The organism is Paratissierella segnis (assembly GCF_014385195.1).
Taxonomy (GTDB): Bacteria; Bacillota; Clostridia; order Tissierellales; family Tissierellaceae; genus Paratissierella; species Paratissierella segnis.
This window is the reverse complement of the sequence record NZ_JACRTG010000007.1, coordinates 1-57,671: the sequence shown is the minus strand read 5'-3', so window position 1 is coordinate 57,671 and position 57,671 is coordinate 1. Positions and strand designations below refer to the sequence as shown.

At 33.8% G+C, this 57,671-nt stretch carries 47 protein-coding genes and 1 other annotated feature; of the genes, 13 read left to right on the top strand and 34 right to left on the bottom strand.

Annotation, left to right across the window (positions count from 1 at the left end; genetic code table 11):
* Positions 1-28 precede the first annotated feature (28 nt).
* Positions 29-2,410: a PRD domain-containing protein gene (locus H8707_RS02405; RefSeq protein WP_262428557.1), complete on the bottom strand. Its 2,382-nt coding sequence runs from the start codon at positions 2,408-2,410 to the stop codon at positions 29-31.
* Between the two features lie 441 nt (positions 2,411-2,851).
* Here H8707_RS02405 and H8707_RS02400 point away from each other — a divergent pair, with 441 nt between their 5' ends.
* From H8707_RS02400 to H8707_RS02375, 6 genes are read left to right on the top strand one after another with little or no spacing between them, the layout of a single operon-like run.
* On the top strand, positions 2,852-3,241 hold the full coding sequence (locus H8707_RS02400; protein WP_262428556.1) for a PTS sugar transporter subunit IIA: 390 nt from the start codon (positions 2,852-2,854) through the stop codon (positions 3,239-3,241).
* A gap of 21 nt (positions 3,242-3,262) precedes the next feature.
* A complete protein-coding gene (locus tag H8707_RS02395) occupies positions 3,263-3,763 on the top strand; it encodes a PTS sugar transporter subunit IIB (RefSeq protein ID WP_262428555.1) in 501 nt (166 codons plus the stop codon).
* Positions 3,764-3,797: 34 nt separating this feature from the next.
* Positions 3,798-4,475 carry a deoxyribose-phosphate aldolase gene (gene deoC, locus H8707_RS02390; RefSeq protein ID WP_262428554.1) on the top strand — a complete coding sequence of 226 codons (678 nt, stop codon included), beginning with the start codon at positions 3,798-3,800 and terminating at the stop codon, positions 4,473-4,475.
* Between the two features lie 34 nt (positions 4,476-4,509).
* Positions 4,510-5,313 carry a sorbitol-6-phosphate dehydrogenase subunit gene (locus tag H8707_RS02385; protein WP_262428553.1) on the top strand — a complete coding sequence of 268 codons (804 nt, stop codon included), beginning with the start codon at positions 4,510-4,512 and terminating at the stop codon, positions 5,311-5,313.
* Between the two features lie 54 nt (positions 5,314-5,367).
* Entirely contained in the window at positions 5,368-6,972 is a 1,605-nt protein-coding gene (locus H8707_RS02380; protein ID WP_262428552.1) for a PTS system mannose/fructose/sorbose family transporter subunit IID, read from the top strand.
* Positions 6,973-6,989: 17 nt separating this feature from the next.
* Positions 6,990-8,180: a mannitol dehydrogenase family protein gene (locus tag H8707_RS02375; protein WP_262428551.1), complete on the top strand. Its 1,191-nt coding sequence runs from the start codon at positions 6,990-6,992 to the stop codon at positions 8,178-8,180.
* Between the two features lie 77 nt (positions 8,181-8,257).
* Here H8707_RS02375 and H8707_RS02370 read toward each other — a convergent pair whose 3' ends face one another.
* From H8707_RS02370 to H8707_RS02330, 9 genes are all read right to left on the bottom strand, one after another.
* Positions 8,258-9,466: an ABC transporter permease gene (locus H8707_RS02370; protein WP_262428550.1), complete on the bottom strand. Its 1,209-nt coding sequence runs from the start codon at positions 9,464-9,466 to the stop codon at positions 8,258-8,260.
* On the bottom strand, positions 9,459-10,331 hold the full coding sequence (locus tag H8707_RS02365; RefSeq protein ID WP_262428549.1) for an ABC transporter ATP-binding protein: 873 nt from the start codon (positions 10,329-10,331) through the stop codon (positions 9,459-9,461). The genes H8707_RS02370 and H8707_RS02365 overlap by 8 nt, the downstream gene beginning before the upstream one ends.
* Positions 10,307-11,038 carry a hypothetical protein gene (locus tag H8707_RS02360; protein ID WP_262428548.1) on the bottom strand — a complete coding sequence of 244 codons (732 nt, stop codon included), beginning with the start codon at positions 11,036-11,038 and terminating at the stop codon, positions 10,307-10,309. The genes H8707_RS02365 and H8707_RS02360 overlap by 25 nt, the downstream gene beginning before the upstream one ends.
* On the bottom strand, positions 11,035-11,496 hold the full coding sequence (locus tag H8707_RS02355) for an RNA polymerase sigma factor (RefSeq protein ID WP_262428547.1): 462 nt from the start codon (positions 11,494-11,496) through the stop codon (positions 11,035-11,037). Before H8707_RS02355 ends, H8707_RS02360 begins: the two co-directional genes overlap by 4 nt.
* 195 nt (positions 11,497-11,691) lie before the next feature.
* Complete coding sequence (locus H8707_RS02350; RefSeq protein WP_262428546.1) at positions 11,692-12,063, bottom strand: metal-dependent transcriptional regulator; 372 nt, start codon at positions 12,061-12,063, stop codon at positions 11,692-11,694.
* 76 nt (positions 12,064-12,139) lie between these two features.
* Positions 12,140-12,280, bottom strand: coding sequence for a FeoB-associated Cys-rich membrane protein (locus H8707_RS02345; protein ID WP_262428545.1), 141 nt, complete (start codon positions 12,278-12,280; stop codon positions 12,140-12,142).
* Between the two features lie 19 nt (positions 12,281-12,299).
* A complete protein-coding gene (gene feoB, locus H8707_RS02340; protein WP_262428544.1) occupies positions 12,300-14,531 on the bottom strand; it encodes a ferrous iron transport protein B in 2,232 nt (743 codons plus the stop codon).
* A gap of 49 nt (positions 14,532-14,580) precedes the next feature.
* Complete coding sequence (locus H8707_RS02335) at positions 14,581-14,805, bottom strand: FeoA family protein (protein ID WP_262428543.1); 225 nt, start codon at positions 14,803-14,805, stop codon at positions 14,581-14,583.
* 22 nt (positions 14,806-14,827) lie between these two features.
* Positions 14,828-15,004 (bottom strand): FeoA family protein, encoded by a 177-nt coding sequence (locus H8707_RS02330; protein WP_394354625.1) that lies wholly within the window; start codon positions 15,002-15,004, stop codon positions 14,828-14,830.
* A gap of 246 nt (positions 15,005-15,250) precedes the next feature.
* Positions 15,251-15,487, top strand: a binding site (T-box leader).
* 46 nt (positions 15,488-15,533) lie between these two features.
* Between H8707_RS02330 and H8707_RS02325 the strand changes: the two genes are divergently transcribed.
* Complete coding sequence (locus H8707_RS02325; protein WP_262428541.1) at positions 15,534-16,589, top strand: ornithine cyclodeaminase; 1,056 nt, start codon at positions 15,534-15,536, stop codon at positions 16,587-16,589.
* A 73-nt stretch (positions 16,590-16,662) separates the two neighbouring features.
* Here the strand turns inward: H8707_RS02325 and H8707_RS02320 are convergent, their stop codons facing one another.
* Positions 16,663-17,322, bottom strand: coding sequence for an N-acetylmuramoyl-L-alanine amidase family protein (locus H8707_RS02320; protein ID WP_262428540.1), 660 nt, complete (start codon positions 17,320-17,322; stop codon positions 16,663-16,665).
* A 263-nt stretch (positions 17,323-17,585) separates the two neighbouring features.
* On the opposite strand from H8707_RS02320, the gene H8707_RS02315 reads away from it, so the two are divergent.
* From H8707_RS02315 to H8707_RS02305, 3 genes are all read left to right on the top strand, one after another.
* Positions 17,586-19,031: a DUF342 domain-containing protein gene (locus H8707_RS02315; protein ID WP_262428539.1), complete on the top strand. Its 1,446-nt coding sequence runs from the start codon at positions 17,586-17,588 to the stop codon at positions 19,029-19,031.
* A gap of 193 nt (positions 19,032-19,224) precedes the next feature.
* A complete protein-coding gene (locus tag H8707_RS02310) occupies positions 19,225-20,976 on the top strand; it encodes an ABC transporter ATP-binding protein (RefSeq protein WP_262428538.1) in 1,752 nt (583 codons plus the stop codon).
* Positions 20,977-20,981: 5 nt separating this feature from the next.
* Positions 20,982-22,745, top strand: coding sequence for an ABC transporter ATP-binding protein (locus tag H8707_RS02305; RefSeq protein WP_262428537.1), 1,764 nt, complete (start codon positions 20,982-20,984; stop codon positions 22,743-22,745).
* A gap of 96 nt (positions 22,746-22,841) precedes the next feature.
* Here H8707_RS02305 and H8707_RS02300 read toward each other — a convergent pair whose 3' ends face one another.
* The 7 genes from H8707_RS02300 to H8707_RS02270 form a co-directional block, all read right to left on the bottom strand.
* Complete coding sequence (locus tag H8707_RS02300) at positions 22,842-23,654, bottom strand: MurR/RpiR family transcriptional regulator (protein ID WP_262428536.1); 813 nt, start codon at positions 23,652-23,654, stop codon at positions 22,842-22,844.
* 464 nt (positions 23,655-24,118) lie between these two features.
* Positions 24,119-25,093, bottom strand: a complete 975-nt coding sequence (locus H8707_RS02295; RefSeq protein ID WP_262428535.1) for a D-2-hydroxyacid dehydrogenase — start codon at positions 25,091-25,093, stop codon at positions 24,119-24,121.
* A 33-nt stretch (positions 25,094-25,126) separates the two neighbouring features.
* Positions 25,127-26,731, bottom strand: a complete 1,605-nt coding sequence (locus H8707_RS02290; RefSeq protein WP_262428534.1) for a PTS system mannose/fructose/sorbose family transporter subunit IID — start codon at positions 26,729-26,731, stop codon at positions 25,127-25,129.
* Positions 26,732-26,778: 47 nt separating this feature from the next.
* Positions 26,779-27,216: a PTS sugar transporter subunit IIA gene (locus tag H8707_RS02285; RefSeq protein ID WP_262428533.1), complete on the bottom strand. Its 438-nt coding sequence runs from the start codon at positions 27,214-27,216 to the stop codon at positions 26,779-26,781.
* Between the two features lie 14 nt (positions 27,217-27,230).
* Positions 27,231-28,295 (bottom strand): zinc-dependent alcohol dehydrogenase, encoded by a 1,065-nt coding sequence (locus H8707_RS02280; protein WP_262428532.1) that lies wholly within the window; start codon positions 28,293-28,295, stop codon positions 27,231-27,233.
* Between the two features lie 30 nt (positions 28,296-28,325).
* Positions 28,326-29,177, bottom strand: coding sequence for a class II fructose-bisphosphate aldolase (locus H8707_RS02275; protein ID WP_262428531.1), 852 nt, complete (start codon positions 29,175-29,177; stop codon positions 28,326-28,328).
* A 209-nt stretch (positions 29,178-29,386) separates the two neighbouring features.
* Positions 29,387-29,887, bottom strand: coding sequence for a PTS system mannose/fructose/N-acetylgalactosamine-transporter subunit IIB (locus tag H8707_RS02270; protein WP_262428530.1), 501 nt, complete (start codon positions 29,885-29,887; stop codon positions 29,387-29,389).
* A gap of 487 nt (positions 29,888-30,374) precedes the next feature.
* Between H8707_RS02270 and H8707_RS02265 the strand changes: the two genes are divergently transcribed.
* Positions 30,375-32,171, top strand: a complete 1,797-nt coding sequence (locus H8707_RS02265) for an acyltransferase family protein (protein WP_262428529.1) — start codon at positions 30,375-30,377, stop codon at positions 32,169-32,171.
* 48 nt (positions 32,172-32,219) lie between these two features.
* Here the strand turns inward: H8707_RS02265 and H8707_RS02260 are convergent, their stop codons facing one another.
* Complete coding sequence (locus H8707_RS02260; protein WP_262428528.1) at positions 32,220-33,146, bottom strand: copper amine oxidase N-terminal domain-containing protein; 927 nt, start codon at positions 33,144-33,146, stop codon at positions 32,220-32,222.
* A gap of 265 nt (positions 33,147-33,411) precedes the next feature.
* Between H8707_RS02260 and H8707_RS02255 the strand changes: the two genes are divergently transcribed.
* Positions 33,412-34,281: a DegV family protein gene (locus H8707_RS02255; RefSeq protein WP_262428527.1), complete on the top strand. Its 870-nt coding sequence runs from the start codon at positions 33,412-33,414 to the stop codon at positions 34,279-34,281.
* A 285-nt stretch (positions 34,282-34,566) separates the two neighbouring features.
* On the opposite strand, the gene H8707_RS02250 is transcribed toward H8707_RS02255, so the two are convergent.
* Entirely contained in the window at positions 34,567-36,618 is a 2,052-nt protein-coding gene (locus H8707_RS02250) for a sodium-translocating pyrophosphatase (protein WP_262428566.1), read from the bottom strand.
* On the opposite strand from H8707_RS02250, the gene H8707_RS02245 reads away from it, so the two are divergent.
* Positions 36,578-36,715 (top strand): hypothetical protein, encoded by a 138-nt coding sequence (locus H8707_RS02245; RefSeq protein ID WP_262428567.1) that lies wholly within the window; start codon positions 36,578-36,580, stop codon positions 36,713-36,715. The two genes, H8707_RS02250 and H8707_RS02245, sit on opposite strands and share 41 nt — an antisense overlap.
* 411 nt (positions 36,716-37,126) lie before the next feature.
* Here H8707_RS02245 and H8707_RS02240 read toward each other — a convergent pair whose 3' ends face one another.
* From H8707_RS02240 to H8707_RS02175, 14 genes are all read right to left on the bottom strand, one after another.
* Complete coding sequence (locus tag H8707_RS02240) at positions 37,127-38,242, bottom strand: amidohydrolase (protein WP_262428526.1); 1,116 nt, start codon at positions 38,240-38,242, stop codon at positions 37,127-37,129.
* A 225-nt stretch (positions 38,243-38,467) separates the two neighbouring features.
* A complete protein-coding gene (locus H8707_RS02235) occupies positions 38,468-39,808 on the bottom strand; it encodes a hypothetical protein (protein ID WP_262428525.1) in 1,341 nt (446 codons plus the stop codon).
* Between the two features lie 2 nt (positions 39,809-39,810).
* Positions 39,811-40,344: an RNA polymerase sigma factor gene (locus H8707_RS02230; protein WP_262428524.1), complete on the bottom strand. Its 534-nt coding sequence runs from the start codon at positions 40,342-40,344 to the stop codon at positions 39,811-39,813.
* 194 nt (positions 40,345-40,538) lie between these two features.
* Complete coding sequence (locus H8707_RS02225) at positions 40,539-41,030, bottom strand: HD domain-containing protein (protein ID WP_262428523.1); 492 nt, start codon at positions 41,028-41,030, stop codon at positions 40,539-40,541.
* Positions 41,031-41,061: 31 nt separating this feature from the next.
* Positions 41,062-41,901 carry a nucleotidyltransferase domain-containing protein gene (locus tag H8707_RS02220; RefSeq protein WP_262428522.1) on the bottom strand — a complete coding sequence of 280 codons (840 nt, stop codon included), beginning with the start codon at positions 41,899-41,901 and terminating at the stop codon, positions 41,062-41,064.
* Between the two features lie 222 nt (positions 41,902-42,123).
* Entirely contained in the window at positions 42,124-47,679 is a 5,556-nt protein-coding gene (locus H8707_RS02215) for an S-layer homology domain-containing protein (RefSeq protein ID WP_262428521.1), read from the bottom strand.
* A gap of 12 nt (positions 47,680-47,691) precedes the next feature.
* Complete coding sequence (locus H8707_RS02210) at positions 47,692-47,949, bottom strand: DUF2442 domain-containing protein (RefSeq protein WP_262428520.1); 258 nt, start codon at positions 47,947-47,949, stop codon at positions 47,692-47,694.
* 88 nt (positions 47,950-48,037) lie between these two features.
* The gene (locus H8707_RS02205; protein ID WP_262428519.1) at positions 48,038-50,452 is read right to left on the bottom strand and encodes a LuxR C-terminal-related transcriptional regulator; all 2,415 of its coding nucleotides are present in this window, start codon (positions 50,450-50,452) and stop codon (positions 48,038-48,040) included.
* On the bottom strand, positions 50,425-50,553 hold the full coding sequence (locus tag H8707_RS02200; protein ID WP_262428518.1) for a hypothetical protein: 129 nt from the start codon (positions 50,551-50,553) through the stop codon (positions 50,425-50,427). The genes H8707_RS02205 and H8707_RS02200 overlap by 28 nt, the downstream gene beginning before the upstream one ends.
* Positions 50,554-50,670: 117 nt before the next feature.
* Entirely contained in the window at positions 50,671-51,192 is a 522-nt protein-coding gene (locus H8707_RS02195; RefSeq protein ID WP_262428517.1) for a nitroreductase, read from the bottom strand.
* Positions 51,193-51,383: 191 nt separating this feature from the next.
* The gene (locus H8707_RS02190) at positions 51,384-54,698 is read right to left on the bottom strand and encodes a M56 family metallopeptidase (protein ID WP_262428516.1); all 3,315 of its coding nucleotides are present in this window, start codon (positions 54,696-54,698) and stop codon (positions 51,384-51,386) included.
* Position 54,699: 1 nt separating this feature from the next.
* On the bottom strand, positions 54,700-55,068 hold the full coding sequence (locus tag H8707_RS02185) for a BlaI/MecI/CopY family transcriptional regulator (RefSeq protein ID WP_262428515.1): 369 nt from the start codon (positions 55,066-55,068) through the stop codon (positions 54,700-54,702).
* Between the two features lie 139 nt (positions 55,069-55,207).
* The gene (locus tag H8707_RS02180; protein ID WP_262428514.1) at positions 55,208-56,833 is read right to left on the bottom strand and encodes an amidohydrolase; all 1,626 of its coding nucleotides are present in this window, start codon (positions 56,831-56,833) and stop codon (positions 55,208-55,210) included.
* 70 nt (positions 56,834-56,903) lie between these two features.
* The coding region (locus H8707_RS02175) for an amidohydrolase family protein (protein WP_262428513.1) at positions 56,904-57,671 on the bottom strand (768 nt) is incomplete at its 5' end.

Below are 57,671 nucleotides of genomic sequence, written 5' to 3'. Positions count from 1 at the left end.
CATATTTTTCTAGAGATATTTCTCCTCTCTAATTCATTTTAGAAAATTCTAAGAATATTTCAACAATATATGCTATCTCAGCATCCGGGATTTTAACTTTAAAATTATCCTCTATAATAATCATGCTATTTCTGACTAAATCAAATAATTGTTGGTTAACTAAAATGAATTTTTCTACATTTTTATAGGGGAGGCATTGACCTTTGATTATACGTTCCAAAACGAAAGCTGAATGTGTAATAAATCTAACTGCTAAATTGTCTTTATAATTGATATTAAGTTCCGATATTATGTTGCTCAATACATTGGACAATAAGCAATAAACCTTGTCTATATCAAAGAATGGTAAAGAATCTCTAATGATATCTTTGATTTTAATGGAAAAATAATTTTCTACAATAAAGTTATTGTCATTTATTAAATATTGCTGGAATGTATCCAAAGTGTTTGAGTTATTATCAAAGATCATCATTGCCTTACTTAAAATACTACGAGAAAGCCTGGTGACGAAGAGAATATTATTCTTAATCTTTTCGCATATAAACTTATATAAATCCGAATCCAAGGGTTCTTCGCTTATAATAAGTAACCCGCTTCCTTGATAAACTGATAAGATTTTATCACATATATCTACAAATTGATTTTCTCTGTCCATTCCGATTAATTTTGGATTAATTATCAAATATTTCGGCTTATTATTATAAGGGACACTATTTGTAAACCCTTCATATATATTAGCAGTTTCTTCCCAGCTGCTAAGGACTATGATATTGATTTTTGAAGTCAATGTATTGCTATTTACTAAATGTATATATGATTTTACATATTCCCTTTCTTCCATAGGCAATATAATAGAAAATTTTTCCTCAATAAGACCAATTATTTTATTGCTGACATTTAATAAGAAACTGTCATTTACTGCTTCAAAACTTACATTGCTAAGTATATTCTTGTAATTATTGGTAATAAGACTCCTTATAACTTTATACAGATGCTCATATAATCCATAAAAATCAATAGGATTAGGTGAAGGATTAAATTCCTCATGGATAATCGGATAAACTAGTTTCGATAAAATATATATGGTTTCAGACGGTGGATTCTTTGAATATTTTAATCTTGCTCTTGATAAATCCAGTTCACATCTTTCCCCTAATGTTTGAATTTCAAAATTATTTTTTAAATCTCCTTTAATAGAATCTAATATGAATCCTTTATTTGATATGGGCAATGAAAATAATTTCAAATAAGTTGAATTGCTTTTCTTAGGATAAAAAACTATGTTAGAAAGAGATACGTTAAAATGTATATTATCTACAATGGACATAATATCATCAGAATCTGAAATGCTGTTATAAATACGCATAGGTATATTGAAAGGACTGATGCTTATTATATTTTGATTATCCTCATTATTTGCATAAGCATTTTTACATGTATGGTATATTTCCACATCCAAAGAATATAGATTGTCCATATATTGTGCAGCAATAAAAGAATAAATACAATTTTTATCTATTCTTATAGGTTTGTTAATTATATCACTCTGTTTTTGGAAAAATTTTAGTGTGAATAAAATTCTCTCTTTGATACTTCGCTCATTTAACTTTGGCATTTTGACGTATTCAACAAAGCATGACATATTTTTATAAATGTACTCGGAGGTTTCCTTGGAATTACATAATAAAATATAAAATAATTTGCTTTTAGGCTGAATTATTCTTATATTATTCAAGAAATCTAACATAACATCAATCTTACATTCTTCATCTATATTATAAAAAATAATGCCTCCATTTTGATTTTGTGAATATGTTTTCAGTTCATCCCCCAATTTATATAAATTTGAATTTTCTTTTAAATCAATATTGTAAATAACATTTGTGTCAAGTCTCCCTATCTCTTTTTCCAGTTGAATAATCAGTTGAGACATATAATGTTTACCGGTACCGTGTTCTCCGTATATAAGATATCCATGGACATTGTTTGGGTAGTTTCCAAGCTCAATTATGTGATCAATTTGAGAATTTAAACTCTCATTGCTGCCATTGCCAATGACTCCCTTAAATATATTTAAAGACTTTGGAACTGAAGACTTACCCTTGAATTTCATTACGCCAATTAAATGGTCTATATTTTCAAAAGTATCCGGAATATTTTGGTTTTGATAAAATTCGCTTAAAGTTTTCTTATCTAAATATAAAGTAGGTCTTCCCTGAATCTTTATAAGTATCCCCTCTCTGTGTAATTTGTTAAGTATTCTGGATAGATTGCTCCTATCACAATTCATAACAATACTCAGCGAACTAGCATCTGTCTCCATGTTATGGAAATAATCTTTAGTAGCTGCTTGTAGGGTTCTCTGGCGGATTATCCCCGCAGCTTCGTTGCTTAAGGATTTTGACTTCATAAATTTCACCCCTTAGTTTTAGAAATGTCTAATTGTCCTATAAAATCCATATCGGATATAAATGCCTTTTAAGTTAACTCATTCTACCATAAAAAAATAAAATTATAAATAAGTATAGACTTGATTGTCGGTATCATTAGAATTGTCTTCTAGGCAAGATTATGATATAAAATTTCAGTGTTTCTTTTTTTGAAAACATTTACACGGTTCTAAGATCCGAAAACATTTTCACATAATATGAAACCGATTTCTCAATATAATGCACACACATCTTATATATAGTCACACATCTTAAAAATAATAGTTTTATATGACAAAAATTTGAGGAAAACGAACACGCTTGTCAAAAATTGATAAAATAACCCATAAATTGACTGGGCTATCGCTACCCTTTATAATGAGATTTATTGAATAATATATAAGTTTCAAGAAGAAATGGTGGTGAACAAAATCAAAGAGATAAAAGTGTTGGTATTAACCCATGGAAAATTTGGTGAAGAATTGGTAAACTCTGCAGAGATGATAGGGGGTAAATTACCCAATGTAAATGCATTCTCACTGATGCCAGATATGTCGCTTGAAGAATATGCGGCTAGTATAGAAAACAAACTGAAGGATAAAGAAAAATATCTATGTTTAATTGATTTATTTGGAGGAACTCCCTTCAATACTGCGGCTATGCTTAGGAAAAAGTATGATATCACCATAGTAACCGGCATAAACCTAAATATGTTGTTAGAAGTAGGCATTAATTTAAATAACATGGATGTAGAAGCATTAGCTAATCTTGCATGCAATTCTTTGAAGGAAAGTGGAAAAATAATATCTTAAAAAATGAAATGGAGGATTATTATGAGCAAAATTGAATTGATACGAGTTGATTTCAGAATGATTCATGGACAAGTTATGGTCAAATGGTTAAAAGCTACAGGCGCACAAATTATAGCAGCTGTCAACGATGATATAGCAAACGATCCATTCTTGGCAGATATTTATGGTATGGCAGCTCCATCCAATGTGGACATAAAAGTATTTACCAAGGATAAGGTTATTGATTATTTCAACAACAACAATTCAGACAATAGCAAGGTCCTTGTACTGTTTAAAAATGTAAAAGATGCTCACTACTGCTATGAAAAGGGATTTCCCATGGAACACTTACAAATCGGAGGACTTGGTTCGGGTCCTGATAGAATAAACGTTCATGGTCCAATTACGTTAAATGCGGAAGATGCAAAATTGTTAAAGGACATGAACGATAAAGGTGTGAAGATTGAGTTTCAACAAGTCCCGGATGACTCAAAGGCTTCTTTAGACAAAATATTAAAAAAATATGATTTTGGGTTAAATTAATTAAAATTTGATTTTTAAAAAAGGAGGAGTTTAATTGAAAGAAGAAATCTTAAAAATAGCACAAATGATTGAATATGTCCCCAAAATAGGTGGTGGTTATGAGGATTTAGACAAATTGTGTGAAGATGCTATGAGGTACCGATTCAAGACAGTTGCTGTAGGTGAATCATCTGTTGCCTATTGTAAAAACATCTTAAAAGGTTCCGGAGTTAATGTTTCCGCAGGGATATCGTTCCCATTTGGTCAGACAACTATTGAAGCAAAGGTTTTTGAAGCAAAAGATGCGATTAAATTAGGCGCTGACGAGGTTGAATACGTTGTAAATATCGCTGAAGTTAAAAGACAAAATGAAGACTATATCAGCAAAGAAATGGATGCAATCGTTACTGAATGCCGTAAGAGAAATGTATCTTCCAAAGTCATCTTTGAAAATTGTTATCTAAGCAAGGATGAAATCATTTTTTTATGTAAGATTGCATCTAAGGTCAAACCTGATTTTATAAAAACTACTACGGGATTTGGCAGCGGTGGTGCAACTGTAGAAGATGTAAAATTGATGCGAAAGTATGCTTCTTCAGACATAAAAATAAAAGCAGCTGCAGGGATTCATGATTTAAAAACACTTTATGCAATGGTTGAAGCAGGTGCAAATAGAATAGGAACTTCTCATGCAATTAAGATAATAAAAGAATTACAAGCAATTTACATCTAAAAAATCAATTTAAATATATAAGAGGAGTGATTTCATGAATGAGAAATGGCTAGATCTATCTAAAAAAGTTGTAATTGTAACAGGCGGAAGCAATGGAATTGGTGAAAAAATAGTAGAAAATTTAGTTGGAAATGGTGCTAAAGCCATTGTTGCAGATATTGTAAAGAATAATCAACATGATGGCAACAAATCTATTGACTATATAAAATGTGATATATCCAATAAATCTGAAATTGAAGAAATGGTAAAAATAGTTGTAGACAAATACGGCCGTATAGATGCATTAGTTAACAATGCCGGTGTAGGCAGACTGGGGATGCTTGTTGATTATCATGGAGGAAATCCGGAGTATGAAGCAAATGAAGATGATTTCGATTTTATGGTTCGTATAAATCAAAAAGGCACCTTTTTATGCTCACAAGCTGTTGCACATGTTATGATTCAGCAAAAAAGCGGTGTTATAATAAATATTGCTTCTGAGGCAGGCATTGAGGGATCTATAGGACAGAGTCTGTATGCAGGAACAAAGGCAGCTGTACATGCATTTGGCTTGTCTTGGGCAAAAGAATTGGGACCTTATAATATAAGGGTAATAGGAGTTGAGCCAGGCGTCAACGAAAGAACAAATTTAAGTGATGAAAAAATGCTCAAAACTCAAGCATATATCAGAGGACAAGCTTCCGATAATATATATGGGGATTACAGAAAAAAAATTCCTCTAGGTCGTGAAGGAAAATTAAATGAAATTGCAGACTTAATAAGCTATCTAATATCCGATCACGCAAGTTATATTACCGGAACTACAATCAATATAACTGGGGGAAAATCCAAAGGATAAAATTATCATATCATTCATTATAGTTTAAATTTTATAATATAAGGAGGAGAAAAAATGGCACAAGGAATTACTTTGACACAGGTTTTACTTATTGGGCTAGGCTTTTATATTTTTCATGCTCTTAGCTTAGGAACTACTTTTAGTGGAGCGTTCTACTTTTCACCTTTACCTATGTCGTTGGTTGTAGGTATTATCTTAGGCGATGTACCTCAAGCAATGTTAATCGGTGCAGAGTTGCAGCTAATGTACCTTGGAATCATCGCTCCAGGAGGTGCAAGACCGGCAGACCCAAGCATCGCCGCTTTAGTTGCTACTTCACTATCAATCTCATCAGGCATGAGTCCTGAGTTAGCTGTTGCTGCGGCAGTCCCTGCCGGACTATTAGGAGAACAACTTAATAATTTAACTTATATTATTAACGGTTCTTGTATTCAATTAGCTGATAAATATGCAGAAGAAGGTAACTCAAAAGGCATATTTTTTGCAGGAGCAATACTTCCGGCATTACCAAGAATAATCTTAACCATTCCATTGATGGTTATAGTATATCTTGGACCAACGGCAGGAAGCGCTATAATAAATATGATTCCTAATTGGTTAACAAATGGATTGGCAGTGGTTGGAAAAATCTTACCTGCACTTGGAATATCTATAGCGGTAACATCAATAGGCAAGAAAAACTTGCTTCCATACTTTTTATTAGGATTCTTTATTGTTCAGTATTTATCAATCCCTATATTGCCTTTAGCTATTTTCGGATTTATAATGGCATATCTTCATATTGTCTTTACAAATAAGGATGATAAATTACCTAGTCTTTCCTTTGACACCGGTGAAGAATCACAAGTCTATAGCGTTTTATCAAAGAAAGATATTAATAAAGCATTTTTCATATGGTGGACTTTTGGCGAATCTAATCACAATTTTGAAAGGTATCAAGCCGCAACATTTACAATGGCTTTATCCCCTATTATCAATAAGCTTTATGACAAAAAGGAAGATAGAATTGCGGCTTTTAAACGACATCTGGTCTTCTTTAATACAGAAGCACTATTTGGCAGTGTAATCCCAGGTATAGCTATTGCAATGGAGGAACAAAAATCATTGGGCGCAGACATTTCTGATAATGCAATCACCGGCGTTAAAACTGGATTGATGGGCCCTGTGGCAGGAATTGGAGATACTTTAACTTATGGTATAATACTTCCGATTATTTTAAGTTTATTTATTCCTTGGGCTAAAAAAGGCAGTTGGATTGCCGGCTTTGCACCACCTATAGTTTTTGCTGCTATAACAATTCCTGTTGGTCTTGCATTATGTCGTTTGGGTTATAAAATGGGGTCTAAATCCGTAGCTCATCTACTTAAGTTAGGAATAGTCAATAAGATTATACAAGGTGCAAGCATTCTTGGATTGTTTATAATGGGAGGATTGGCTGCTTCATATATAACTGTTTCCACTCCTATTGCATTTAATGTTGCTTCCATCCCAATGCCTTTGCAGGAAACTTTAGATTCCATTCTCAAAGGAATACTGCCATTGTTAACAGTAACAGGTATATACACTTATATAAATAAATTCAAGGGCACTTATTTTAAAGCTACTTTACTAGTATTTGCACTTGGATTGATACTTGGTGCTGTAGGAATCATTGCATAAATAGGAGGAAGTTTTCAATGAAAAAAACTGTAGCAATAATTGGTTCGGGAAAAATAGGAAGAGGATATTTGGCAGATTTATTTAGTGCTGCAGGATATCATATAACATTCATAGACATATCTACTGATCTGGTTGACAAACTTAACTCAAGAGGACAATATACTTTATTTATAACAGGTAAAGCTGAAACAAAAAAGAGAATAATTAAAGATTATGAAGCCTATTCAATTGAAAGAGATTTTACAACAATAATTGAGAAATTGTCTATAGTTGATATGGTTTGTGTTGCCCTATATCCAAATGCTTTACCATCAGTAGCAAACCAAATAGTAGAAACTATTAAACGATGTATAGAAATCAGTAGAAAAAATCCTTTGAATTTCATCTTTTTTGTAAATAAAGCACTTACAGCACGTAGAGTAAAAGAAATGGTAGAAAAACAACTTCATACAGAAACTGAAATAAATTATTATAAAGATAATATCGGTATCGTTGAAGCGTTAACCTTAAGAGGCGGAGTAAACCCCACCCCTAAGATGCTTAAAGAAGACCCCCTCTGTGTTTCTTCTAGTGAGGGCACTGTCATTCCTGTAGGAGATGAATTTGTAGGTCCAAAGCCGGACATGGAGTTTATACAATTTACAGACCGTGTTGAGGGAAGATTGGCAGAAAAAGTTTGGTGCGGTAATATGCTTCATTGTACGATTGCCTCAATAGGATGGAGCAAAGGCTATAAATATACAGTAGAATGCGCTAATGATCCTTATATCCAAAATATAGCTGACCAAGCTTATAATGAAGCCAGCTTTGGAATTGGAAAAGAATTTAATTTTAATACCGAAGAAATAAAAGAAGGTAAAAATAAATATTGGAATTTCTTTATGAAAAGCAATGTTTTAGATGATGTGGAACATGTTTCGGCTGATCCACTTAGAAAATTAAGCAGAGATGATAGATATATAGGTCCGGCACTACTTTGCTTAAAGTACAATAAATTGCCATATTTCCTCGCCAGAGGAGCTGCTTACTTGTTTTTGTTTGAAAACGAAAAGGATCCGTCTGCGCTTAAACTTCAAAGTTCAGTAAAGTCAAATGGCATAGAACAAACTATTTGGGATGTATGCGATTTAAGCCCAAATATTAAAGAAGAACAGATGCTTCACCAACTTATTTTAGCCCATTATAAAGAAATAGCTTTTAGAAAATAAAAACCTCAAACAAATTTATTTTAGGAATAAAAAACGGATAGTTAGTTAATCGGCTATCCGTTTTTATCTATTTTAAATTACGCGCAATCATGATTTTTAAAGCTTCGGTACGCAAATGGCAGCAATACTATACTTGATATAATGGCAAAAACAAGCATAATATCATAAGGCATTAGGATAAATCCAAATAAGTCTATAGAAAATACATCTATTATATTGCCAATAGAAAACATATTTACAGGTATAAGATTGGATAAATGGTATATCCACAGTACATCTTCAGATACATTCACAAGCATAGGAGAAATAGTAATTACTGTCATAATCACAATTACCATAAATGAAGATTTAAGCTTTGCAGATAATAGCATCGTCAATACAGCAGATAATATATTCCCAAACATAATTAAAACGAAATTCATTAGTGCAACCTGTCCCATAGTTAAGGGATGTATTGATAGCGGTAAATAAAGTTGAATTGGTGAATTGCCGCCTTCCCATCCGAAAAATATCATCACTGTAACGAAGGATACAGCGGATAGAATAATGCTCAGCAAAATAGAAAAAGACACTCCTGTAAATAATTTTGCAGATATAAGTTTATTTTTACCATATTTAGATGACAAGATAAGGCTATCCATTTTATCAGTATATTCCCCTGCAAACAATGGAGCAATATAAACGGAACAGATAAAACAGATTAAAATAGCGGTTGTATACATTTGTGAGAAAAATCTCGTATATCCACCTGTATATGAATAGATAAATGGTGTTTTTACTTTTCTGCTTAGATTTACAGAATTTGCTTTTTCTGTGGCACTCATTGTTGTATCCTCTATGTTTTTTTCAACCATATCTTGACGTACATGATAGAAATTGTTAACATTATCTTCTACAATAGTTGATATTTCTTTCCAGTCATTTAAATTGTATGCTTTTCTGATTAAATAATAAACTTCACTATATGTACGAGCATATTGCTGGTATTCTTTTGTATCTGTATATTTGCCATCAGTATGTGGAATATGAGAATAAGCTTCTATTGTTTCCAAGAGCAAGCTCTTATCTACTTCTCTGCCTGACAAGCTTCTTATATATTCCCTGTCCTTTTTCATTCCTTCATAATTTGTTTCATATATTTCTCCTTTTATATATTGATTTCCCATTAAGGGACCAACACAGCTAAATAGAGTGATAAAGATAGCAATAAAAAGTGTTATGATATTGCTGCGTTTTCTTAAAATCTTTCTGTATTCAAATCTAATTAATTCACAATAACTATTCATTCCCAGTTGCCCCCTCATTAAAATAATACAAATACAAATCTTCTAATATAGCCGGTACAACAACTGCAGTTTCACAAGGAGGTTTATCAGCTACTAGGCGTAAAAAAGTTCTGTCCGATTCTTCTCTTATATTAATTATTGGATAATTAGCTATAAGATTAGCAGCAGTTTTTTTATCTACTGAACATTCAAACACCTTTCCCTCGATTGCCCCAATGATTTCTTCAAGGCTGCCTTGAAGAATAATCTGCCCATCCTTCATCATAAGGATTGTTGAAGCAATATATTCAACATCTGAAACTATATGTGTGGACAGAAGTACAATTCTATCTTTGCCTAATCTGGAAATCAAATTACGAAAGTGTATGCGCTCCTTTGGATCAAGACCTGAAGTTGGCTCATCTAAAATCAAAATTTTCGGATTGTTTAGCATTGCTTGCGCAATACCTAAGCGCTGTTTCATACCACCTGAATATGTTCTTATTTTCTTTTTCGATACATCCGAAAGTCCGACAAGTTCTAATAATTCACTTGCTTTTTCTTTTGCCCTTATCTTGGTAAGTCCCTTCAAACTTCCCATGTAAAGCAAAAAATCGCAAGCTGTAAATTCCGGATAATATCCAAAATCCTGCGGTAAATAACCTAATGAATCTCTATATTCTTCTTCGCTTACATCAATTCCATCGAATTTCACGTCTCCGCTTGTAGGCTTTAAAACTCCGCAAATCATTCGCATCAATGTTGTTTTTCCAGAACCATTTTCCCCTAATAATCCATAAACACCTTCCTTTAGTGTCAATGAAATTCGATCAACTGCAATCTTATTTTTATATTGTTTTGTTAAACGGTCAATGATGAGTTCCACTTAAATTCCTCCATTTTTTTAATTAGCTTTACCAGTTCTATAACACTCAATATGGCTAAAACTATAAATGACGTAATCCATAACGTCCAATATTTTTCTGTATAAATGTCATTTATCTGTATTGTAATCAATACATTTGATATACTAACAAAAGCTGTAACTATGCCACATATATAAGTAACATCTCTGCTTTTTAAGCAGTTTAGTACAATAAGTGAAATATAGCAATTTAATAAATACGGCGTTGTCAGAAATAGTCCCAATCTGAAAAATCCAAAGTCGGTTTTCCCCACAAGTAAAAATAAAATACTTAGCAAAAAAATGAGATTAGCCGTTCCTAATATTCCTGCACGAATAAAGAAAATTTCTAAAAAGTTATGCTTACAACTCATTTCCAGTTCTTCCATATTGTGGGTTACGCTTCTAGTGATTTCACTTATACTTATCAATGAAATAAAAGGCAAAACAGATGACATAATACGAACAAAGGAAGTAGATACTCCGTAAAAATGCAACTCAAAAAGTGTAACTATGAATAATAGTAATGATAAAATCCAAACACGTTTCCTAATATATCCTAACTGTGCTTTTATAAAATCAAATTGACTTGCTCTAGGATAGTCGAATTGGCATAGAAAGCTCTCTTTTCTCGCAGGTGTTGGAGCTTCAAAGGTCAATTTTACTTCCCTTTTCAATTTATGCCTCATGAAAAATCCTCCTCCTTCAAAATAGTTTTTAACTCACCATATGCCTTGTTTAATTTTCGGCTAACTGAAAACCTTGAAATTCCCATAATACTTGCTATTTCATTTACCTTAAGTTCATTTGCATACCTAAGCAATAGTAGTTCTTGTAAATCTTTTGGCAATGTGGATACCGCTTGTCTTACGGTAAGATTTGTTTCAACCTTAGAAATGGTATCATTCACTAATATTTCTGTATCCAACTTTTTTTCTTTATTATTATTTCTGTAATAATCAACGCATAGATTTTTTGCTATGGTATAGAGATAAGCAAGAGGCTTCCCTCTGTTTATATATGATGTCTGACTGAAATATTTTAAGAAAGTTTCTTGTGTCAAATCTTCTGCTATCTCTTTGTTGTTTACTTTAAAATAACAATATCGGTATATCTTATCGTATTGGTCCTGTAAGCTTACAGACATAAGAAACCTCCTCTCATAATGTATAACGTATGGCAATGAAAAAATGTGCAATTTTTCTTAAAGAAAAAACATATTACAAATATATAATATGCCATCCCTGTATCAATAACGATTTCTAAACCGGACAAAATCATGCAGTTTGCAAATACTTTCTTAAAAATTTACGCCAACCGTAATCCTACGATTGGCGTAAATTTAATTATTTTTATTATCTGCTAAATACTTTTCTATACCCTTAAAGGTATCATCGCTAATAACATGTTCAATTTTACATGCATCCTCTTCAGCTATTTCAGGTGATACCTTAATTACGTTTATAAAAAATGATGTTAAAACTTTATGTTTGTTGTAAATGTCTTTAGATTTTCTTGTGCCTTTCTCGGTCAATTCAATATACCCATTGGCATCAACTGTTATAAAATCATCATCCTTTAGTATTCCAACTGCCCGACTCACACTTGCCTTGCTAAAATTTAACTCTCTTGCTACGTCTATTGATCTAACATGCTCGTTACGTTTCTTTAAAATCAAAATAGTTTCCAAATACATTTCTCTTGATTCATTCATGTTCTGTACCTCCAAACTACTAAGATACCTAAATCATATCAAATTTTAAAGGAAACTACCAGTTTAAATCTACAATCTATTTATCGGAATGGGTAGTATTGCAATCATCACAGCCGCATCCGCAGCTTGATTGCCCTGATTTTTTTCTTTTTCTGCTATAAGCTATACTAAATATCACACAAATCGCTATAATCACAATAATGATAACATCTGTCATATGCATACCTCCTAACACACTAAGCTATCAAAGTTCCAACTGAATATACAATAAATGCAACCACATAAGCAGTAAGCATCTGAACGGCAACTGCTTTTCCAGTATTTTTCCATGTTTTTAATTCTCTCTTCATTGCCCCAACAGCCGCAAAACAAGGCATACACAATAAGTTAAACACCATGTATGAGTAAGCTGCAGCTTTCGATTTTATATCGTCTTTCATAGATGGCAGAGCATTTTCATCTTCGCCTTCCCAAAGAATACCCTCTGAATAGATATCAAAGGCTGCTTCTTCATCATAAACCCCATCTTCAAACCCCAATTCCTCTAATTCATCTGCATCATACTGTGAGAAAAATTCTGCCAGATATTCCGGACTAACATCATCATCATATAACTGTGCCATAGTCACTACTACCATTTCTTTAGCAATCCAACCTGTAGCAACACCCACAGTAGGTCTCCACTCGCCAAACCCTAATGGCCTAAATACTGGTGCTACTGCATTCCCTACAGATGCAAGGAAACTGTCATCCATTTCACATATTATACTTCCATCTTCATTGTTTGCTGCATTTACTCCATTAAATGAGTTAGCGTTAAAGTTGCTTAAAGCCCAAATCAATATAGTAGATATGAAAATTACTGTTCCTGCTTTAACTGCAAAACCCTTTACCTTCTCCCAAGCATGTATACCAATGCTCTTTAAAGTTGGTACACGATATCTCGGAAGCTCCATAACAAAATTTGATGCTTTAGATTTATACACCACTTTATTTAATATTAGAGATACAATAATTGCTACTGAAATACTTAACATATATAAAGAATAAGTAACTAAAGTTTTATTATTGTCTGCAAAAAATGTAGAAACAAACATTGCAAATATCGGAAGTTTTGCACCACAAGGCATAAAACCCGTTAAAATTGTGGTGATTTTACGATCCTTTTCTGTGTCGAGAGTCCTAGTAGCCATTATAGCCGGAACACCGCACCCAAATCCCATCAGTAGCGGAATAAATGAACGTCCGGACAATCCGAACCTACGAAATATCCTATCCATTACAAAAGCAATACGAGCCATATATCCGCAATCCTCTAGGAAAGAGATCAGTATATAAAGCACCCAAACTAATGGAATAAATCCAATGATTGCACCTAACCCTTCAATTATTCCATCCATAATAAGCGACTGTAATACAGGAGAGGCATTGCCTATTAATCCTTCTATCACGCCTCCAAAGCTCGCCCATAAACCTTCCACCAAACCTGCCAGCCACACTCCGGGACTTGAAAGTCCTTCTATAAATAAAAAGTTTTCACTAAAAGTAATTGCGAAAAGTAAGTACATAATAACTGCAAAGATTGGTAATGCCAAGATACGATTGGTCAATATTTTATCCAGCTTATCAGATTTAGTTTCCACATGCATTTTTTTATTCTTTTTGACCGCATCTTTTACAAGTTTTCCTATGAATTGATATCTCAAATCTGCAATTCTTGCTTCCAGATCTCCATCTCCACTATCTTCAGCTATCTTAACAATTTTTCTTACTTCGATTTTCTCACTTTCAGACAACATATCAAATATTATTTCATCATTCTCAATAAGTTTAATAGCTCGCCATTGCAATTCTTGATTAACAGCTTCTACTTTTGCCGAACCACTGCTGCCTTGTGAACTTTCTAACACCTCGTATACAGACTTAATGGCAGAGCTGATATTTTCATCAAATATTTCCAAATCATTAGCTGATGTTTTATTCTTTGCTGCCTCAGTTGCCGCATTCATCAATTCTTCTATTCCTTTTCCGGTTCTGGCAACTATTGGTACAACCGGAACTCCTAAAAGTTTTGATAGTTTGCTGCAATCAATCTTATCTCCTTGACCTTCAACCTCATCCATCATATTCATTGCCACAACCATGGGAATCTTTGTTTCTGCAATTTGCAATGTAAGATATAAGTTCCTCTCAATATTAGTGCCGTCTACAATATCAATTACTACATCGGGTTTATCTTTCACTATGTAATCCCTTGCAATAACTTCCTCTGCAGAATATGGTGACAGAGAGTATGTACCTGGTAAATCCAGTATATTGACTTCTTTATTCTTCTTATAAACTCCTTCTTTTTTATCCACTGTTACACCCGGCCAGTTTCCAACATGCTGTCTGGCACCAGTGAGTTCATTAAAAAGTGTTGTTTTTCCACTATTCGGGTTTCCCGCCAAAGCAATTGTATATGCCATAAAATATCTCCTTTATTATTTATTTAACAATGATTTTTAAAAAACAACATCATAATTGCACTTCTATATTTTCAGCTTCAGCCTTTCTAAGGCTTAACTCATATCCCCTGATATTTACTTCTATAGGATCCCCTAAAGGTGCAACCTTAACAACTTTTATTGATATACCTGGGGTAACTCCCATATCCATAATTCTTCTCCTCATAGATCCTTTTTCTCCAATTGATACAACTGTACCTTTTTGTCCCGGCTTTAAATCTCTTAATGTCATCATCATTTCACCTCCCAATTATATTTTATTCCACAATTATCAACGAAGCTAAGCCACGATTTAGCGCGATCTTTGTTCCTTTAACCAATAAAATCAGCCCTGATGCGTTTTCACCTAAAACCTGTACTTCCTGCCCTTTTACAAATTCTAGATCCTGAAGACGGCGTTTCATTTCATCCTTACCTCTAAACATTGAAATTATTTTTTTTCTCCCAAAGGGACCATAGTAAGTGACATGTTTACATCCTCCTTCTTTTTATTTAATCTATTTGATAATGGTTATCATTTACCTTTATATTAGTAAGCATACTCTAACTCGATAAATAAGTCAATATATTTTAATAAAATCTTATTATTAATCAATTCACAATTCAGAATTCAGTGTTGGATTAGAAAAATTTAATTTGACAATTAAGAATATATTTCATATAATAGTATGAAATATATAATTTTAACTATGACAAGGAATAGTAGAAGGAAATAGGCTAACAGGAAGGAAGATTCACCGACTGAGAGATCTTCTAAGATAAGTTCTTTTGAACCGAACCTTTGAGTTGCAAATGATAAATTTGACCGTATACCAACGTTACTGGTTTCAAGTGGATTAATTAAAACACATTTTATATTTTATATTTTATGTGATTAATCAAATTGGGTGGCACCGCGATATACCTCCGTCCCTTTTCTGGGATGGGGGTTTTTTATTTGATTTATATGAAAGGAGATATTTTATGATACTAAATTCTATGGAATTTAAAAATAATTATAATGCAACAATAAAAGAAGCCAAAAGGGATAAGCATGTTCCCGATGACTTTTATTCTACAACAAACAATACCACCTTGGTATATTATAATAATAATTGGATTGAGGTAAAAAATCAGAGAATGGATGCCTTGATTGTAATAGACAAAACCGGAGCTTCCTGTAAAAAACTTAGAGACATAAAAAAAGGTGATAAAGTCGTTTGCGGCGATTCGGGAATTAGAATTGTAAATGAAAATGAAAATGCTTATGAGAAAAAGGAATTTAATTTTATGGATAATAAATTTTCATCCGAAAGAAGAAACGATATGCAAATTAAAAAATTAGCTTATGACCTAGTATATAATGGGAAAAAATTGACCGTAGTAGCCGGACCTGTAATAGTTCACACCGGTGGAGATCAATATCTAGCTGAATTAATCAGACACAACTATGTTTCAAGCCTTTTAACCGGAAATGCTTTGGCTGTTCATGATATTGAAAAAAGTCTATATCAAACTTCCTTAGGCGTTTGCAGCAAAACCGGGCTATTAACTGAAAAAGGATATAGAAATCATATGAGGGCAATTAATCAAATATATAAATACGGTTCAATTGAAAAAGCAGTCGAAGCAAATTGTTTGAAATCGGGGATTATGTATGAATGTATAAAAAAGGGCATTCCATTTATACTCGCAGGAAGTTTAAGGGATGACGGTCCTCTGCCAGATACTATCACTGACATGATAGAAGCTCAACAGGCCTACAGTGATATATTAAAAGACGCTGAAATAGTGCTTGTTCTCAGCACAATGCTTCATGGTATTGCAGCGGGTAATATGCTTGCTGCTAAATGCAAGATGATATGTGTCGACATTAATTCAGCAGTAGTGACTAAGCTAAGTGACAGAGGTAGCAGTCAGGCAACAGGAATAGTCACAGATGTAGGGCTATTTGTAAATCTGTTAGTCAATGAAATTAGAACTTTAGAAAGAAAAAAATTTATAGGGTTGACAGGGACGTCATCCACTACTACCATATGAAAACCAGTTAGATAAGGCAAGGTCAATTTTACATTGAAATCTTGCCTTGTCATTCTAATCAATATTTTTAGTCCTATTTAATATTAGAGCTGAAATAATTTTTAAGTCCGTCTATTATTGAATCTACTATCTTATTTTGATAATCATCTGTAAGTAAAAGTTTCTCTTCATTTCCATTAGATAAAAAACCACATTCAATTATTATTGCGGGCATCTTTGTCTGATTCAATACGATCAGATCTTCTCTTTCTATTATCCCCTTATCAGTTGCACCTGTTCCGTTAACTAATGAATTCATCATAATCTGTGCGAATTCATTGTTGTTTAAATCGCCTATGGTACTTTCTCTATCCGGATAATATAATACCTGAATTCCATCTACAGAACTGTTATCTTCCATGGAATTGCCATGAATACTAATAAATACCCTTGCTCTTTTTTGATTTGCTATCTCGGCCCTTAAAAGATTGTCTACCGATTCATCATTATCTCTGGTCGAAATTACCTTATATCCATTTGATTTCAGCTCTTTCTTTAGTTTTTTAGTAATCTCCAGGTTAATGTCTTTTTCATGACTTCCGCTAAACCCGATAGTCCCCGGGTCTTTGCCCCCATGCCCCGGATCAATTACAATTACATTTTCCGAGGATTTAAAAGGCATTTCTCTTACAATAAACAATACGACTAAAATTATCAATAAAACTAATAATAATCGTCTAACTTTTTTAAACAATATCTGTTCCCCCTTATGTTGATAAAAATCACATAACCTCGCAAGCTATATTTTATGCGATTTCTTCCTCATATTTATTATACATCTTTGAAATATTTTCATTTAATCCCGCCTTTGAACATATTCCTATATTAAATTATACCATTGATTTAACCAATAAATATTAAAGAATCATCTAAGATTGATGGTTTAATTTATCCACCCAGTGTAAATTTTTAGTAGAGATAGCCGATATAGGTAATGGGTATAATGAAGGTCGAGCTATGAAATTTAAAAAGGAGATATTTGCTATGAACAATTCCAATAATTATTCAAAAGCTATTGATGATTCAAGCCCTCAACCTATAGATGCCATAATAAAAGTCTTTATATCAAATAACAGACTAGAAGCATATATAAACATTGCACCTCCTAAAAACGGTGGAAAGCCTCCCAGTATTCAAGCCTTGATGACAGCACTTTCCAACAAAAATGTGACATTCGGTGTAATAGAGAAGATACTGGATAATATCAGTAAATCACCTATATATGACAAAAATATCATAGTGGCACGCGGAGTTAGACCGGTTAACGGAATAAATGGGAGCTATGAAATTCTTTTCAAAATAATAAGGGATTTGAAACCTAAAGAAAGGGAAGACGGTACTGTAGATTTTCACGATTTAGAAATTGTTGAAAACGTTAAACAAGGTCAAACTCTATGTAATATAACATTGCCTACAGAAGGTACCGACGGAATTTCTGTAACAAACGAAAGAATTTCATGTATTAAGGGTAAACCAGTGCCTTCATTATTGGGTAAAAACACGAAACTAAACCAAGATGGAACTGCAATCATTTCGAAAATTGATGGACAAGTTAATTATAATTACGGGAAAATTAATGTAAACGAAACATTATTCATTAAAGAAAATGTGGATATTTCAACAGGAAATATAAAAGTCGCAGGTAACATTATCGTAAGCGGTGCAGTTCATCCGGGATTTATCGTAGAGGCTACCGGAAACATCGAAGTACGTGGCGGGGTTAGTTCAGCAACACTTATATCAGGAGGAAATATTATTCTACGAAGTGGAGCAATCGGAAGCAATCTGAATTGTGAAGGAGATTTAACCAGCAGATTTATCGAAAACAGCAGAGTTTTTGTCAAAGGAAATATAAAAACCGATTATATTATGAATAGCAATATCAAATGCGGAAAAACCCTCCAAACTACCAGCTCTATATCCAAAATTGTTGGCGGAACATATTTAGTGGGTGAAAATATAGAAGCACGTATTATAGGATCCGCAGCCGGCGTAAACACCCATCTTGAGATTGGAACCGATTCAACAATAATTAAAAGACAGCAAGAACTGATTAAGGAGCTTCCCCAATCGGAGTCCAAAGCTCACAGTCTTGAATCTTTAATTTCTTTGTTACGTCAATATGAAACAGCCAATCGCTTAACGCCTGAAAAAAAGAAGACGCTACACGATGCAGTCTACAGCTATCAAGAAATCGCTAGGTCAATTGAAAATGGGAAAAAAGAATTGGCACAAATAACGGAATTAATAAACACAAAGGGATATGGACGAGTTGTTTGTTCAGATACCATACATCCCGGAACAACCGTAAAAATAGGTCCATTCCAAATGAAGGTTGATGAACCTTTGGCAGGTAGATCCCTTTATTATTCGGAAGATGGTATTTGTGTTGGCATGCTTTAATGAAAATTTATATTAGCCTTAAAAAGAGCTTTCAATTCATCGAGATGTTTCTCAGCTTGATCTATTGAAAGTTTTTTTATTTCCCCTTCTACTTCTACTAATCACAATATGAGCAAAAAGCACCTTTTATATATTGCAAAATGAAGTATAATATTAACTATATGAGAAATAAATGCATTTAGAAAGGAACAGAATGAGAAAATTATTAATCTATTTAGAAGGCTACAAAAAAGAAGCAATTTTAGCTCCCTTATTTAAAATGCTTGAAGCGACTTTTGAATTATTTACTCCAATTATAATGAAATTAATTATTGATGTGGGAATTAATGATGGAGATAATGCTTATATTATAAAAATGTGTGCTGTTATGATAACATTCGGAATAATAGGTTTAGTATGCTCTATTACAGCTCAATACTATTCAGCCAAAGCTTCGGTTGGCTTTTCAACTATAATAAGGCAGAAATTATTTGACCATATTCAGTCATTGGGATTTTCGGAGATGGATAAGATAGGAACATCTACAATGATAACAAGACTAACAAGCGATATAAATCAAGTCCAATCCGGTGTCAATTTGGTGCTAAGATTGTTTATGCGTTCACCTTTTATCGTTATAGGTTCGATGATTATGGCCTTTACAATTGATACAAAGTCGGCAATTATTTTTCTTATTGCAATCCCGCTCATTTCATTAATAATATTTGGAGTTATGCTTATAAGTATCCCTTTATATAAAAAAGTTCAGGCAGCTCTTGATGATGTTCTCAATAGTACTAGAGAAAATCTTATAGGAGCTCGTGTCATTCGTGCTTTTCATAAAGAGGAAGAAGAAATACAAAATTTTAACAAAAACAGTGAACATCTTAAAAAACTGCAAATATTTGCAGGAAAAATCCTTGCCTTTATGAACCCGGCTACCTATATAATAGTAAATGCAGCAATTATTATTTTACTCTACACCGGAGCAATAAAGGTTAATATAGGTCTTTTAACAACAGGAGAAGTAATAGCGCTGGTGAGTTATATGTCTCAAATATTAATCGAACTTATTAAGCTGGCAAACTTGATAATTTCCGTAACAAAGGCTGTAGCCAGCGGAAACCGCATACAAAGTATACTTGAAATTAAGTCAAAGATGGATAAGAACAGTAATAATAAAAAAGAATTTTCTTCTATTCAGGATAATTCTAAGAAATCTTTTATTGAATTTAAAAACGTGTCTTTAAAATATTATGATGAAGGAGAAGATGCTTTATCAAATATTAACCTCAAAGTAGAAAAAGGTGAAACAATAGGCATTATAGGAGGAACCGGCTCCGGAAAATCTTCATTAGTAAATCTCATTCCAAGATTTTATGATGTTACAGAAGGAGATTTATTGATAAATGGTCAAAGTGTTAAGGAATATAACATTGACGAGCTGAGGAAAAATATAGGGATTGTAATGCAGAAAGCCGTATTGTTTAAAGGAAGTATAAAAGATAATTTGTACTGGGGTAAAAAAGATGCCTCCATTGAAGATATTGAAGAAGCATTGTACATCTCCCAGGCAAAAGAATTTGTTGAGAAAAAAGATAAGGGAATAAACAGCTTTATCGAGCAAGGCGGGAAAAATTTATCGGGCGGACAAAAACAAAGATTGACAATAGCCAGAGCATTGATTAAAAAACCTGAAATCCTAATATTAGATGATAGTGCATCGGCTTTGGATTTTACAACTGATGCCAAGCTGAGAGCCGCTATTAAAAATATGAAAGATAAACCTACCGTATTCATAGTCTCTCAAAGAACCTCTGCAATAAGGCAAGCCGATAAAATAGTTGTTTTGGATAATGGCAAGATAACCGCAATTGGAACTCATGAAGAGCTATTGGGAAAATGTGCAATATATAATGAGATATACTATTCTCAATATACTAAAGTAGAAAATGAAATAAGGTGAATAAATTGGACAAAGTTATAGAATTGAAAAATCAAAAAACAACCTTAATTAAAGTGTTAATATATGTAAAAAAATATTGGATTTACATATTTTTATCCATAATATCTGCAGGAATATCCGTAGCCTCATCTCTTTATATACTTACCCTTATCGGCAAAGCTATTGATTGCATTGCAGGTGTAAATAATGTTGATATAAATGGACTTACATCAGTTTTAATCTCCATAGGAATATTTATTGGTACTACTGCCATATTTCAATGGATTATGAATGTTTACAATAATAGGATCGTTTATAATGTGATAAGTGACATAAGAAAAGAAGCCTTTGAGAAAATTGAAACTCTGCCGCTCAAATACGTTGATAGCCATTCTTACGGGGAGATAGTCAGTAGGGTTATAGCAGATGTGGATCAATTTGCCGATGGGCTTTTGATGGGGTTTACTCAATTCTTCACCGGTGTTATCACTATATTAGGTACTCTTATATTTATGTTTAAAGAAAGTGTTCCTATAGCTTTTGTAGTAGTATGTTTGACTCCAATATCCATATTTGCAGCAAGTTTTATCGCAAAAAAAACCTATAGCATGTTTAAACTTCAATCAGAAATAAGAGGTGAACAAACTGCTTTTATTGATGAAATGATAGGAAATCAGAAGGTCGTTCAGGCATTTAGTCATGAAGCTGAATCTTCAAAGGATTTTGAGGAAATAAATTTAAGATTGGAGAAAGCTTCTCTGAATGCTGTATTTTTTTCATCTATAACCAATCCGTCTACCAGGTTTATAAATGGGTTAGTTTACACAGGAGTTGGAATATTTGGAGCATTATCCGTAATTAACGGTAATTTAACTGTAGGAGTCCTAACTAGCTTTTTAAATTATGCAAATCAATATACCAAGCCTTTTAATGAAATTTCGGGAGTTGTTACTGAACTTCAAAACTCATTAGCTTGTGCTCAGCGTATATTTGAGTTAATAGAAGAAAAAAGTGAAGTCCCTGATTCGCCTGACGCTAAAGAATTAAATAATATAAAAGGCGAAGTTGTTTTAAAACATGTTGATTTTTCATATAATCCAAACAAAAAGTTTATTGAAGATTTAAATATCTCAGTAAAACCAGGTCAAAGAATTGCCATTGTAGGCCCAACCGGATGCGGAAAAACAACAATCATCAACCTATTAATGCGATTTTATGAAGTTGACAATGGCTGTATATCAATAGATGGACATGATATTTACGAAATAAAGAGAAAAAGTTTAAGAACTAACTATGGGATGGTATTACAAGATACTTGGCTCAAATCAGGAACAATACGTGATAATCTGATAATGGGTAAACCGGATGCTACTGAGGAAGAGATAATAAATGCGGCTAAACTAGCTCATGTTCACAATGTGATTAAAAGAATGCCTCAAGGTTATGATGCCATCATTTCAGATGATGGCGAAAGCCTATCGCAAGGTGAGAAGCAGCTATTATGCATAGCCAGAGTTATGCTGTGTTTGCCACCAATTCTAATTCTAGATGAAGCTACTTCTTCAATAGATACAAGAACAGAGATAAAAATACAGAGAGCCTTTGAAACCATGATGAAAGGCAGAACCTCTTTTATAATTGCTCATCGCTTATCAACTATAAAAGATGCGGACTTGATACTTGTTATGAGAGACGGAAAAATCATTGAACAAGGTACACATAATGGGCTTCTTGAGAAGAAGGGTTTTTATTATGATCTTTACAACAGTCAATTTGACTATTCTTCTTGATAAGGAGTGATACGCATAATAAATAAAACCTTTCAAAATAAAAATAACAACTCATGTGCTAATATGCTGTTTTTTAAGAAATCGGTTTCTTTTTACTCATTTCTTACTTCTTTTACTTAATACATATTTTTCACTATATGCAATACTTAAAATTTTAAGAAATGTACTCAATATCATAGAACAATTTTTACCATCTTCCATATTTCTATTGTTTTTTGTTGTAATTATTGGAACCTCATCAGTTATAATAACTTTAAGGTCTACTAACCTTTTATCCTTTGAATTAATTCTCTCCGCAATATCAATCCCTATTATATTTGAGTGCATACTGCTATACCCTTCAACAGTAAAAATATTAATTTGTATTCTTAAACTATGTGGTTTTGTAGAATAAGATTGAATCCAATCACTTCTTCTGTATTCAACATATTTACCTGCTAAAAGCATTTTATACTGAAAATCAAAAATGGATGCTTGAACTTCTTTATTACATATTAAATAAATAGCTTCAGCATTATTAATTTCGTCAATTATTTCACTTATGCAGTTTGCGTCTATTTCTTCTTTAAAAGTAGATAAAATATTAATTTGTTTTTCTATTACTCTGTTTATAATTTTTTGCTCTGACATTAAATGGCTATAATAAACATTATGATCTGAAGACATAAGCAACTCTGAAGGATTTTGATTAAATGAACTTTTAAATAAGGAATAATTACTAAAGCCCAGTTTTCTACAAAAACGGCTTAATGAAGCAGTACTCGTGTAACACTTATCTGCCATTTGTTCTATTGATAATTTGCCAATAGCCCCAATATTTTTCAATAAACCCATTGCTATAGAATATTCAGTATCACCACTAGAATTATTATTAACAATATTTAATAATTTATAAAGAACTTCTTCCACAATTAACCTCCATATAATTTAGCATTTTAAATGTTCCAAAATATAACATTCTTTTGTAATTATGGATCTATATCATTACTTTAGAGAAAAATTTAGGTTTATTTTAAAATCATCATCTCCTTGAGTTTACATTTTATTTTCTAATTCTAATTGATTACCTCAAGTTTTATAGTATTACCAGACCTTTTCTTAATCAATTTCTTACTGATGTTTGAGTTATACTATATTTACATGCTACCTAATTAACTAATTACCCTAACAATACTAGTTTTGTTATCATTGTTTTAAAATCATCTATAAAAGTTCTCCTGTCAGACATCCTGTGGCCATTATTCTATTATTCAGTAGTATGTTAAAAATCTAATTTAGTTTCAGTACTTATATATTAACATCACCATATTATATTTACAATAAAAACCATAAGAAAAAGTTTTCCTTATGGTTTTTAATTTTCTAAAATGTATTTAAACTATAGATTTTTTATAGCCGGTTTTAAAATCTACTTCTGTAGCAACCTTGCCTTTATTAATGTAATCCGTATAGTTTTTTATACATAATTCAATAATTTTTGTATTTGTGCTTTTAGGCTCTCCACCATTATTATGAGGTGTAATAATAAGATTATCCAAATCCCATAAAGGACTATCAACTGGAAGTGGCTCTTCTGGGAAAACATCTAATCCTGCACCTGCTATTCTTTTGGTCTTTAAAGCTTCATATAAAGCCTCCATTTCAATAGCATTTCCTCTTCCCACATTTATTACTATTGCACTTTTCTTCATTAATGCAATTCTGTCTTTGTTGATTATATTGGTAGTAGCTGGTGTATTAGGAAGTGAAAGAGCTATTACATCAGCACGAGGTATTAAACTATCAAGTGAATCATTCGTATATTGTTCATCAATATATTCCGGTTTTGTACCCATAGTCCTTCTTACACTGATAGTTTTTGCTCCCAGATTATGCATTTTTTTTGCAAATGAACCACCTATATCTCCAGGTCCCAAAATCAAAACTGTGCTTTCTCTTACCAATCTACTATTACCTGCATCTTGCCATAAATGCTTGCTTTGATTATCTCTATATATATGTAAATTTCTAAACAAAGCAAGTACTAATGAAATCATATACTCTGAAATCCCCTGACCATAAGCCCCTGTTGCATTTGCTAAAATAACATCTTTATTTAAAATACCCTCCTTGACATATGATTCTGATCCTGCGCTTGAAAGCTGAAGGAATTCAAGTGCCTCACTTCCTCTTACCCTATCTTTGGAAGGGTTTCCAATAATTATATTTGCTTCCTGAACAATTTCCCTTGTTACTGTAGAAAGTGATTTATGAAAATTATACTTATAATTCGGAGCGACTGCAATTACTCTTTCTTTTTGTTCTTTATTTATATCCAATATAACTAATACTTTTTTCCTTTCTTCCATTATTTTATGTTCTTCCTTTCTTCATAGTTTATCTTATCCTAAGAATCCTATTGCCCCTAAAACAAACCCTGTAATTAATACATATAGTGTTGCTTTCAGCATCGCATTCTTAGCTCCACTTGTATAATATTTATATAGAGATAAAATTAGAACCAATGGAAGAATTCCAGGTGCCAACATGTCAAATATGCTTTGAAGAGCAATTGAGCTTGATCTTGTTGCAATTGTCAAAGCAACAGGCATTGATATGCTTGAGAAACATAAGCATCCAACCATAAACATCCCTAGGACAGAGAAGAATGATAATACAGTCTGCATTTTTCCGCCTTGAAGTAATTTTACCGCTGCACTTGACCCCATTTTATAACCTGCCCTATATGAAAAATAGCTTTCAATAAACATTACTGAAATTAACATACAAGCAACAAAAGCAAACGGAGCCCATACTTTCCCTTGAGCTGCTATATTTGCAAATGTCAATAATATTAAAGGTTGAACAGCACCATTAATAATAGACTCATGAATACCTGCAAGTGTGCCCATTAATCCAACCTTAACAGTTCTTATAGCATCTCTTGTAATCGGCAAACCCTGAGCTCTTTGTTCTTCCATTGATAGAACAATCCCTGTAATAATAGATCCTATTGATGCACATGTATTGTAGAATTCAGCATGCTGCACCAAAGAGGCCTTCATTTCTTCAGGGTCATCTTTATAAATTTTCTTCATAGCCGGAGCCATTGCCATACAGAAACCTACTCCTTGTTGTTTATCAAAACTATTACAAATTTCAACAAATAACAACCATCTTACTAAGGTCATGTTCAGGTCTTTCCTAGATAATAATCTTTTTGGTGGTTCAATTTCTTGAAGTTCTTCCTCGAAAGCTTCCTCTTCTTCTTTACTCTTATTTGTAAAAATTATATATAAGTAGCTTATTGCAAGAGCAATATATACTTTTGGCATTATTCCTAATGACGTATATCCTGATAATAAAAACCCTCCAATGAAAAATGGAATTAGGTCAAGCCGCCCGATCATGACAATTATCATTGCAAATCCAATAGCAGGAAGCATTCCACCTGCAACTGTCAAAGCATTTGTCAACCATTCAGGCAATAAATTCATTAAATTACCGATTACTGTAGTCCCATAATACGTAGCTATAAACATCGGAACACCAAATAATATTGCTTTTAATATCATTGTATATCCCAATCCAACCTTATAAATGCCTTTGACATTGCCTTCAGCAGCATATTTGTCAACCAGCTTCCCAAAGTAACCATGAATTATTCTCTTAATAATATCCAATTGAGCAAATAATAGTCCAACCGCAACTGCGATTGAAATTGCAAGACCGGGTTCAATCCCAGATAGTATTACAACAGCACTTCCCAATAAACCCGCTGCTCCTTCATCATTGGGAATAACCCCTCCTGCTCCTGACTGTCCTGCATAAATTAACTGAATTACACCGCCTGCTATAACTCCGGTTACTACATCTCCTAAAATCAATCCTGACCAAAATCCACAAGTAATAGCTCTGCCAAACATCCACCAACTGAAATAATTTGATAATTCAACTTTATTTAACCAATAAATTATAGTTATAAATAATGCCTGTAAAAAAGTCATTTTATCCCTCCTTGATTAAATTTATTTAATTTTAATTAAAATAATTCTTAATCTAGTAGCAGTTCATTTATATTCACTATACCTTCATTTCCAATCTTTTTAAGCTCTTTTAATAGTCCGTTGCCTTTATACATCCCTCTCAAAGAAATAGCTTCTACTAAAATAGGCATATTTACACCTGTTAAAGCTAAACAAGTTGCCTCATTTTTCTTCATATGAACAACTAATTGATTACATGGAGTGCCTCCAAATAAATCCAGTAATACTATTGAACTCTTAGGAAAAGCATTTAATGCTTTTATAAATTCATCATGATAATATTCAGGTGCATCATTTTCATCTAGAGAAAATGCTGCCAGATTTTCAACCTTTAAACATAGCATTTCAACTGACTCAACTAAACTTATAGCTAAGGGGCCATGTGTTAATATAATTATACCTGGTACATGTGGGTTTATGTTTTGTTCATCAAATATTTTGCGCATACAATTTTACCCCCTTATATGTCTTGCAAATCGATAGTAACTCTATAAGAATCAGGAATAGAAGCAGCTTCAAATGCGTCGTTAATGTTTTTTAACGGGAAAGCCTTTCCTTCCAAAGCATAACTCATATTAATCATCTTATAGCTTAGCAATCTGCTTGCTATCAGGTAATCATAATCATTGGCTTCATAGGAACCGATTATTTCTATTTTTCGGTAATGCATCTCATTAGGATCAATTTCCAACTCAGGTTTTGGATATCCTGCAGGAAATACCATAAATCTTCCTCTAAAATGTTTAAGCATTTCCATGCCCTGCTTATAGGCAATAGTATTTCCTACTGCGGCAATAACAACATCTGCTCCCTTACCATTGGTTAACCTTTTTACTTCTTCTACAGGATCTGTCTTTCTTGAATGAATCACTTCCGCAAATCCCATTTTTTTTGCCGTTTCAACTTTCTTATCTGAAATATCACTAATTATTACTCTTGCACCAAAAGCGTGAGCAACTTGAGCATTTACGATTCCCATTGTACCTGCACCGATAATCACAACATCCTCAGTAGGTTTAATTTTAGCTCTAAACGCACATTCAACTGCTGTGGAAACAGGTTCCAGAAAGCCTGCTTCCTCTGCAGGGATATCTTTGGAAACTTTAACCGCTTCTTTCGCAGAAAGAATTTTGTAATTTGCAAAAGCTTTTCCACCTTTAAATTCTATTGCGTATCTCGTAGAAACAGAATCCTTGTTTATACACTCATTAGGGAAACCTTCTCTACATGGAATGCAATACCCGCACCCCTTATACCCTCCAGAAACTCTGTCCCCTATTTGAAGATTATCCCCGACATCTGAACCTTTTTCTATTATTATACCTGAATATTCATGCCCATCAGCTTTTGGAAACCCATAGTGATTTCTTAAACCCATCCAATGTTGATAATCGGTAGTACATAGGTTAATTTTTTCCATTTTCAGCAATATTTCATCAGGTGCTAATTCAGGAAGTACTACTTTATGCAATTCAGTTTTATGCATATCCATTATTGCCCCAAAAACGATTTCCTTACCCGCCATTTTTTTGCCTCCTTATTCTTTTTCTGTAAATTATGCGTTATTGGATGATCCCAATAGATCCATATAGAATTTAATCTTTGATTTATATCCTTCAAATGCAACTTTAACAGCTTTGCTAAAATCATATTCATTTCCCAAATCAAATTTTCTTAACTCATTCATTCCGGCTGTTACTAAATCTGTATATAAATTCACCTTGTTGATTCCACTTCTTGCAGCCTTGCTAAGATTTACATCACCCGTACCCGAACCACCATGCATTACCAAGGGTATATCTACTGCATTTCTAATTTCTTCAAGACGTTCAAAATCTATATGAGGTGTGCCTATATATGGCCCGTGTGCTGTTCCTACTGCAACCGCCAAGCAGTCAACACCTGTGAATTCAACGTATTTAATAGCTTCCTCCGGCCGTGTTAAATTGGCTTTCCCATCTACAGCATAATTTGTTCCTCTTCCTACATGTCCAAGTTCTGCTTCGACACTTACACCAACTGCATGAGCTGCATCAACTACTTGCTTAACCTTTTCAACATTTTCTTCAAACGGACAACTACTACAATCTATCATCACTGATGTGTATCCTGCTTTAATTGCTATCATTGCTTGTTTAAATGTTTTACCATGATCTAAATTTATAGCAACAGGTACCTTAGCCGCTTTTGCCATAGGAATTGCATAAAGCATTTGTTCATACATGATTTGAGGAGCTTTATCTCCTTTGCTTTCTTCATAAGAGCCATCTAAAATTACAGGACTGTCACATTCTTCTCCTGCTTCTATGGCAGCTCTAATTGAAAATTCATCCCAAACATTTGGAGCTGGTATGGCATAATTTTTTTTCTTTGCTTCTATAAGCATTTCTCCCATTGTAATTAACATAAAATTTCCTCCTTTTGATTTGTTTTGTAAACCAATAATAGCATAATTTATATTTAATGTACCTATCGCATATTGAAACCTTTTACACTTTCCAAGTTAATTTTCAAAAGATGAAAATATATTAAAAAAATGGAAATCAGCATTTATATTTGTTTTTCTATATTAAAAAAAACACCATTTTTGGTGTTTTTATCATAACTTTTATTTTATTACACATTAGGAAAAAACTTATCTTTAATTGAAGACCAATCTTTTTTACTTGTATCAGGAGTAACCTGAAAAGAAATATCAAGTCCTATTTTATGTAATTCTTCTAGCATCTTAGCATCGCTTTCGTCTAAATTAATATTTCCGGTCACTGGAATTCTACCTTCGCCTCCACCTATTCCCCCTAGTTGCAATTTGTCAAACTCAAATCCCTTTTTATATGCCTCATACATAACAGGAACATTCTTAAATAAGACAAAAACCGGTCCTAATGACCCAAATTTGTTTTCTTTCCATTTTTTTGCAGCATCATCTGTTGTGAAAATTTCTAGCTTTATTTTTGGCGGAGACGCTAATTTAAATACTTGAAACATAAATTTGTCATTAGCTATTTCATCATCAACGATAATAATTTTTTTAGACGGAAACATTTTTGTCCACATTATAAGTACCTGCCCATGGATTAATCTACTATCAATACGAACTAATGATAAATCGGCCATAATTTATATTCTCCTTTTACAATTTATTTGACGATAATTTTGATTCCAAGATACAAGTTATCTTTTTCAATTAGTATTATAACACAAGAATTTGTAAAAACGATTGCAAGATATGTTATAATTTTTAATAAGGTAAAATCTTTTCAATTTTTGAAAATATAGTACTATTCATTAGAGACTCAATGTCTTTAGGAATGGCACAAATTTTCCGATAACAAATCTATATTGTTATAGTAACTGTAAACACTTACGATAATATTCAATCGAATACTGGCTTTTTTTGATATGGCATAAGCTATTATTTGCTTATTTTGTTACTCCTATTGACTTAATTTTATCCAAGTCATTCTATCATTTTCATTGTGTAAAACCAATACAATGTTAAATAGAAAAAACAATATGTAACTGTATTGTAATATTAATATAACTTATTTGAAACTATTTTCAATCAACTGGCTGATATACTTAATTTAGAATAATTAATATTATGAAAATAGAGGAGATCATTATATTGAACACTTTACACAATCGTCGCTACATAACTGGATTAGATGGACTTCGTGCCTTTGCAATTTTATCTGTGATTTTTTATCACTTCACATTCAATTGGGCTAAAGGCGGCTTTTTAGGAGTTGATGTATTTTTTGTCTTATCCGGTTATTTAGTTACCTCTAAAATCTTGTTAACACAAGACAATTTTAAGATAAAAGCTTTTTGGAAGAATCGCTTTTTAAGAATATTCCCATCTGTTTTTTTAATGACTATAGTCATTGTATTATGGATAGCTTTTTTAAACCATAATCTTTCGACAAATCTCTTGGGAGATATTATCTCTTCTATTACATATACTGCTAACTGGTGGTTTGTTTTTCACAAAGTTTCTTACTTTGATAGCTTCGGTTCACCATCCCCTTTTAAACATATGTGGTTTTTGGCAGCCCAGGAACAATTCTATATTTTATGGCCACTTATACTTATAATAGGGCTTAAGGCAACTAAAAATACTCATAAACTTTCACGTTTAGTTTTTAATGGAGCTTTGATTTCAGCAGCTTTAATGTGTATGATTTATAATCCGAGCACAGATCCAAGCCGTGTATATTATGGTACAGATACTCGTGCCTTTGAATTATTGATAGGAAGTTTTTTGGCAATTGTCCTAGCAGATACAAAATTTCTGTCTGGGAAAATTTCTATAAAGCAAAAAGATAAGCTAAATCTCGTAAGCATTATCTCTTTTTCTATCTTCATATTTAGCGTTGTGTTTATGGATGAATATAATTCATTTTTATATAGAGGTGGATTATTTTTATTTAGTTTAAACACAGCATTACTCATAGCATGTGTTTGCCACCCTCAGGGAATTTTGGGCTCATTATTTTCATGGAAACCTCTACGCTGGATTGGGACAAGATCTTATGAAATATACCTATGGCATTATCCTATTATGGTCTTGAGTACCCCTATTTATGAGATAGGCAATCCGTCATACTTACGTGTCTTAATTCAATTGATTATTACATGTATTGTCGCGGAATTTTCATATCGCTTCATAGAACTTCCAATACGAAGACATGATCTATGGAAATATTGGAATCACTTAGACTCAGCAAAAATAGCTGCAGCTATATTGTCACTTTTAGTGATTATATGCCTTGTAGTAGGTACTATTAATACACCAAAAATAAAACCAATAAATGCGGAAAAACCAGATCAAAATACTGAGGACAAAAATAATGATAATAGCCTCAATGAAGAGACGAAGGATACTCAAGTGCCTATTGAAGATGATAAAGAAAATCTGCCTATAGAAAGTAGTGGTTATAAGGATATATTGGCCATCGGAGATTCAATTATATTGGATGTCGCTCCAAGCCTTAATGGAAAATATGAAAATATAACAATTGATGGCGAAATTGGAAGGCAAATGTCTGAAGGAACTACTTTAGCTGGTAAATACACTGAATTTAATGATTCTGATAAAGCAGTTATCATTGAATTAGGATCAAATGGCTACTTTACAAACAAACAAATTGATGGATTGCTTGATTCTTTCTCAAAATCACATATATTTTTGATAAATGTTCGAGTGCCACGATCCTGGGAAAGCAAAGTCAACGAAAGTTTAAGTAAAAAAGCTGAAGAACGAGAAAATATAACACTGATTGACTGGCATTCTATAGCCTCTAAGCATCCCGAATACTTTGAACAAGATGGTGTCCATTTGAACACTGAAGGAGTCAAATCCTTCGAAAATCTTATTAGTGAGAGCTTGAAAATGTGACTAAAAAATGGACACCTTATATAAAAAACTTCTTTGGAATTTATAGATTTATTCTATTGGTTTTAATGGCTCATTCTCCAATATGTCCTCCACTTCTTCATATCCTAATAAGAAGCTGAAATTATATCGTGCAGGTAGTGCAAAGACATATTTATTATTACGGCCAAGTTCTTTTGGTGGAATAGGTGCTGCTCCAACGCCTAGTTTCTCATTTTGAACTAAATTCCATTGATCAATTGTAAATACCATTATTGGTATATCTTGTCGTGGATTTTCTGCAGTCCATTGAGGATATCTTATAGAAATCATAGGACCAATTTCATGATCATCATCTTGTGATTGATTCATATAATTACCTAGCCATTCATCATTTACAATTGTATAACCTTTCCAGCTCTCAGGTAATTTAAATTCAAAATTATATTTACTGTTTATATATACAATTGATTTAGTTCGAATGATCATAGCTCTTAATGAGTTATCCCAATCAACATCATCTCCTAAGGTTTCTGCAATAAAACGACCGGGAACGAATATATCGTCATCCACAATTTTAGGTTTTACATCTAATCTTATCGTCCCTTCCTCTGGCGTTCCCTCTGTATTTTTTATAATCTTTGCAATATCCTTATTAATATCCAATTCAATTGTAGTATTCAAAGTATTGATTTTGAGGATTCCTTTTTTATCATCCCATTCCACCTCAACATCTAACGCATCTGCAACTTCAAAGATGGGCATCAATGTATGACCTTTTTCAATGAATGGTTCTGCCTTTAATTTTATCCATTGATCATCTATTTGAATTGCAACATTTTTATCTTCTTTGGTAATTTGATTTTCGTGATAAGTTATTGGTACTATAGATTTTTCTTTAATAGTTTTTATATCTTCCGCACCAAGCGATGCCGTTGATGCCAATGCTGCAAAACATATACCTAATACAATTATATTTTTAATCTTTGATTTAATCATATAACTTCTCCTCCTCATTTAAATTTGACAAATTCAATAATTTTTACTCTAAAACTAATTCATTTGCTATTATTAGTATATACCCGCCTTTGAGTTTGATTTGTTACAATATAGTTAAATAAAGGTTACAAAAATTAGAAATTATTCGCATTTTACATAATAAAGGTATGCTATACCAAAGACTTCAAATGTTTACAAATAATTTAAACAATAGTATAATTAGATAAGTTAAATATCTTGAATGCTTTATGAAAGGTTAGATGAAATGATAAAATTAATTGTAGACAGTGCGTGTGATATAAACAGTGAAATAACAGATAATTATGATATTGAGGTAATTCCTCTCAACATTACCATTGACGGTGTTTCGTATTTAGATGGAATCGATATTGATATAGATACTGTTTATAAACATATGAAAAATGGTAAAGTGCCAAAGACTTCACAGGTCTCCTTTGAATCAGTATCCAAAGCTATTGATAAATGCATCTCAAACAATGATGACTTCATTTATCTTGCATTCTCATCTAAATTATCGTGTACATATGATTTTGCCAAAAAAATAATTGATGAGTATAAGAAAAAGTACACAGAAAGAAAGATGGCAATAATTGATTCCAAAGGAGGAGCCGGAGGCAACGGATTAATAGCATTGCAAGCTTTAAAAATGATTAAAAGAAACCTTCCTTTTGAAACAATTGTAAATCAAATTCAATTTATGATCGATCATATAGTCTATTATTTTACAATAACCGATTTGGAATGGCTCTCTAAAGGTGGCAGGATAAATAAGACAATGGGTCATGTAGGAAATGTATTAAACATAAAGCCTTATTTGACCGTAAAAGACGGTAAAATGGTAGTTACGAAAATGATTCACGGGAGCAAAAAAACAATTCAAACCCTAATAAAGGATGTAAAAATAGGAACAGAAAAATTTTCAAATCAAATCATTGCAATTAGCCATGCCGATGACTTAAACGCAGCTTTAAATGTTGAGCAAAAAATAAAGGAAGCGGTAGTTGGTTGTAAGACTACTATTTTTGAAATAAGTGCTGTATTGGGTTCCCATTTGGGAATCGGAGGTGTAGCGGTTTTCTTTCTAAACGAGAAGCCTAAATTCTATGAATGGTAATTGGTTAGTTCTTTCTTCTTCAAGCCTTATTTCTTCCTGTTTTTGTGTGCATTTTTCATTATTAAACGGTCTATCCAGAAGTTTCATCTATTATCTCCCCTTTAATAACTCCAGCATCTTCTTATTACCATAATTATACCATAATCGTCAAAAAATGTTAAAGGACATCAACCAAAAAATAATCACTGTTATGATTACGAATTCACTTCATGAATAATTAGGCAAGAAAAAAAGCTAACCAACGAATGATTAGCCTTCTTAACACTTGCGATAACACATATGCAATTATAACAGTGAAAACATTAAGAAAATACCGGACATCAAAGACGCTACCAGCGATACAACTGTAATCTGAGTGTTTATTGAAGGTCCTGCGGTATCCTTGAACGGATCTCCGACAGTATCCCCAATGACTGCAGCTTTATGAGCTTCTCCGCCTTTTCCGCCATGATTTCCAGCTTCTACATACTTCTTAGAATTGTCCCATAATCCTCCTGCATTGCTCATAAAGATAGCCAATAAAAGACCGCTTATGATATTACCCGTGAGGAAGCCTCCTATCGCTTTTACTCCACCGATAAACCCTACTAAAAGAGTTGCAACAATTGTCATCAAACCTGCCGGTATCAATTCATGAATTGATCCAGCAGTAGCAAGCTCGATGCAACGATCATATTCCGGTAGTATACCTTCTTTTCCTTCTTTAAGCCCCGGAATCTCACGAAACTGACGATGAATCTCCGAAACCATGCGCTGGGCATTTCGATTTACTCCAAGCATCAGCATAGCACTAAATACGGCAGGAATTGCTGAACCAACAATCATACCGAAGAATACAGCCGGATCCATCACATCAAATCCATTCAGATACTTCTCTCCTACAGCCACAAGACCTTGCTCAACAGCTGCTACGTTTACTTCACTTATAAATGCACCTAAAAGCGCGATTACTGTAAGTCCTGCCGCTCCTATTGCAAAACCTTTTGTTATTGCTTTTACCGTATTTCCTGCACTATCCAGCGAATCTGTAATTTCCAGTACATCATCACCCAAATCTCCCATCTCAGCAAGTCCACGAGCATTATCTACAATAGGACCATAGGCATCATTCGATACAATCATTCCAACTATGGACAGCATTCCTACAGCAGCCATAGATATCCCGAATAAAGCATAATCCATACCAAGCGGTTCACAAAGCTTATATGAAATAAGCGCTGATAAACCAATCCCAACAAGAGCCGGAAGCGTTGAAACAAAACCATAAGACACTCCTGAAAGAATCGTAAATGCAGGTCCTGACTCACTTGCATTGGCAGTTAACTGTACCGGTTTTTTACGATCATCTGTAAAATAGTCACTGGCAATACCAATTACAACTCCTACCAGCAGCCCTACTATACTGGCTCCCCATATACGCCATTCCAACCCAAAAATAGCTGTTGCTACAGCAGTAAGTATTGCAAAAATTCCGGTAGTAACATAAGTACTCGAGTTCAATGCAAATGTTGGATTGTCATTTTTACCCATACGTGCTGTTGCTACACCGATGATAGACGCAAGAAGTCCCAATGCTGCATAACAAAATACCATGGACACGTTTTTTGAACCACCCATTGTCTGGTCCAGTGCGGCACCCATAACAAGTGCTGCTGCCATAGATGCTACATTCGAATCAAATAGATCGGCACCCATACCGGCTACATCTCCAACATTGTCGCCTACATTGTCTGCAATGACTGCCGGATTACGTGGATCATCTTCTGGAATACCCAGCTCGACTTTTCCAACAAGATCAGCAGAAATATCAGCTGTTTTGGTAAAAATACCTCCTCCCGCTTTCGCAAACAATGCTAAGGAACTGGCTCCAAAACTGAATCCCAACAATATTGTTGTATCATCAGTAAGCAAAAATACCAAGGAAACACCTAAGAGAGAAGCACCAACCACAGCCATACCCATGACAGCGCCACCTCTAAATCCGCAAAGAAAAGAATGGCGAATATCTTTTTGTGCTGCTTCTGCAGTTTTCACATTAGCAATGGTAGCTACAGCAATCCCAATCTTGCCGGCAGCTGCAGAAAATATGGCTCCAAGAATGTACGCAATAGCCATTTGAAGATTTAATAAAAAGGAGCCCTTCCAAATAGGAACCGGAATAAATATTAAAATCAGTGCTGCTACTACTCCACAAAATTTGGCAAGTACACGATATTCTTTGTTCAAGAACGTAGCTGCCCCCTGGCTGATATAACTACTCACCTTCAAAATTTGTGAGTTTGAAGAAGGTTGTTTTTTGACCCAGTCATATAGCCAAGCCGCTAGGCAAAATGCCAGTAATGATGTTACGATTGAAATGATAATAAACCCTGTTGACCCCAACAGTAAAATCCCCTTTCTTATTATATTAGAATTATCAGCACATTTGCTGTAATACCCCTGTTTACACACCAATCATTAATAAAGTACAATATTCTGCAAGAGACCATATGAAAAACAAAAAAAGACCGCCCATAAAAATTCGGTACGGTCGCTCTTTTCAGATTCACACAGTATGTTCAGACCTATACCGAAACACATAGCTTTATAATAATTTAACTATCTTCAGTCCCAGTTGCTTACTCCATAAGCAGGTACAAAACAACCCTTCTCATTCGCTTATTTATTAACTAACAATTTCAGCATCAATTATCTTACTTTTTATCCTTATATTAACATTATATAATTCTTTTAATATTCTTTCAACTCTATTTTTAGAAAAGCCAATCAGGCTAATTCCTTCTAATCCTAATTGGCTTCTATTGACCTTATTTATGCCTTCGTTAGTTAAAGATATTTTCCTTCATTAACTCTTTATAAGTTCCTTAAATATTTCTACCGCTTCTTCTATTAAATCATCATCAAAATCATACTCCGCATCGTGTAGCGGAGGTAAATTCTCGCCGTAGCTAATTCGGAACATTGCTCCCTTAGTCAATTTTAACAAATGTCCAAAATCTTCTGAAGTTCTCCGCGGCTCCTCCATATTGATAACAGGTAGATTAAGGGTTTTGCATGCATCAATTACCTTGTCAACACTTTCAGAATGATTTACCGTCTCCGGAAAAGCATCTTGATAATCAAAGGAACATTTTAATCCCCATTTTTCGGCCTCTTTTAAAGATATTTCTTCAAGGTCATGCTGCAATTTATTCATTTCATCTTCGTATTGACCTCTTATAGTTAATCTAAGTTTACCATGACCGGCTGCGGTTCCAAAAGCCAGCTCTCCAATATCTACCTGAATGATTGTACATAGCACCATTCCTTTACTATTTTCAGGTCTAATTAGTTCAGGGATAACGTTTATTATGCTTGCAATAGCAAAAGAAGGATTGATACCTGTTTCAGGCATTCCGGCATGAGCGCTCTTTCCTTCCATGGTGATGGTCATACCCTTTGATGCACAGTGCATTGTACCTTTTTTTACAGCTACAGTATGCTTTGGATATCCACTAGTATTATGGAAGGCATATATTTCTTCAATATTATTTTCAGCAATTAACGGTGCGCACTCTATAGCACCTTGTCCGGTTTCTTCAGCATGCTGAAATAATAAATATATATTTCTATCTGCTCCATATTTTTCAAGTTCCAGTGCTAAGCCTGCCAAAGAAGCCGAATGTCCGTCATGTCCACATTTATGACCTTTACCGGGAATTTTGGATGCATAGGGTAAATCACAGATGTCATCTATGGGGAGAGCATCAAATTCAGCTCTAAAGGCTATGCCCGGATTGTCGTTACCTGCTTCATACACTGCATAAAACCATCTTCCTTTGTCGACTATCTTTAGACTTGTATGCTTTCTTATGAATTCTTTTAAATATTCTCTAGTCCAAATTTCTTCATACGAAAGCTCAGGATGTTCGTGCAATTCATGTCTTAGTTGAATTGCTAGTTCTAAATTATTCTTATCCATTTAACCCATCTCCTTATATATGAAATAGACCCACAATTTAATGCCTTTATTGTATTCATCTGTCCACATAGTTCTCTGATTTACACTGCATAACAGTTAACTATACTGTACCACTTAGTATTTGTCGTTTCAATACAAAAATAAAAAGACCGATAATCTATCTAGATTATTATCCTTGTATTAATTTGCTCAGTCAACTTAACCCTAACATGCAAAAATTAATCCTTATTCAAATTTTACTATATCTCCATTGATGCTTATTGATTCTATCCTTGTAGTATCGATAGGCTTATCTGTAATTGCTTTAAGATATATTCTTTCATTGTTAGTAAATGAACTTATAAATGTAATTTCATCCATTGTACCATCGCTCATATTTATAAAAATCTTAGGTACTTGGCTAACATCATATTCTCCTGTTCCTAACAATGTAACCCCTATTTCTGAAGCATATAGGTGATTTAATTGCCATGTCCCAAAGTCTAAATCGCAACTTGCTTTTCTTTCCTGACCTACTGACTGCAATTTAAATTTTGCTTCCCAATTGCCCTTTATTTGCTCACCGCTGGATACAAAATAACCCTTCATAGCAATATCTTCAATATCTATTCCCTCTAGGTCAAAGACATATTCGATGTAATCTCCTCTGTCCATTGTATTACCTAATTCATCTATTCCAAAATGCACTGTCGAAGGTCGGATTTGTAAATCATTACCTTCAGTATCCGTAAAATAAAAATATCCATGATCATCTATACCTTCACCTGTCCATCTAGTCTGAATATGGAGTTTATCGTCAATATATCCTATATTTGAAATATACATAAATTCAATCCTCGGAATCTTGATATTTTTTTGTTCTGCTTTTAATACCTGTATATTTCCCTTACTCTCCCATGAATCAAACATACTGCCGCCTCCCCCGGAAACATGCTCCATATTCAATGCTATGGTTTCTGGATTGTTTCTTGAAATATCTTTCAATACTACTCCCGTTTCTACTCCATCAAAGACAACAGAATCAGACAGTAATGACTTAACCGAAAGCACTAATCTTTTACCGTCTATGTTCTCACCACCATTGGCTTGTATTCTAAATGCAGCTGTTTTAGTTTCCTCATCATAATCTATAATTTGAGAATTGAACAATGCCCCTTCAGATAATGAATAATCATATAAATTAGTATTGGGGCTTAGCCTATCTTGAGTTAAATCCTGTAATGTTAGGTAAATCACTGCCATTTCATCATCGTTATAAGCTGCAACAACTTCCATCTTTATTCCATTTTGTTCACTTTCTGATTCTATAGGCTGAAGCATCGGTACTATTTCAGGATTTAACTTTGATATAATTTTATTGAATTTTGGAATAGTAACTGCTAATACACCAGTAGAAAGCAACATACATATACCGATTATTGTTGCCAGCCTTAAACTTTTCTTACTGTTTCTAGTATAGCTTTTATTTTTTAATTGTTTGTGAACTTCTCCGGATATATCATATTCAGGCGTCTGAATGGTAGAAAGTCTGGATTTGATTATATACTCGCCATAATCATTTTTCATTTCTATTCCTCCAATCTCTTATAGTAAGAATTCTCAACTTCTAATGCTTTTATCAATTTATTTTTTGCACGCTCATATCGCTTTCTTAACGTATTGGCAGGAATCCGATAAATTTCCTCCAATTCCTTATAACTCTTTTCGTCAATAACCCTGCTAAATATTAATGCTCGTTCTGCACCTGTAAGTTTTAAAAGTGCTTCTTTTAAATCTTCGTTTATAAAATTTGCGGATGTATTTGATTGAATACCCTTTGTTTCCGGTACAAAAAATAGAAATTTCCTTTTCCTTAAAATATCCATGCATGTAGTATAAGCAATCCGATATAACCACGCAGACAGACTGCTGCCACTTATAAAACTTGTCCTCTTGTTATATGCTTTAATAAATGTTGTTTGAACTGCATCCTGTGCCTTATGATAGTCACAGAGAATATTATGGCAATATCGCAATAATGGCTGTCCATACAATTCGATTGCACATTCCAGTTCATATTCTCCTCCAGTAGAGAAGGTATTATTTAATGTATCAACATCCATGCCTCCACTCCCTTACATTAATAAAAACTAGTTTTCACTTCTAATACGTAGGAATGATAAGTTTTGTGACTATAAATTTAATTATATCGTATTTTTATCAAAAACAGCGAAACCTTCAAATTCCCATTATTTGAAGGCTCTGTTCATTATAATTAATCTATTAACTTATCTATTTTGCTCTTTGATTCTAATCATTAACAAACAAAACGCTCACAGGCAAGCTTCTTTCCTGTTGCTGTTTTAAAATTATCCTCAATACATTTTCTTATTTTCTGCTGATCTTTTTGTTTATCCATAGCTGTCATATTTTCAAGCAAATCTGCTTCCCATTGTATCTGAAAATCGAGCCCATCAATTTTAGAAGGAGTATGATGATTACCTATAATAAAGCATATCCTATCCACATCCTTGTCGTAGCCTATTTTTTTAAGTATCTTCCGTGCTACTGCCGGTCCTTCCCTTTCTTGATAAACACCATCTATTGAGCCATACTTTTTTTGAGCTTCAACAGCACCAATATCATGCAGTATAGCAACAATACTAATTAACTCTTTATCTTCTTCTGTAATATTCTCGTCATTCATTATTTCTTCCGCATTTTTCAATACCTTAAGAGTATGGTCTATTCCAAAGGGAATCGTTTCAAAAACTCTTTTCATCTCTTCAATAATTTTCTCTTTAAACACAATTTTCCTCCATAGATTGTTTGAACATTTATCAACTGATATTAATCTTACTTTGTAGTACAATTCTTTTAACTTCATTGCAAAGTTCTTCAGTCATATCACAGCATTCTTGAAGTGAAACTCCGAGAGTCTCAAAAATCCGATTGACCTTTATTCCATAATTTTCAGGTTTTAACTTGAAAGTATCTATTAGCTTAACTGCTTTCTTTTCATTGATGCAATAAACTTCGTTCGATGCAAACAGTACTTGATTTAGGCACGAAACTATACGAAAGATATGTCCTGCAACATAATATTTATCCTCTGTTCCCGCATTTGACTTGGCAAACATTAAGAAGAAGTCCGCTTCAAACATAAAAAATTCAATAATAGATTTCTTTAGAGCAACAGGATAAATTTCTGCTTGTTTTTTCATTTCATGGAAGCTCTTGTTTTTAACATATAGTTTCTTGCTGATTGCTAATTCTCCTCGATACATGGCACTTATATATCCATGGGAATGACCTGTCTGATAATTTGCAGTTACTATTCCCTTCTCTGTATCTTTAATCACTTGTTCAACGCGTTTAATATCTCGAAGAATTAGGTCTACATGATACCCTTGAATGACTAGCCATCCACCTCCATTTACCCAATTGCCCCATGCTCCGGGAGGCACAACAAGATCCGTTCTATGCTCATCATCCAATTCTGCAGCAAGTTGATTGATAGAGTTTAACTCAAATGTTTCTGGATTGTAGTAGATACCCATATCTATGTCCGAATCATTCGTATGGGTTCCTCTTGCACGCGAACCGCCTAATACAATGGCTTCTATATAAGATAGAGAGGATAATTCCTCCGTCACCAGTTGGATAATATTTTCTACCATGCTAGAGCACTCCTTTGTCAATAACACATCCTAAATCAATATACTCCTTAATAGGATTCATATATAGGTTTCTCTTATTTCTTAAATAATTATTATATATGTATTGAGTATACCCTGTTGTGTTAGAATAATCAAATCTAAACTACACAGCTCATCGTCAACGAGTAAGCAACTAGTCAAAAACCTGCCTTTATAAAAAGACAGGTTTTCTTCTAATTGCTGTTATTTTTCAAATTTTACCAAAAAACGATAAAGTATGACTGCTACTTCTGCTCTCGTGGCATTGCCTGTTGGTTTTAGGCTGCTGCCGGTACCTTGTATCAGTCCTTCGGCATTTGCCCAAGACATGGCATCTTTTGCCCAACTTGATATGCTCTTTGCATCTTCATACCCGGATAAATCAGCCCTTGTTGTTATATCATATCCTTTATACTTTGCATAATTCATCAGAATTACTGCAAGCTGCTCACGGGTTATAGCATCCTCGGGACCGAATTTACCATTGCCATAACCATTTACAATTTTATTCTCTGATGCCCATGCTGCCGCATTTGCATAGTATTTATCTGATTTAACATCATTAAATTCATTAGCCCCTGCTGATAGTTCTCCTTCTAATCTGTGGAGGATGGTTACTATCATGCCTCTAGTGGTAACCCCATTAGGAGTAAAGGAATTATCGCTTGTTCCCTTCATTAGATCCTTTTCGTATACATATTTTACAGCTTCATAAAACCAGCTGTCTTCTTTTACATCCGCAAATGGATTAATCTGTTCAACCTCCGGTTTAACTGCATTTTTAATTTCATTTTTTACCGGAATAGTAGGCTGTTTAGTAGTTTTGCTATTATCACTTCCTCCGCCTGTGCCTCCTGAACTCCCTGAGCCACCGCTTCCGCCATTATCTCCACCTGATGTCTTAGGTTCAATTTTGATATATTTTTCTGTGAAAGTAGGATTAATTGTTTCTCTTGCATCAGATGAACTAGTGCCTGTTTTAATTGTGTATTTGTAGTTTGAACTAAAAATAGGTTCTTTATTAAAAGCACTTCCATATTTGCTTTGAGCAGTTATAGTACCTCCATTAATAACTATGGCATCACCATATAAACCGTTGGATTGAGTGGAAGACAAATTCAAATTGCCACTATTTATAATCAATGTTCCGCCATCTGATTTAAGGCAGCAAGCCATTCCGCCCCCTTCTTCTTTTATAGTAATATTTCCTGTAGTATCAACTTTTATATCTTTACCAAGTATACCCATTAATTGATCGTAAATAGTCAAATTGCCGTTTCCTTCAATTTTTATATTCTTTCCCGGGGCACATATGCCAAAAGCAATGTTATGATAGTTATCATCCATTTCTTCTATATATTTGTGGAATCCTATGGTGTTATTGCCCACAAGCCTTATGCTTATCTCTTCTCTACTGTATATTCCAAAATATCCAGACTGTTGAAAATCTCCAAAGATTGTAGCTTTATCCAAAGTCAAGGTTCTAGTACTGATATCATAGCTTATATTCCCTTCAATATAGGAACCTACTATATTCCCTTCATTGGCTGAGTCTACCTTCACATCTCCGACTATCAATCCATATACCTTGTCAAATTGGGGTTGAAAATATTCATCATCTAGTGTGAAACTACAAGGCAATTTGATATCAACCTTATCACTAATGAAATTATAGGCACATTTCAATTCACTGAATTTACTCAGCCCTGACAAGTCTAGTCCCTCCAGATTATTCATTTCACAATCAAGCTCCTCCAATTCAGTCAATCCGCTTACATCCAATATCTCTATTTCATTGTTGCTGCAATAAAGATACTTGAGCTTTTTCAAGGCTTTTAAGTCAAGGTCAATCAGCTCATTATATGAACAATTTAATTCAGTAAGATTGACTAGGTAGTCTATTCCTGCAAGATCCTTTATTCCAAGGGCAGAAATGTTTAGATTTTTTATATCCTTTAATTCATTGACATAGATGGGCTCACCATCATCCTTATTCAATATATCCCTTATTTTCTTAAGGAAATTCGGATCCTTAAATTTCGCTGTTACTTCTTCACCCCAATCTACATGCCCTTCTTTTTCATAAAGTTTATCCGTGTCATTCCATGTATATATCCCTACGCTGAGTTTGCTCCTTGATGGAATGTCTTCCTCCGCTACTGTGATAACTCTCTGATCAGTCTTTAAAATGATTCCTCTATCTTTAAATTTTCCATTCCCATTAAACAATGATGACCCAAGCTTTAGGTCAACCTTTCCTCCTTCTATACTGCTATCACCGTCTCCATACCACAAGATGCTTGTACCGCCGGTATTTTCGACAGTAATTGTTGTATTATCATCTAAAAGAACATTCCTCTTGCCGGAGAGTTCAATACCTTTACCGCCGGTATTTTCAATATTTATGGTACTATCTTTAAATTCCCCTCCGTCTTCTGAGAAATAAATACCCGAACCTCTTGAATTTTTTATGTTTATTTCGGAATTGGAAATACTAATTGAGGTATCCACTAATATACCATAGCTATCCTCTTTGTTTTCAATATTAAAGGTACAGTTATCAGCAGTAATACTAGAGTTAATGCCATTCACATAACCACCGCATTTTATATCTGCCTGACAGTTATTCAGTTTTAAATCTCCGCCTTTAATGCCATTGCCATGATAAGCATCCATATCGATATTTAATTCACTATTTCCCATTGATAGGCTGCTGCCGCCTTCCAAAGCGATAATATCAAATGTAATACCCTGTGCCATCTCATTCAATAGACATATAGCAGAATCTTGGACTTCCATTTGTCCATTATTTACCTGTATATTACCATAGTTGCGGGTTTCTAAAACAGCTCCGTCCATAAGCTTTAATGTGCCATTGACCTTAATGGAATTAAAGAGGTAATTATTGCCAACCTCATAATCAGCTATAAAAGTGCCGTTCCCTTTAAGAGTTAAAGTTATATCATCTGGTATGGATAATTGAACATCACCGGTGGACAGGGTTATTCCATCATCTATAATCAGAGTATGACTACCGTCTATTGTAGGCCAATAATTCATGCCAGGATAATAATCATTACTATTTAGTGTAATGTTCCCTGTTACTTTGATTAATTGAGGCTCGGTCTTTCTAAGCTCTGTTACTAATTTTTCTGCCGTATCGACTTCTGTTGCCTTTGGACCTTCTATATTGATACCGAATTTAGGTATTATAAACTCAGGTATATCTATGCCGTCTATTTTAGCACCGCTGACCTTGATTTGGAGTTCAGTGCTGTTAATATCCTTATCATATATAAGGCTTTTTTTATCTGCCGAAACCCTGCCGGTATTTTCAGGTATAGTGGTCACTGTGGCACCGGTCAAATCCAGAAAATCACTTAAAGCAGCCTTTACCGGTCCCACTACAGGATTATCCGCATTATATACATAAGGATTACCTCCTTCTGTCAGCTTTACATCAATCCGTATAAGACTATCCTCTGTCCAATAGGAGCCTGTGAACTTTACTCTATGATCGGGATTTGAATAGTAGGCTATCATTGAGTTATTGTTTCTAGAAATATTATTATTAATATCGCCTGACAAACAGTAAAGTCTGCCTCCTGTTGCGTTCCAATGCAGCAAGGTTTCATGTGCGGCCCCTGCTGATATTTTGGCAGTACCTGCGTCTATAATGACAGTAGGGTAATAATCCGCCGTAGCACTTCCGGTGCCGGGATAGCTATATGCAGTTTCTATTGCATAGGAAACATTTTCACCCGGAAATATGGTACCGCCTCTTAGAATTATTGTACCGGACCCTTTAATCGATATAGCCGAACCAGCATTATAAGAGGTCTTATATGTTGCATTCCATATAATTTTTACATCGGAAGCTATGTTCAATACAAGCTGTTCAGTTGCGTTTTCCTTTGTTCCCGTTATTGTAATTATATTGCCCTCCTTTTTGGCATTAAGCCCCGCATTTGCTATAGTCTGTGTCAAGGAATCAAAGGATGGACTGATATCTATATAGGCATATGCTCCATAGCTAATTGTATTAGCTGCAATGGGAGGATTATCCATATCCAGATCTGCCTTGAACCGGTATACCCCTTCTTCATTTGGCTTATAATCATTGTACTGTTTCCATTCCTTCACCGGCCACTCTACGGTACCTTCATCGTATTTAGCTGTTACATATTTTACATTTTCATTGAGATAGGCCATAACCGCCTCTGCATCCTCATAGGTGGGATTATCTGCAAACCCTCCATCTACGTTTACATTCACAAAACCGGTTATAGTTACAAGTGGCTTGGGCTCGACAGTGCTGCCATTTACCGTAACTGTGCCTCCTGTTACCGAGATATTGCCCTCAACTATGCCTTTTACATCTGCAGTACCGGCTGAAACTGTCAGATTACCTCCTCTTCCTGAATATTGATTTATATCTCCGCCAATATACGCTTCTGCGGAGGAATCTATAACTTCAAGGCTTGCTATAACATCGCCATTATCATCATTAGTTTTTCCCGTGGTCAATCGTCCGCCTTTAATGGTAATGACACCTTCCCCGCCCGTTACAGCTCCTGTGCCTTTTCCTGTTGCCTTGACATCCCCGCTTTTTATAGTAAAGCTGTCGCCAAACCTTATCCCCGTACCCATTTTACAGTCAGCTATCAGGGTGCTGCTTTTTACAGTGATATCCATTGCAGAAATACCTGTCCCTCCGCCCCTTGTATCAACAGTAAGGTAACCGTTTATTATGTTTAGAGACCCATTTATAACCCCTATGCCCCTAGAAACATTATCACTGGTCGTAATTACATCTAATTCGGCAATGCCTGACTCGCTGCCGACAACATTCATATCTCCATTATATACATATATACCTTCTTGCGGACAGTTTACGGTCACCTTCCCTCTTTGAATTGTCAGATCAACCTTTGCAAACAATGAATAACCGGTATCGGTGTTGGATATTTTCAATTCATTACTGCCGCAATAGATGGATAAGCTTCCCGCTGTTTGTTGGATATGGCCTGTAACCTCATAGATAGTATTGGCCCCATTTAAATATATGCTTACATCACCTGAATCTCCCGCTTTGCCAAATAAAATCGGTCCTTCTATATTTCCTGTTATATAAAGGGCGGCATTGTCTGCAGACCAAGTCCAAACGGCATCATTTTGGCCTATTGTCGCATCATAGCTATCATTCCCAATTGTAAACTCTGTAATGCCAACTGAACCTCCCATTGGAGACATGCTGTTCATTATATGGGAGTTCTCCGGTTGCTCGGAATTCTCGGGTTGCTCGAAGTCATTAACTGTAATTGTAATAGCAGGTAAATTAAGACCCTCCGCTAACTCCAATCCATCTTCCAAATCTAATTGAGGAGTAAATATATACTCTCCTTCTGAGTCCCCATCATAATCCGGATCGGATACCCAGCATAATACGGAAATTAATTTGCTCTCCATTATTTGAGTATCCACCTCTTCTACTTCACTATCTTCTTCTGCTATGGACTCTTTGATTATCGTTGCCTCTAATTCTTCGGGAAGATCCAATTCATTTTCCTTTGTACCCAATTCAACTATCTGTAAGGATATTGATGAATCTAGATCATCAAAAGAGATTATCTCTGCACTATTATTTATGTCTTCTTCTGTTTCAGCAAATGCACCTATTGGCAGCATCGTTAAGATAATACATACCGACAAAAGCCGGCTTATGATTTGTTTCCACTTCACTTTTGATTTTTCTTTCAAATTTTTCCCTCCTTAATAGGATTCTCCTAAAGTCATTTTCATTATTTCGTTGTATGCCAGTTCTACCACAGGCAATCCATTTTTACGCCAATATATAAATCCACCATCTGTATCTGCTGTTTCCCATATATTAGAATCCTGCAATGCTCCGAAACGAAAATTCTCAATCCTCTGTTTCATATCAATTGTCACGCAGTTTCCAGTGTCAAATGTAATCTTCAAAACATTGTCCTCCAGCGGCTCAACCTTGGTAATGGGCTTGCCCCTCATAATTTCACCTCCTCCTTAAATACAAAAACGCCACTGTACTTTTTTATTGTACAGCAGCGTTTTATTTTTGTAGTGTGACCTTTTGTCACTATTTTTTAATTTTCAGCAAATTTTCCAATGCCAACCGTTTATTTTTGCCTTGCTCTTCGATACCAAGTTTATCAAAAATTCTGGAAAGATGATTTCGTACAGTTCCTTCTGCAAGGTGAAGCTCCTTCGCAATTTCCATGTTGGTTTTTCTCTTAGACGCCAATATCGCGATTTCAATTTCTCTTTCCGATAATCCATAGTCTTTATATTCTCCAAGGTATTCCCGGCTGATTTTCTGCCTTGAAGCACAGAATTTCTCTGATAAAGCTATAATCTGCCGGATTTCCTTTTCATATATTCCTGAACTTTGAAACTCTTTTAGCATATCCAATATATAATATTCACTTTCTGCAAAAGGCATTATAATCATATCAGGAATTGCTTTATCCAAAGCTAGTATCAATTCCTTCTTTGCTTCTTCTCTTCTATCTATATATTTAAGAGCTGAAGCAATCTGAATATGCAGCCAAATTTCACAGAGTACATTGTTATATATACTATAAAGTTTCTTACATTCTTCTTTTCTTGCCAGAACCTGTGTCCATTCTTCCTGTGCCAGTAATAGCTGATTATAAAATGTATGAAGCATAGGAGTTGCCGGAAACATTACAAGTGCTTCTTTTATCCGCCCTTCTATCATCCATTTAGGCGCTAATTCTGCATGTCCCAGAAGTGCATAAACAAAACCTAAGCACATATCCAATGTATTTAACAGCGTATACTGCTGTTCTTTGTATAACAATTCTCTGCAATCAAGACTAATTCTATTCATCTCATTAAAATTGCCATTAAAAATTGCCATACGTATGGATAAGAAATCGCAGCATAGCATAATGCTGAATTGATTTTTTCTTCTTGCGGCAGATAAAGCCATTTGATTGGAAATATCCGCATCAGTCAACTGTCCCCGTTCATAGAATAAGTCAGCCGAAAAAGTATGCTCCGCACCATTTCCATGTCCATCAGATACTTGATAATAAAAGGGCATACACTCCTTCATCTCCAAATTTTCCTCATCCGCTCCTCCTACTATCCTGTGGTACATCATCAGAACAGAGGGAGCTGAAAATGTCCAAGCTCCTTTGGGATCTACACTTAGAGATGTTCGGCTTAGCAATGAACAAGCTCGGCGATGATATTCACTCATTTTAGATATATTGTTATAAGCTAAAAAACTTTCAGAAACCTCTGCATCTCCAAGGAGGTTATCTCGCTCCTTATGTGTTAATGCGGTATCTTCCTTAAGCGACTTGAGCAATAGATTCTTCATCCGTTTAATCTCAGGAATATTGTGAAATGAAAAGCTTTTAAGCATACAAGCAACAAGCGCATAGGGGTGTCTTACCAGAATTTCTTCCGGACAACTTTGAAGCCAGATAAAAAATTCCCCGCTATGTTCAGAATTCAAACTTTTTGCCTTGTCTCTTTCTAAAGTTATAAGTACTCCTTCCCAATCCTGTGCTTTGGAAAAAGCCAGATAGGAATTGATATATTCCCCTTGCTCAAAATGCCATAAGCCGAGTCTTTTGTAGCTCTCTAGCTGATAATTCTCAGGCTTTTCAGCAAATTTCTGTCTTGTACATTGAAGCAGCATATGGTGATATCTATAAATTCCGTTTTCATTCCTTGTAATAAAAGCATTGTTTTTTGAAAGAGTATCAATCAAATTCACTGCATCCTCATTCTGCCACAGGTATACGGCCTGTTTAACAGTAAATTCATCAGCCATGCCAATGAGAATTAAAAATTCCTTCTGCCGCTCCGGCAAGGGTAATAATAAAACTTGATCTATCAGTGTAAATATATCTGAAGAACTTGAAAGCCATCGCCCACTCTGTACATGGGATTTGAAATTCAAATAAATCATTGAAATCCATCCCTCGCTTAAGTCCGCAAGAACCTCCAGCTCATCAGCTTTTGCATCCAGCCGGCAATTGCTTGCATAGGCAGCGACTTCTTTTGATTCCAATCGCAAATCATTTATATCAATTTCGCATAGTAGATTGCCTAAACGCATTCGCTCTTCTTCATTAAAAATTTGATTTCTGGATAAGAGAACTATATGTACACATTCCGGCAAGTTCCGAGATAGAAAGAGAAGCATTGGAGTCAGTGAATTTCGGCTTAGAATATGCAAGTCGTCTATAATAAAGTAAATTGAGGAATCCCTGCTTGATAAAGCTTCAGTTAAAAGCTCAGCAAGCACTGAAACAGCACCTATATCTTGAGGATATCCTAATGATTTTAACTGTTCTGCTAATTGAGGATATCCTCTAAAAGCTTTACAAAACCCATACCAAAAATCTGTAATACTGTCTGTAACTATCATTTGTCTAAGAATAATAGTATTGGAATGATTTTTTAATTCTCTTTTTGCCCACCAGTTTACAGCTGTTGTTTTTCCAAAACCCATGGGGCGATTACAGTTGTAATAGGATGATTGCTGATTTCGTTAAGTCTATACTTTAATCTCTCGGTGATAAAAATATAGTTTAATCTAGGGTAATGAATCATAAGAACCTCCTTTCCATAATGAGCCTCCAATTCCATTTGCATATGCTGTAGGTTAAATTTAAAATTCTAACTTCCCATTAGTCTGATGGCATACTAAGTGTTTTTGTCAGGCATAATTTAGTCTATATAATATACATAGTCTTTCTTTCTGGGAGCAGCCTCAGGTTCCGGTCCATCATTATATCCTAAAATACAGTTACCTATACCTTCATATTCACCTTTGATTCCAAGGCTTCTAAGTATTTCTTTTCCTTCTTCTCTTTCAAAGGTTTGTTTTGCTCTATGAATCCAGCGACTTCCTATTCCATTGGCATGCGCTGCAAGCATCAAATTCCCCATAACCAGACTTCCGTCATAAACATGTGTAGAAATATTTTTATCAGCAAGTACAATCAGCACTACAGGCGCACCATAAAACGGGTCCTCATCAACTCCTGCGATTTCCGCATTAATTTTAGACAGCTTATCTCGCAACTTTTTATTTGTAACAGCAATTATTATCGGTGATTGCTTTCCCATTCCGGATGCAGCATATGTTCCTGCCTTCAAAATCTCATCAATAATTTCTTTTGGAATCATATCCGGCTTATACTTTTTTATGCTTCTTCTAGTTAATATTGTATTCATTGTTTCTGACATTTAAAAATCCTCCTTAAACTATAATTGTCATCAATAATAGTATATAATTCACCTATCAATTTATCAATTGAATTTTCCCAATTTTCTTCTTTGTTACTTTAATTAAGGTAGAACTTTCCTATTCATTGTAACAAAAAATAGATGAAAGAAATTAAATTTCCTCATCTATATTGAAAATAATCTTCACTAAATTAAATTGTATATTTAAACTTTTCAGTAATGCTAATGACCTTGCCATCTTTTGCTTCTATAAAGTATGGTAATGTCTGCTCGGAAAGCGGAATATCATTTAATTTCCCTAAATGTTTTAGAAATTCATCTTTTTTGATTGTAGCATAAAGCCTGTTACTTTCTGGTTCATTTACAAAGTAAAGATCCACATCCGTAAATGTATATATGGTTTCATCAGTTAGCTCAAAAGTTGTTCCCCCATTATCCTTGTCAATAATTGAATATCCATCTGGGAAATCAGATTCATTTAATTTCAATTCTTTTACCTTTTCCTGATCATCCCATTCAACTATTTCCACTTCTTTAAAATGCAGAGTATTATCTTCTATTACAATATGCCCTACAAATCCTTCAGGTTGATTTGTTTTTATATTATATTTATCACCATATATATTGTAAAACTCCTTAAAAAGTTTTTTACTGCCAGTTACTTCTGAAATCTTATGTCCCAATGTTGAAATAGTCAAGCTATCAGCAACCTTCCTGTTGATATAAGATGCAGTGATTCCTACACCGTCACTATTTATACTATATTCGGCTTCACTATTTATACCATATTGAATATAATCCAAATTATCAATAAGTGAGAATAAAATCATGGATTGTGGTCTCCAGAGATAGTCTGAACTATTTGACATATACTTTGCTATTATCTCATTATTAGCTTGAAAATTGATTCGTAAGCCAAAAGGTTCCTCCTTAGTAAACAGTTCTATTCCACCAAGAGTTAATTCTTCCGGAAACTCTAAAAGATTAATAATATTACCAACCCTTGAGTTATCTCCTATATAGGTTCCTTTAAGCTTATATAATTCATCCATTTTGCCTGTATCTATATCTTTTTCTTTATTGAATTTATTGTTTTTACTTATAAAAATATCCATGCCTTTTTCTGTTTCTATATGTCCATAAAATACAAAAGGATAATTATCTTTCCCACCACTAAACATAATATTATCTGCTACAATATTTTCTTTACCATTAACTAGTTTTATTAAACTATAATAATCATTACCCTTATATCTAATAAATAATATTTCATTATTAGATATGTCCATAGGCATGAAGTCACAATTACTTCCTTCTGTTATCCTTTTTACTTTAGAACTTTCTAAATCATATTCATAAATACTATATGGCTGGTTTTCCCAGTTATTATAAATTTGATTATAATCAGTTATAGTGCTAGGATTTATAGCCTTCGTAGCAGAATACAATAATTTATTTCCATCTAGGGTAAAACTAGGGGTCATAGCCACTAAATCATTACCTGTAACATTGATAATATCATAGGATTTATCTTTATTGATATTTAATAAGACTACTCTCTTATTTTCAATCATATCTCTACCAGCACCTTCTATTAATCCAATGATATTATGATTTGGGTTTATGGTTAAATGATTTTTATCGGCTAGGGTAGTTATATCTGTAGGTTTTGTATATAATTCTTTTAATAATTTATCTTTATCTGCAGTATATAAGGAATTTATATCAGCAAATTCTGTATGTGTCTTTTCTTTTACATCATATATCCCTACACCAATTCCATCAGCACTGAGAGATCCGGAAGCTGGTTTTTCCATTATATAAATATACCTTCCATCATCTGAAATGTCCCAAACAGCAGGATCATATCCTATCGTCTCTTCTGTAGATTTTCTGCCTTCCACTATTATATTTGTAAAAAATTCTTTATTCTTTTTATCATAATTATTTAAGTTGATTTCTACTATCCCATCATTTGCTATAAAGTCTCCTTCTGATGTAGTCCATCTGCTATATTTTGCACCATAGACCATATTATTCTTTGATGTCATTAATCCTGTATAATAGTATTCATCTAAATGCTCAGTTTTTTCCCTAGAGACCACATTTAGCAATGTAAATCCCGGTTTATTATTGGAACCATATACTATAGTTTCATCATCTATCCAGTCATATGACCTATAATAATGCTCAATTCCATCATCTATTTTTTCATAGCTTTTATCTTTAATACTATATATATAAAGGCTACCTTCCTTAGTGTAGGCTATATAATTTCCTGCACTAGATATTAGAGGATACTCAAAGCTGTTACCATCATAAATCTTTATCTCATTTTCCCCATTTAAGTAGGAATAATAAAGCCCTTCTTCCTTTATATATACTGCCAAGGATTCATTTTGTACTATAATACTATCAGGTAAAATACTACAAGCGGCTGTAAATCCTGATGTCAATATTAAAATTGCTATAAATAAGGAAATAATCTGTTTTTTTCTCGTTATTTTAACTGAATATATCATATTTTCTAATCTAGTTTTTAATTGTTTGCCATTACTTCCCATAGCTGTTGTAAGTGAAGACTTCTTTAACATGGAACTGCTTATCAAACTCAAAATGGTTTCTCCATAATACTTCCTTTCATCAATATCCATTTCTTCTACTACTTTTTCATCTATAGAATATTCACAGTATTTATCTACTTCTTTTAACAATATATAAACAAATGGATTGAACCAATGAATGGCATTTATGATAAGTCCAAAGGCTTTTATTATAATATCTTTTCTTTTATAATGATTAAGTTCGTGCAGGAATATCATTTTTAATCTTTTATAATCTTCATCAATTCTTGGAATAAGTACTATAGGGTGAAATATTCCTATTAACATTGGAGAACCTATAGTATTGCAAGCTATTAATTGTACGTTTTTATTTGTATTTAAATTTAATTCATTTTTACATATATTAAATAACTTTACAATATTCTCTTCTTCTACTACTCTACTCTTTTTTAAAATAGATGATTTGAACCTTATATATGATATAATTTTTAATAGAAGTAAAGCAATTGCACCAATAAACCAAATGTACTTAATCATATCTTTATAGTTATTTATATTTAGTTCTATATTTTGAAGATCTTGATTTTCTGTTTGAATCTGATTAACATCTTTGTTTGTTAGATTATCTTCTACTTTATATTCAGGTATCCCTTTTTCTATCTTTGTATTATTTTCTATTCCTTTTGTCTCTTCTTTTTTATTTATGTTTTTCGGAACTGTTGATTCCCCAATTTCTGAGTTGAAAACATTAGATATTGGGTTTATGGGTAATTTTATAAAATTATCTACTGGTATAATAAAAAAAGTTAAAACTAAAATAAGCATTTTATAATGCCAGGATGAATTAAAGTGTTTCTTGGTTATAGGTTTTAAAAGTGTAAATATGAAAAAAATAATAGTTCCCGTAATAGACATTTTAAATACCATATTTAGGGTTTTCATATTATAACCCCCTAATCCAGTCTTTTAACTCTTTTAGATCTTTTTCATCAATTTTTTTATTATCATATAGTGATGCTATAAGAGACTTTACACTCCCATCATACATATCCTCTACAAATCCATTTGCCTGATAAGATTTATATTCTTCCTTGCTGATTTTAGGAGAATAATAATTAACCCTACCCTCTTTTCTTACTTTTAATACATTTTTATCTACTAACCGCTTCGCTAGAGTAAGTATAGTCGTATGTTTCCAGAAATTATCTTCTCCCAGTTTTTCAATAATATCTGCTGCAGTAACCTCCCCATCTTCATTCCAAATAATTCCCATTATTTCATATTCCGCATCTGAAATTTTAGTTATTTTCAATTAAATCCCCCCATTTCTACATTATGTAGTATTTCTTTTATTTTACACTCTGTAGAATATAAAGTCAAGAAAAAAATAGTTTGAAAGAGGCAAAAGGGTCTTTTAAAAGCCTCTGAAAACAAATCCAGAGGCTCTTTGTTTAATATACTTTTTTACCATCAACATATGTTTCAAGTACTCTAGTTTCTAATATTTCTACATTGTTTCCTAAATTGAATAAATCCTTATCAATAGTTATAAAATCAGCAAGCTTTCCTTCTGAAATACTACCTTTAATGTTTTCTTCACCTGAAGCATATGCCCCCTCTACTGTATATGCTTTTATAGCATCATACATACTAACAGTTTCTCCCGATAAATAAACCTTCTTCTCTTCACCAGATATATTTTTTCTAGTAACTGCAGAATATATATTTGGCATCGTCCTAAAGGATTCAACTGGACAATCTGTTCCAAATGATACGTGTATCCCCTTATCAATCATAGTTTTCCAAGCATATGATGAATTAGCTAGATCTCCACCTACCCTATCATTTACTACATTCATATCATAGTCAATGAAAATTGGCTGAACAAATGCCAATACATCCAGCTCCTTAAATCTATCTAACAATTCATCATCTGTAATTTGGCAGTGAACTATTCCATGACGTGGATTGTGTGTCGGATCTTGTTTTTGAGCATTTTCAATAGCATTTAAAGACATCTCTATAGCTCTATCTCCAATAGCATGTATTGCAACAGGGCAATTATTTCTATGGGAAACTAGTACCAATTCATTAAGCTCTTTCTGGGTAAACGCTGCTATACCTTTTGTAGTATTGTCATCTGCATATGGACATCTTAAAGCTGCTGTTCTCGCGCCTAATGATCCATCACTAAGAAGCTTTATACAATTTACACGGTACATATTATTTCCAAATCCGTATTTATACCCCTTTTCAAAGAACTTGTTAATAGTTTCGGGCTTCTGCAATAGACACTGTTCTCCAATTCTAATATGAAGTTTACCTTCCTTGTCCAAATCACTTAAAGCTTTAAAAAACATATCATAATCATAATTTGACACATAACCTAAATCATCAGTTTGTACAGTTGTTAACCCTTGAGCCAAAGCTTTATCCTGGGCATCTAGAAGTACATCTTTTAAAGACTTTAGATTTAATGTGCTAATTTTTGCCTTTAAATCATCTAAAAAACCCTCCTTAATTACTCCATTAGGTTCACCGTTTGGTAATAATTCTATTAAATTACCATACTTTTTTGCACTTTCCTTATTAAGACCAATTTTATCTAACGCTGCAGAGTTTAATACTCCAATATGAAAACACGCACGCATTATAAGTGTTGGGACATCTCCAGTTATATCATCCAAATCAGATTTGTTTGGAAATCTTTTTTCATCAACAAAATAATCATGATTCCAGCCTTCTCCAATTAGCCAAGACTTATCATCTTTTCCTCTAGAATAGATACCCTTCTTAACTCTCTCTCTTATCTCACTTATGCTTTTAGTTCCTACAAGATTAACTCTACTTAGAGTTTCACCATAATGAACAAAATGCATATGAGAATCGTTAAATCCCGGAAGTACAAACTTTTTTTCTAAATCCACAACTTTATATTCTTGATCACTTAAAAATTTCATTGCTCCTTCTATTGTACCAACATATACAAATTTATTTCCATCAACTATAAAAGAATCAGCTTTTGAATTTATATCTTCCATAGTATTTATATTCCCATTCTTAAATAGTGTTTTCAATTTTCGACCTCCCTAACCATGTATTATATATTGAGCGGCTTTTGGCTTAAAAGTCTCTACTTAATCTCAATTATTGACTTTTTCTCAATATTTTCCCAGATTTTACACCCGTATGAACTCCATTCTCTGCAGTCAGAACACCGTTCACATATACTTTTAAAATACCTTTGCAGACGGATTTCGGAGAGTTGTAATCCGGAGTATCCTGAATATTGTCAAAGTCAAGCAGAACCAAATCAGCCCACATTCCTTCCTTGACAAGACCTCTGTCAGGAAGTCCAAGACGTGCTGCAGGCAAGCCTGTCATTTTGTAAACTGCGGTTTCCAGCGGGAAAAGCCTTCTATCTCTACAATAATGTGCGATAACTCTTGGAAATGTTCCATACCATCTGGGATGCGGCAATCCGGGATATTCCATAGAAGCAGCATATCCATCGGAACCGATCATAGTAAACCTCTGAGACATAATATACTCGATATCCTCTTCACACATACCGTAATTTACTTCATTGACTCTTCCCTTTTCATCAGCAATCAAATCAAAACACGCATCTGCTGGATCCACACCTCTGATTTCTGCAATCTCAGCAATAGATTTTCCTATGGTCCAGGCATTCTTTTCACTTTCAGCATATGATACGAAAATATCTCCCCATCGACCAACATGGCTTACATTGCTCTCAACCTTAAGCTGCTTTCGAATTTCCGGATCCTGAAGTCTTTGAAGCATTTTCTCCATTCCCCCTTCAAAGCCCCAAAGAGGAACATTGCTATCCATGGTTGTGGAGGATGCGTTGTATGGATATTGATCAACTGTAACGTCATATCCCTCCCGCCT

Coding starts and splice junctions, on each gene's coding strand:
- H8707_RS02280 (WP_262428532.1), bottom strand. CDS start 28,295: ATGGCGGGTAAGGAAATCGTTTTTGGGGCAATAATGGATATGCATAAA.
- H8707_RS02285 (WP_262428533.1), bottom strand. CDS start 27,216: ATGCGCAAAATATTTGATGAACAAAACATAAACCCACATGTACCAGGT.
- H8707_RS02260 (WP_262428528.1), bottom strand. CDS start 33,146: ATGATTAAATCAAAGATTAAAAATATAATTGTATTAGGTATATGTTTT.
- H8707_RS02205 (WP_262428519.1), bottom strand. CDS start 50,452: ATGGGTTTTGGAAAAACAACAGCTGTAAACTGGTGGGCAAAAAGAGAA.
- H8707_RS02360 (WP_262428548.1), bottom strand. CDS start 11,038: ATGAGGCATAAATTGAAAAGGGAAGTAAAATTGACCTTTGAAGCTCCA.
- H8707_RS02345 (WP_262428545.1), bottom strand. CDS start 12,280: ATGACAGATGTTATCATTATTGTGATTATAGCGATTTGTGTGATATTT.
- H8707_RS02405 (WP_262428557.1), bottom strand. CDS start 2,410: ATGAAGTCAAAATCCTTAAGCAACGAAGCTGCGGGGATAATCCGCCAG.
- H8707_RS02355 (WP_262428547.1), bottom strand. CDS start 11,496: ATGTCTGTAAGCTTACAGGACCAATACGATAAGATATACCGATATTGT.
- H8707_RS02195 (WP_262428517.1), bottom strand. CDS start 51,192: ATGTCAGAAACAATGAATACAATATTAACTAGAAGAAGCATAAAAAAG.
- H8707_RS02190 (WP_262428516.1), bottom strand. CDS start 54,698: ATGAAAACCCTAAATATGGTATTTAAAATGTCTATTACGGGAACTATT.
- H8707_RS02270 (WP_262428530.1), bottom strand. CDS start 29,887: ATGGCCGATTTATCATTAGTTCGTATTGATAGTAGATTAATCCATGGG.
- H8707_RS02325 (WP_262428541.1), top strand. CDS start 15,534: ATGATACTAAATTCTATGGAATTTAAAAATAATTATAATGCAACAATA.
- H8707_RS02290 (WP_262428534.1), bottom strand. CDS start 26,731: ATGACTTTTTTACAGGCATTATTTATAACTATAATTTATTGGTTAAAT.
- H8707_RS02395 (WP_262428555.1), top strand. CDS start 3,263: ATGAGCAAAATTGAATTGATACGAGTTGATTTCAGAATGATTCATGGA.
- H8707_RS02380 (WP_262428552.1), top strand. CDS start 5,368: ATGGCACAAGGAATTACTTTGACACAGGTTTTACTTATTGGGCTAGGC.
- H8707_RS02310 (WP_262428538.1), top strand. CDS start 19,225: ATGAGAAAATTATTAATCTATTTAGAAGGCTACAAAAAAGAAGCAATT.
- H8707_RS02220 (WP_262428522.1), bottom strand. CDS start 41,901: ATGGTAGAAAATATTATCCAACTGGTGACGGAGGAATTATCCTCTCTA.
- H8707_RS02235 (WP_262428525.1), bottom strand. CDS start 39,808: ATGAAAAATGATTATGGCGAGTATATAATCAAATCCAGACTTTCTACC.
- H8707_RS02370 (WP_262428550.1), bottom strand. CDS start 9,466: ATGAATAGTTATTGTGAATTAATTAGATTTGAATACAGAAAGATTTTA.
- H8707_RS02385 (WP_262428553.1), top strand. CDS start 4,510: ATGAATGAGAAATGGCTAGATCTATCTAAAAAAGTTGTAATTGTAACA.
- H8707_RS02210 (WP_262428520.1), bottom strand. CDS start 47,949: ATGAGGGGCAAGCCCATTACCAAGGTTGAGCCGCTGGAGGACAATGTT.
- H8707_RS02200 (WP_262428518.1), bottom strand. CDS start 50,553: ATGATTCATTACCCTAGATTAAACTATATTTTTATCACCGAGAGATTA.
- H8707_RS02375 (WP_262428551.1), top strand. CDS start 6,990: ATGAAAAAAACTGTAGCAATAATTGGTTCGGGAAAAATAGGAAGAGGA.
- H8707_RS02350 (WP_262428546.1), bottom strand. CDS start 12,063: ATGAATGAATCAAGAGAAATGTATTTGGAAACTATTTTGATTTTAAAG.
- H8707_RS02240 (WP_262428526.1), bottom strand. CDS start 38,242: ATGGATAAGAATAATTTAGAACTAGCAATTCAACTAAGACATGAATTG.
- H8707_RS02295 (WP_262428535.1), bottom strand. CDS start 25,093: ATGGAAGAAAGGAAAAAAGTATTAGTTATATTGGATATAAATAAAGAA.
- H8707_RS02230 (WP_262428524.1), bottom strand. CDS start 40,344: ATGGATGTTGATACATTAAATAATACCTTCTCTACTGGAGGAGAATAT.
- H8707_RS02275 (WP_262428531.1), bottom strand. CDS start 29,177: ATGTTAATTACAATGGGAGAAATGCTTATAGAAGCAAAGAAAAAAAAT.
- H8707_RS02315 (WP_262428539.1), top strand. CDS start 17,586: ATGAAATTTAAAAAGGAGATATTTGCTATGAACAATTCCAATAATTAT.
- H8707_RS02265 (WP_262428529.1), top strand. CDS start 30,375: ATGAAAATAGAGGAGATCATTATATTGAACACTTTACACAATCGTCGC.
- H8707_RS02335 (WP_262428543.1), bottom strand. CDS start 14,805: ATGATGACATTAAGAGATTTAAAGCCGGGACAAAAAGGTACAGTTGTA.
- H8707_RS02255 (WP_262428527.1), top strand. CDS start 33,412: ATGATAAAATTAATTGTAGACAGTGCGTGTGATATAAACAGTGAAATA.
- feoB (WP_262428544.1), bottom strand. CDS start 14,531: ATGGCATATACAATTGCTTTGGCGGGAAACCCGAATAGTGGAAAAACA.